At 46.7% G+C, this 57,671-nt stretch carries 48 protein-coding genes and 1 other annotated feature (2 of these 49 cut by a window edge); of the genes, 21 read left to right on the plus strand and 27 right to left on the minus strand.

Annotated features, from left to right (window positions below):
* Positions 1–1,612, minus strand: partial view of a VolA/Pla-1 family phospholipase gene (locus HGO26_RS07020; protein ID WP_168824182.1) — the 5' portion only. Its footprint begins 872 nt before the window's first position; 1,612 of the gene's 2,484 nt are visible here — the first part of the coding sequence; its start codon is at positions 1,610–1,612; its stop codon lies beyond the left edge, outside the window.
* Between the two features lie 262 nt (positions 1,613–1,874).
* Between HGO26_RS07020 and HGO26_RS07025 the strand changes: the two genes are divergently transcribed.
* Positions 1,875–2,612, plus strand: a complete 738-nt coding sequence (locus tag HGO26_RS07025; protein ID WP_168824184.1) for a YciK family oxidoreductase — start codon at positions 1,875–1,877, stop codon at positions 2,610–2,612.
* A gap of 146 nt (positions 2,613–2,758) precedes the next feature.
* Here the strand turns inward: HGO26_RS07025 and HGO26_RS07030 are convergent, their stop codons facing one another.
* The 6 genes from HGO26_RS07030 to rnm all read right to left on the minus strand — a co-directional run bounded on the left by HGO26_RS07030 (position 2,759) and on the right by rnm (position 7,719).
* Positions 2,759–3,724 carry an exo-alpha-sialidase gene (locus HGO26_RS07030; protein WP_168824186.1) on the minus strand — a complete coding sequence of 322 codons (966 nt, stop codon included), beginning with the start codon at positions 3,722–3,724 and terminating at the stop codon, positions 2,759–2,761.
* A 101-nt stretch (positions 3,725–3,825) separates the two neighbouring features.
* Complete coding sequence (rluB, locus tag HGO26_RS07035; RefSeq protein WP_028760991.1) at positions 3,826–4,701, minus strand: 23S rRNA pseudouridine(2605) synthase RluB; 876 nt, start codon at positions 4,699–4,701, stop codon at positions 3,826–3,828.
* Positions 4,694–5,290 (minus strand): SMC-Scp complex subunit ScpB, encoded by a 597-nt coding sequence (gene scpB / locus HGO26_RS07040; protein ID WP_011788946.1) that lies wholly within the window; start codon positions 5,288–5,290, stop codon positions 4,694–4,696. The genes rluB and scpB overlap by 8 nt, the downstream gene beginning before the upstream one ends.
* A gap of 3 nt (positions 5,291–5,293) precedes the next feature.
* Positions 5,294–6,082, minus strand: coding sequence for a segregation and condensation protein A (locus tag HGO26_RS07045; RefSeq protein WP_105252121.1), 789 nt, complete (start codon positions 6,080–6,082; stop codon positions 5,294–5,296).
* Between the two features lie 159 nt (positions 6,083–6,241).
* A complete protein-coding gene (locus HGO26_RS07050) occupies positions 6,242–6,862 on the minus strand; it encodes an L-threonylcarbamoyladenylate synthase (protein WP_028760994.1) in 621 nt (206 codons plus the stop codon).
* Positions 6,859–7,719, minus strand: coding sequence for an RNase RNM (rnm, locus tag HGO26_RS07055; protein WP_168824188.1), 861 nt, complete (start codon positions 7,717–7,719; stop codon positions 6,859–6,861). Before rnm ends, HGO26_RS07050 begins: the two co-directional genes overlap by 4 nt.
* Positions 7,720–7,929: 210 nt before the next feature.
* Positions 7,930–8,037: a sequence feature (Trp leader region), on the plus strand.
* A 97-nt stretch (positions 8,038–8,134) separates the two neighbouring features.
* On the opposite strand from rnm, the gene HGO26_RS07060 reads away from it, so the two are divergent.
* The 16 genes from HGO26_RS07060 to xthA all read left to right on the plus strand — a co-directional run bounded on the left by HGO26_RS07060 (position 8,135) and on the right by xthA (position 26,382).
* The gene (locus tag HGO26_RS07060) at positions 8,135–9,793 is read left to right on the plus strand and encodes an anthranilate synthase component 1 (protein ID WP_168824190.1); all 1,659 of its coding nucleotides are present in this window, start codon (positions 8,135–8,137) and stop codon (positions 9,791–9,793) included.
* Positions 9,794–9,802: 9 nt separating this feature from the next.
* Positions 9,803–10,405: an aminodeoxychorismate/anthranilate synthase component II gene (locus HGO26_RS07065; protein WP_168824192.1), complete on the plus strand. Its 603-nt coding sequence runs from the start codon at positions 9,803–9,805 to the stop codon at positions 10,403–10,405.
* Complete coding sequence (gene trpD, locus HGO26_RS07070; RefSeq protein ID WP_168824194.1) at positions 10,402–11,448, plus strand: anthranilate phosphoribosyltransferase; 1,047 nt, start codon at positions 10,402–10,404, stop codon at positions 11,446–11,448. The genes HGO26_RS07065 and trpD overlap by 4 nt, the downstream gene beginning before the upstream one ends.
* A gap of 6 nt (positions 11,449–11,454) precedes the next feature.
* Positions 11,455–12,933: a bifunctional indole-3-glycerol-phosphate synthase TrpC/phosphoribosylanthranilate isomerase TrpF gene (trpCF, locus tag HGO26_RS07075; RefSeq protein ID WP_168824196.1), complete on the plus strand. Its 1,479-nt coding sequence runs from the start codon at positions 11,455–11,457 to the stop codon at positions 12,931–12,933.
* Between the two features lie 178 nt (positions 12,934–13,111).
* A complete protein-coding gene (gene trpB, locus HGO26_RS07080; RefSeq protein WP_105252117.1) occupies positions 13,112–14,302 on the plus strand; it encodes a tryptophan synthase subunit beta in 1,191 nt (396 codons plus the stop codon).
* 5 nt (positions 14,303–14,307) lie between these two features.
* The gene (gene trpA / locus HGO26_RS07085) at positions 14,308–15,129 is read left to right on the plus strand and encodes a tryptophan synthase subunit alpha (protein ID WP_168824199.1); all 822 of its coding nucleotides are present in this window, start codon (positions 14,308–14,310) and stop codon (positions 15,127–15,129) included.
* A 245-nt stretch (positions 15,130–15,374) separates the two neighbouring features.
* Positions 15,375–15,806: a glycerate kinase gene (locus HGO26_RS07090; protein WP_105252115.1), complete on the plus strand. Its 432-nt coding sequence runs from the start codon at positions 15,375–15,377 to the stop codon at positions 15,804–15,806.
* Between the two features lie 71 nt (positions 15,807–15,877).
* Positions 15,878–16,162 carry a DUF2798 domain-containing protein gene (locus tag HGO26_RS07095; RefSeq protein ID WP_028761002.1) on the plus strand — a complete coding sequence of 95 codons (285 nt, stop codon included), beginning with the start codon at positions 15,878–15,880 and terminating at the stop codon, positions 16,160–16,162.
* 732 nt (positions 16,163–16,894) lie between these two features.
* Positions 16,895–18,409, plus strand: coding sequence for a SidA/IucD/PvdA family monooxygenase (locus tag HGO26_RS07100; RefSeq protein ID WP_168824201.1), 1,515 nt, complete (start codon positions 16,895–16,897; stop codon positions 18,407–18,409).
* A 2-nt stretch (positions 18,410–18,411) separates the two neighbouring features.
* On the plus strand, positions 18,412–19,167 hold the full coding sequence (locus tag HGO26_RS07105; RefSeq protein WP_168824203.1) for a GNAT family N-acetyltransferase: 756 nt from the start codon (positions 18,412–18,414) through the stop codon (positions 19,165–19,167).
* A gap of 9 nt (positions 19,168–19,176) precedes the next feature.
* Positions 19,177–21,105 (plus strand): IucA/IucC family protein, encoded by a 1,929-nt coding sequence (locus HGO26_RS07110; protein ID WP_168824205.1) that lies wholly within the window; start codon positions 19,177–19,179, stop codon positions 21,103–21,105.
* A 96-nt stretch (positions 21,106–21,201) separates the two neighbouring features.
* The gene (locus HGO26_RS07115) at positions 21,202–23,406 is read left to right on the plus strand and encodes a TonB-dependent siderophore receptor (protein WP_168824207.1); all 2,205 of its coding nucleotides are present in this window, start codon (positions 21,202–21,204) and stop codon (positions 23,404–23,406) included.
* A gap of 123 nt (positions 23,407–23,529) precedes the next feature.
* On the plus strand, positions 23,530–24,612 hold the full coding sequence (gene fhuF, locus HGO26_RS07120) for a siderophore-iron reductase FhuF (protein ID WP_168824210.1): 1,083 nt from the start codon (positions 23,530–23,532) through the stop codon (positions 24,610–24,612).
* A gap of 113 nt (positions 24,613–24,725) precedes the next feature.
* The gene (locus HGO26_RS07125) at positions 24,726–25,271 is read left to right on the plus strand and encodes a septation protein A (protein ID WP_168824212.1); all 546 of its coding nucleotides are present in this window, start codon (positions 24,726–24,728) and stop codon (positions 25,269–25,271) included.
* On the plus strand, positions 25,271–25,570 hold the full coding sequence (locus HGO26_RS07130; RefSeq protein ID WP_028761008.1) for a YciI family protein: 300 nt from the start codon (positions 25,271–25,273) through the stop codon (positions 25,568–25,570). Before HGO26_RS07125 ends, HGO26_RS07130 begins: the two co-directional genes overlap by 1 nt.
* On the plus strand, positions 25,570–26,382 hold the full coding sequence (xthA, locus tag HGO26_RS07135) for an exodeoxyribonuclease III (protein ID WP_168824214.1): 813 nt from the start codon (positions 25,570–25,572) through the stop codon (positions 26,380–26,382). Before HGO26_RS07130 ends, xthA begins: the two co-directional genes overlap by 1 nt.
* 992 nt (positions 26,383–27,374) lie before the next feature.
* On the opposite strand, the gene HGO26_RS07140 is transcribed toward xthA, so the two are convergent.
* From HGO26_RS07140 to HGO26_RS07185, 10 genes are all read right to left on the minus strand, one after another.
* Complete coding sequence (locus HGO26_RS07140) at positions 27,375–27,800, minus strand: SMI1/KNR4 family protein (protein WP_131523523.1); 426 nt, start codon at positions 27,798–27,800, stop codon at positions 27,375–27,377.
* Between the two features lie 187 nt (positions 27,801–27,987).
* The gene (locus tag HGO26_RS07145; protein ID WP_168824216.1) at positions 27,988–28,356 is read right to left on the minus strand and encodes an SMI1/KNR4 family protein; all 369 of its coding nucleotides are present in this window, start codon (positions 28,354–28,356) and stop codon (positions 27,988–27,990) included.
* A gap of 485 nt (positions 28,357–28,841) precedes the next feature.
* Positions 28,842–30,293 carry a methyl-accepting chemotaxis protein gene (locus HGO26_RS07150; RefSeq protein WP_168824218.1) on the minus strand — a complete coding sequence of 484 codons (1,452 nt, stop codon included), beginning with the start codon at positions 30,291–30,293 and terminating at the stop codon, positions 28,842–28,844.
* A 104-nt stretch (positions 30,294–30,397) separates the two neighbouring features.
* Positions 30,398–30,889, minus strand: coding sequence for a DUF1097 domain-containing protein (locus HGO26_RS07155; RefSeq protein WP_028761013.1), 492 nt, complete (start codon positions 30,887–30,889; stop codon positions 30,398–30,400).
* A 259-nt stretch (positions 30,890–31,148) separates the two neighbouring features.
* The gene (locus HGO26_RS07160) at positions 31,149–33,395 is read right to left on the minus strand and encodes a xanthine dehydrogenase family protein molybdopterin-binding subunit (RefSeq protein WP_168824220.1); all 2,247 of its coding nucleotides are present in this window, start codon (positions 33,393–33,395) and stop codon (positions 31,149–31,151) included.
* Position 33,396: 1 nt separating this feature from the next.
* On the minus strand, positions 33,397–33,900 hold the full coding sequence (locus tag HGO26_RS07165) for a (2Fe-2S)-binding protein (RefSeq protein ID WP_028761015.1): 504 nt from the start codon (positions 33,898–33,900) through the stop codon (positions 33,397–33,399).
* Between the two features lie 3 nt (positions 33,901–33,903).
* The gene (locus tag HGO26_RS07170; protein ID WP_247651502.1) at positions 33,904–34,686 is read right to left on the minus strand and encodes a nucleotidyltransferase family protein; all 783 of its coding nucleotides are present in this window, start codon (positions 34,684–34,686) and stop codon (positions 33,904–33,906) included.
* Positions 34,686–35,702 (minus strand): XdhC family protein, encoded by a 1,017-nt coding sequence (locus HGO26_RS07175; RefSeq protein ID WP_168824222.1) that lies wholly within the window; start codon positions 35,700–35,702, stop codon positions 34,686–34,688. Before HGO26_RS07175 ends, HGO26_RS07170 begins: the two co-directional genes overlap by 1 nt.
* Before the next feature lie 323 nt (positions 35,703–36,025).
* Positions 36,026–37,765, minus strand: a complete 1,740-nt coding sequence (locus HGO26_RS07180) for a methyl-accepting chemotaxis protein (protein ID WP_028761018.1) — start codon at positions 37,763–37,765, stop codon at positions 36,026–36,028.
* 145 nt (positions 37,766–37,910) lie between these two features.
* A complete protein-coding gene (locus HGO26_RS07185) occupies positions 37,911–38,555 on the minus strand; it encodes an MBL fold metallo-hydrolase (RefSeq protein WP_168824224.1) in 645 nt (214 codons plus the stop codon).
* A 255-nt stretch (positions 38,556–38,810) separates the two neighbouring features.
* Between HGO26_RS07185 and HGO26_RS07190 the strand changes: the two genes are divergently transcribed.
* Positions 38,811–40,100, plus strand: a complete 1,290-nt coding sequence (locus HGO26_RS07190) for an alpha/beta fold hydrolase (protein ID WP_168824226.1) — start codon at positions 38,811–38,813, stop codon at positions 40,098–40,100.
* Between the two features lie 210 nt (positions 40,101–40,310).
* Here the strand turns inward: HGO26_RS07190 and HGO26_RS07195 are convergent, their stop codons facing one another.
* On the minus strand, positions 40,311–42,410 hold the full coding sequence (locus HGO26_RS07195) for a DNA topoisomerase III (RefSeq protein ID WP_168824228.1): 2,100 nt from the start codon (positions 42,408–42,410) through the stop codon (positions 40,311–40,313).
* Between the two features lie 166 nt (positions 42,411–42,576).
* Between HGO26_RS07195 and HGO26_RS07200 the strand changes: the two genes are divergently transcribed.
* Together HGO26_RS07200 and HGO26_RS07205 are read left to right on the plus strand one after the other, a co-directional pair.
* Entirely contained in the window at positions 42,577–42,864 is a 288-nt protein-coding gene (locus tag HGO26_RS07200; RefSeq protein ID WP_113940721.1) for a hypothetical protein, read from the plus strand.
* 267 nt (positions 42,865–43,131) lie between these two features.
* Positions 43,132–44,610, plus strand: a complete 1,479-nt coding sequence (locus HGO26_RS07205) for an alanine/glycine:cation symporter family protein (RefSeq protein WP_105252099.1) — start codon at positions 43,132–43,134, stop codon at positions 44,608–44,610.
* Between the two features lie 126 nt (positions 44,611–44,736).
* Here the strand turns inward: HGO26_RS07205 and purF are convergent, their stop codons facing one another.
* From purF to fabB, 9 genes are all read right to left on the minus strand, one after another.
* A complete protein-coding gene (purF, locus tag HGO26_RS07210; RefSeq protein WP_028761029.1) occupies positions 44,737–46,251 on the minus strand; it encodes an amidophosphoribosyltransferase in 1,515 nt (504 codons plus the stop codon).
* A 57-nt stretch (positions 46,252–46,308) separates the two neighbouring features.
* A complete protein-coding gene (locus tag HGO26_RS07215; protein ID WP_028761030.1) occupies positions 46,309–46,797 on the minus strand; it encodes a CvpA family protein in 489 nt (162 codons plus the stop codon).
* 115 nt (positions 46,798–46,912) lie between these two features.
* Entirely contained in the window at positions 46,913–47,686 is a 774-nt protein-coding gene (locus HGO26_RS07220; RefSeq protein ID WP_168824230.1) for an SPOR domain-containing protein, read from the minus strand.
* Entirely contained in the window at positions 47,679–48,950 is a 1,272-nt protein-coding gene (gene folC, locus HGO26_RS07225) for a bifunctional tetrahydrofolate synthase/dihydrofolate synthase (protein ID WP_168824232.1), read from the minus strand. Before folC ends, HGO26_RS07220 begins: the two co-directional genes overlap by 8 nt.
* Positions 48,951–48,994: 44 nt before the next feature.
* Positions 48,995–49,780, minus strand: coding sequence for a tRNA pseudouridine(38-40) synthase TruA (truA, locus tag HGO26_RS07230; protein ID WP_028761033.1), 786 nt, complete (start codon positions 49,778–49,780; stop codon positions 48,995–48,997).
* 102 nt (positions 49,781–49,882) lie between these two features.
* Positions 49,883–53,314 (minus strand): FimV/HubP family polar landmark protein, encoded by a 3,432-nt coding sequence (locus HGO26_RS07235; protein WP_168824234.1) that lies wholly within the window; start codon positions 53,312–53,314, stop codon positions 49,883–49,885.
* 177 nt (positions 53,315–53,491) lie between these two features.
* Positions 53,492–54,508, minus strand: coding sequence for an aspartate-semialdehyde dehydrogenase (locus HGO26_RS07240; RefSeq protein ID WP_028761035.1), 1,017 nt, complete (start codon positions 54,506–54,508; stop codon positions 53,492–53,494).
* A 2-nt stretch (positions 54,509–54,510) separates the two neighbouring features.
* A complete protein-coding gene (locus HGO26_RS07245; protein WP_168824236.1) occupies positions 54,511–55,641 on the minus strand; it encodes a 4-phosphoerythronate dehydrogenase in 1,131 nt (376 codons plus the stop codon).
* A gap of 159 nt (positions 55,642–55,800) precedes the next feature.
* A complete protein-coding gene (gene fabB, locus HGO26_RS07250) occupies positions 55,801–57,012 on the minus strand; it encodes a beta-ketoacyl-ACP synthase I (RefSeq protein ID WP_168824238.1) in 1,212 nt (403 codons plus the stop codon).
* A gap of 138 nt (positions 57,013–57,150) precedes the next feature.
* Here fabB and mnmC1 point away from each other — a divergent pair, with 138 nt between their 5' ends.
* On the plus strand, positions 57,151–57,671 hold the 5' end (the start) of the coding sequence (mnmC1, locus tag HGO26_RS07255; protein ID WP_168824240.1) for an FAD-dependent 5-carboxymethylaminomethyl-2-thiouridine(34) oxidoreductase MnmC1. The gene runs 1,522 nt beyond the window's last position; only the first 521 of its 2,043 coding nucleotides appear in the window; the start codon lies at positions 57,151–57,153; the stop codon falls past the right edge of the window.

The following is a 57,671-nucleotide window of genomic DNA, read 5'->3' on the forward strand; positions in this document are numbered from 1 at the left end:
AAGTGCTAGAAATATTCACAAACACCAACGGGTTACCATTTTTAAAGGCGTCCGGTTTACCAACAACTGCACCGAAGGCAGGATCTGTCGCAGAGACTTCATAAATCCCATCACCGTTAGCATCGAATGAACGCGCACCGTGAAGTGGCATATCAATAGCAACAGTCGCAACCCCCATTGCCGCATACGTGCCAGCATAGGCCAATGACATTTCTTTACCGCCACCTAAACCGTGAAGGGCAATTGTTGTTGGCCAACCAGATGTAGGAGGAATAAACTCACGACCTTGCTGTTGATAAAAAGCGGCCAATTTCGTTGCATTGGGCATAGAAATCAGTACGGATACTGTTTCATACCCTTTGATTGCTGGAATAGGATTGAATTTAGTCAGATGTTTGGTTTTATCAACTGCCGTGCCATCGTCTAAAACCCATGTTTTACCCGCCATTAACGAGGGATTAGCTAAAGCATCAGCAGGGTTAGCAATACCATTAGCCACCGCTTGCATACCAAAATTATTCTGGCTGAGTGTGCCCGCTTGCAGTGCAAGTAGCACAGATACAGGGCTATCACCTTGGGCTTTCCAATGACCATTAATTAATGGTTTACCTTCAGCGGATAAACAACCAACTGAAGAACAATCACCGTAAATAGGCAGTTTAATTTTTGCCGTATACACATCAGCTAAGTTTGCGGCAACATAGGCAGCTCCAGCAGCTGGTGTTAAGCCCGCCACTTGAGCCACAGTCAATCCAGTCGGTGTTGGCATCTGGGCAAAGCTTGGTGCATAGGGAGCACCCTTCGCCATCAGCAATTTGGTGGTTTCATAGACGTTAGCAACAGACTGAGTTGTAAATAAGCCAGAGTAACTGATGGTTAAAGGATCGACCTTATGGGCCGCAGCAATCCCTTTCTCATAACTATTCACTAAGGTTTGCAGCATCAATTGGTCTGGCGTTTCTAAAGGTAACGTATTGATATCCAGCTTCAACAAACCATAGGTCGTTGAAGGAGCGATACCACGACCTTCAGAATCTTGAATAAGATTCGTTGTCGCATAAATATAAGATTGCCCAGCTTTGAGTGGCTTAAGCGGAATTATTACCACTTTTTTGCCCGAAGCGGTTGATATAAAGTCAACGCCAAACTGCAACTCAGCGCCCACTTTACAGGCTGATACTGACGGTTTAGCCTTACATTCGGGATCAGACGATAATGCGCCGCCTACTGTGGCTTCAAACATTCTGACAGCACCCGGTTGTGCAACCGATGCAGCCATTAAGGTCAGCGGTGTACCGTCATGTTTTTTCGCCAAATCGATATCAATAGAAATCGGTGATGTTGTCGACCACCCATCTAACGCCCCAAGCGCTATTTGTGGATCAACATAATTGCCCGAGCTTTCACCCGGAATTGATAATGTGCCATCTTTGGTGCCACTGAACAGCAAATCATTCGGTAATGGAACTTTTGAATTAGCAGGGTCGAACACCATGTGCGATTCAGGGATGAGCACTTCTGTCTTATCCTTGAGTTCATTAAAACTGTCCTCACCACATCCTGTGAGGCCCAGTGCAGATGCAATCGCAACACCCAAAATGAGTCTTTTCATCTTTTTTCCCCAAATCTTGTTGTAATAGTTTTGTTTTCCCCAAGAAATTAGTCACAATAGCTTTTAGATCTGTGACCAATAGGGCTTATGTTAGCCCCTAACTCATTTCAAGTTAACGTAAAAATATTGAGTTAGCCACAAGTTTGTCACAAAGATTTTAGCTATTGATAACAAAGTTTCATTCATTTGTTTGAAACATGCGTTTATCACTTCGGCGACTCTAGAAGTGGCGGGCATTCTCGCCAAGAGGAAAAAGAGACTCATGTTGGAATATCAAGCAACAAAAGATTTACTCAAGGGCAAGACGATTTTAGTCACAGGCGCAGGTGCTGGCATAGGTCGTACCGCCGCCATTGAGTTTGCAAAACACGGCGCCACTGTGATTTTACTTGGTAAAACAGTGAAAAAATTGGAAGCAGTTTACGACGTAATAGAACAAGCCGGTTATCCCAAACCTGCCATAGTGCCATTGGATCTTAAAGGCGCAACGGAACAAAATTATCGCGATATGGCCGATACCATAGCCGAGCAATTCGATCATTTAGACGGCTTATTGCATAACGCTAGCTTGCTCGGTGCCTTAGGCCCGTTTGAACACATAGATATTCCATCACTCGAAGACGTGCTCAAAGTGAACGTCACGGCCCAAGTCATGCTAACTAAAGCATTACTACCTGTGATGCGCCAAGCACCCAGTGCATCGATTATCTTTACGTCGAGCAGTGTGGGGCGTCAAGGCCGCGCCTATTGGGGACCTTATGCTTTCTCTAAGTTTGCCACCGAAGGCATGATGCAAGTTCTCGCCCATGAATGCGATGGCACCTCAGTTCGAGTTAACAGCATCAATCCAGGGGCTACCCGCACTGAGATGCGCGCTAAAGCCTACCCTGCAGAGAATCCACTGGATCTCAAAACCGCTGAAGAGATCATGCCGACCTATCTATATTTGATGGGTCAAGATTCTAGTGCCGTCAACGGACAGCAGTTTAACGCACAGTAATCGAATCGCTTATTGAGTTTCTGCCGGTATGATTCGGCAATATTAAAGGGCCTATTTATGGCTCTTTATTATTTTAGATATTCTCAAAATGAAACCCAGAACTTGTCGATGACATTAAGTACGACAAAGATAGCGCACCGCCAATCTTAGCTTAACTGAATTTTTGCAAAATAAATCATCGTTTTAGCTTTGGCGACTCTGTTTAATTCATCGAGCGAATTTTGCGTATCCAGCTGTGAGTCAGCTAACTCATGACTTGAGTAATAACTTACCCACAACTCATTTCCGTCAATCACAACGCCCGCATAACTGGTATCGCCCTTCGATGGCAGTGTCAGTAGTTCTTGAACCACGCCAGTATCTGGATAAATTTCAACTAAAGCCGTTCGAACTTGTTCATCATATAAACGCACTACAGCCAACAAACGGGATTGATACATCAACATCACTGGCCCACCAATGCGCTTATCGAGTGCTTGCCATTGCCAATCAGTGAATGGCATTTGACTGTGACCGAGTAAACCAACAAATTCAGGGCCCCATACGGGATCGCGCCTCAATAGACAAAAGCCGTTTTCTTGATGAAAAACAATGGCAGTTTCGTTGACATAACCTTGATTATTAAACAGCTTTAGCCAAGTTTCAAACTTCACCCCATCATCACTTTTATACAAGCGGGTATCGCCATCAGGCCCAGCGCGATAACCCACGCCATAGAGTGCATTTTGATGCTCGGTTAAGCGCCATAACCAATAGCCTTTATCAGCGACTTTTAACGCATCCGACCACGCTAGCCCATTGGCTGAGCGCCAAAGATGTGATTGTAAACCAGACTTATCGTGTAAAGTCCCGCCGCCGAGTAAGAGTAATTCCCCTTGATACTCAATCAGTTTGCCATCGCGTAAATCCGCCTCATCCGAACGGATCAGCGCCACGCTCTGCCAAGTGTCGCCTAAATCTGCTGAGCGTAGAATTCGTAGCGCACCATCGGGTGACACATGGGCTGTCCCTTCACGGAAAACGCAAAACAGTGCCCCCTGAAACGTGATTAAATCGGTAAACGCATTATGGGCAGCGTGTTCCCAAATCCGTTTCACTGAAATTAGCTTCATCCATTCACTCCTCAATCCAACTGAGACTTGTTATAACATAGCTGCAAATAACAGAAAGCAAAAAGGCCGCTTAGCGGCCTTTTTCATTGGGATAAAACAACTTAGCTGCGCTGACGCGATGGCTTAGGTTTTCCCGATCCGGTCACTTTATGCTTACGTACGGCGCGGCGAATTTTAGCACTCTTCACCTGAGCACGGGCTACGCTGTGTTTATCGGCAGCAAGCATAGTACGAGTTTCGGGCTCAAGACCCGCCAGCTTACGCAAGTAGTTAACTTGCTCTACGGGCAATTCAACCCAGCCACCGCGAGGCAGTGATTTTGGCAGTTCGACCATACCATAACGAATACGGATCAAACGGCTCACCTGTACTTCTTGGGATTCCCACAAACGGCGCACTTCACGGTTGCGACCTTCGCGTAAACACACATGCCACCACTGGTTCATGCCTTCGCCGCCCGCTGGTTTGATGCTATCAAACTGCGCAGGGCCGTCTTCTAACATGACGCCAGTACGTAAACGTTGCACTGTCGCCTCAGGGATTTCACCAAAGGTACGCACTGCGTATTCGCGGTCGACTTCGTTCGATGGATGCATTAAACGGTTCGCCAACTCACCATCTGACGTAAACAACAATAAGCCTGAGGTGTTAATGTCTAAACGACCAACCGCTACCCAGCGTGAATCACGCACTTTAGGTAAGCGATCGAATACCGTTGGACGGCCTTCAGGATCTTTACGACTACAAATTTCGCCTTCAGGTTTATGATATGCCAGCACACGGCAAATCACGTCTTCGGCAGACTTTAACGAAATGGCTCTGCCATCGATACGCACTTTAGCATCAGCTTCAATACGATCCCCAAGGCTAGCAATTTCACCATCAATACTAACTCGGCCTGCAGCAATCCATGCCTCCATCTCACGACGGGAGCCATGGCCTGCACGGGCCAAGACTTTCTGCAATTTTTCACTCATTAGTATTTTGCTCTTCTGACTGTTCTGGCGCTGATTTCAAACCTGAAAAAACCGCCTGCAATGACTCAGTATCCGACAGCGGCGGTAAATCCGCTAAGGTGTCTAAGCCAAAATATGCTAAAAATTCTAAGGTAGTGGCATATAACGCGGGTCGCCCCGGTACTTCTTTATGGCCAACTACTTTAATCCAATGTCTATCTGACAAACTTTTTATGATATGGCTACTTATAGCCACACCGCGCACCTGTTCAATATCGCCGCGAGTCACAGGTTGACGATAAGCAATCACCGCCAAGGTTTCTAATGTCGCACGCGAATATTTAGGCGCCTTTTCTTGCCACAGAGGCTGCAAAAATGGACTCAAGACTTCTAAGGTCTGGAAGCGATAACCCCCAGCGACTTTCACAAGTTGCACACCTCTGTCTTGATAATCCTGCTGCAGCTCATCCAATGCAGCTTTTATTTTGTCTCTGGAAACCGTGAAATCCACCAATACAGTGTCTTTCAACATTTTCGCCGACAAGGGTTTCCCCAATACAAACAAACTCGCTTCAATAAGCTGTTTTAATTGAGTAGGATTTATCTGCATCAATTAATAGGCCTTAACGTAAATAGTTGAAAACGGCTCTGTTTGGTACAATTCGACCAATAATTCTTTGACTAATTCCATCAAAGCTAAGAAGGTGACAACCACGCCGGCACGGCCTTCTTCTAGGGTAAATAAACGTTCAAATGCCGTAAAATCTTCCGAGTTCAACATGGCTAAAATCTGGCTCATGCGCTCACGGGTCGATAACTGTTCACGCTTAACGTGATGATCTTCATAGGCATCGATACGTTTGAGTACATCACCAAAGGCACGGGCAATTTCAAACAACGAGACTTCTGGCGGGATCATTAACGGCTTAATGTCAGGTGCTGCCACTGCCTTGGCTTGAAACACATCCCGCTCGAGCCGCGGCAAATCATCGAGTTTTTGCGACGCTTCTTTAATCACTTCATAGGCTTTCAACTGACGGATCAATTGCGCCCGAGGATCTTCCTCAACCTCATCTTCAGCCACCATACGCGGCAGCAGCAAACGGGATTTAATCTCGGCAAGCGTTGCCGCCATCACTAAGTAATCGGCAGCAAGTTCGATTCGAGCCTGAGTCAGCAACGTAATATATTCTAAATACTGCGCGGTGATTTGCTGAATGGGTAAATCGACAACGTCTAATTTTTGCTTACGGATCAAATATAAAAGTAAATCCAATGGCCCTTCAAAGGACTCGAGGAACACTTCCAATGCCTCAGGCGGAATAAACAAATCCAGCGGCATTTCGGTCATTGCCTGACCACGAATAACGGCTAAGGGTAAACTCTGTTGCGTGCCCTGCATCCGCTATCTTGCTCCGTTAACACTGCGCTATCCAACCTAGGTTAACGCCAAACGCGCGATTATACCTGTAAATCTACGGCGATAAAACTGCCAAATGTTGACTACCACTATCCGAATCACTTACCCGCATCCATTAGCGATAAATCTAATGTGGCAGATTTAGAGGAACGGCGTGATATCACCCGCGCCTTCACGTAAAATCTCGGCGCCATCTTCAGACATATCAATCACAGTCGTTGGCTTTTCGCCTAAATAACCACCGTGGATAATCACATCCACTTGATGCTCGAGCAAATCACGAATTTGTTCAGGATCAGACTCGGCAAATTCTGCATTCGGCATCACTAAACTGGTCGACATCAGCGGCGCATCTAAGGCTTCAAGCAACGCCAGTGCGATCACATTGTCGGGCACACGAATACCTATAGTCTTTTTCTTGTCATTTTGTAAGCGACGCGGTACTTCTTTAGTCGCTTTGAAAATGAACGTATAAGGCCCAGGCGTGCAACTTTTTAGGATGCGATACGCCTGATTATCCACTTTAGCGTAAGTCGCAAGCTCTGATAAATCGCGGCACATCAAGGAAAAGTTATGATCGTTCTCAATTTGACGAATTCTCGCCATCCGCGTCATCGCGTCTTTCTCACCAATCAGGCAGCCTAAGGCATAGCCCGAATCGGTGGGATAAACAATCACACCGCCGCTTTTCAATACGGCAACCGCCTGACTAATAAGCCGCGTTTGCGGATTTACTTCATGTACATAAAAAAACTGACTCATGGTCGTTCCATCCAAGATTCCGATTGCCAGACCCAATCAATACCTTGGGGCTGATACAGATTTTTACCTAATTCTATCCAATTGCTCGGAAAGTGAAAATCACTCCCTATCGATGCAAGCAACTGGTTTTGGACACTCAGCGCCACAAGATTGGCCCTGTCGTCTAATGTTTGCTGGCCAAGCACCACTTCCATGGCATCTCCACCGGCTTCTTTAAATTCACGCACTAAACGCTTAAGCCACTTAGCCGATAACTTATAACCACTGGGATGCGCCAACACGGCTAATCCACCTGCGTTATGGATGATATCAATGGCACTGGCCATATCACCCCAATTATTAGGCACATAACCAGTTTTACCGCGGGCAAGGTAGCGTTTAAAGACGCTCGGCATATCCACAGCATGACCATTTTCAGCCATCCAGCGAGCGTAATGTCCACGGCTCAATGCCGCATCCCCCGCCAACGCCTTAGCACCTTCGTAGGCACCTTCAATGCCAGCTTTAGCTAATCTATGACCAATTTCTTGAGCACGTAATTCACGTAATTCACGCTGGTTTTCTAAAAATGCTAATAACGCTGGATTATCAGCATCGAAGTTAAGCGCCACTATGTGGATATCGTAACTGTTCCAGCGAGTAGAGATTTCCACGCCAGAAATCAATTTCAATGGCGCAGCTTGTGCCTGATTAAAGGCACGGGCTTCAGGTAAACCAGCCACTGTGTCGTGATCGGTAATGGCAAATAACTGCACACCCTTTTCAAGGGCTCTTGCCACCAATTCAGACGGCGTTAATTGACCGTCTGATGCGGTCGTGTGGCTGTGTAAATCAGCCAATATGCTTTGAGTATTCATGGCGCTATTGTACGCGAACTTGTTAACAAATGCGCTGCTATCTCGTATTTTGTGGCTGAGTAACATCAATTTTATGCATCATTGCAGCGAATAAATCGCAGGAAGTGAAAAATATTCAATTGACATTCAGCTCCAGCTAAGGTTTTCTATACACCAATTACTGAATTAGCGAGACCCTTTTGAATGACACACATTAACGCTTCATTAAACATCATTTGGTGGTGGCACTTCCCAACGTAGCGGGTGGTGTGAAGCTCTGTGCTCATTTGAAAGTGACCAGAATCAACAAGAAGCCCGCAGAAATGCGGGCTTTTTTGTTAGGTGCGAAAAATGTCGGCAGACTCGGGCAAAAAATTAAGAAAGCGAGATAACTCATGATGTTAAAGACATTTTATAAGGTAGCTGGAATATGAACATGCCCAAACAGACATTCGCACGCTCAAGCACACTCAAGGCGGCATTAACCTACCACAGCGATCCACTACGCTTATATCAGCACATCACCCAAGATGCGCCCCATACTATGTTGCTCGAATCGGCCGAAATCGACAGTAAAGATCACTTAAAAAGCATGGTAATGACCCATGCCGCCATGATGATCCGCTGTGACGGTTATCAGCTGACCTTCACCGCACTGACCGACAATGGCGCGAGCTTACTTGATCCCATCGAGCTCTTTTTCAGTACTGCTGTCAATGTCGCCCGAGATAACTTGACCTTAGTGGTCACACTGCAAAAAGACACTCAGCTGCAGGATGAAGATGCGCGCTTAAAATCGACCTCGCCACTCGATGGTCTGCGGATGTTTATCCAGCAGATTGATTGTGGCGCCCATACTGACAGTCAGACCAAGCCCGCCTTTGAGGATCTGTTTTTAGGTGGCGTGCTGGCCTACGACTTGATTGATACCGTCGAACCGCTGCCAGCCGTACCGAACCGCGATAACGATTGCCCTGATTACCTATTTTACCTCGCTGAAACCTTAATCCTTATCGATCATAAACTGAAACAAGCCGACATCATTACCCATAACTTCAGTCACGATTCAGCTCAATATGCCGCCATCACCGCAACGCTAAGTGAGCGGGTACAAAGTTTAACTGCAGAGTGTAAAACCCTCGGTAATTCACCTGCCGATATACCGACACTGGTCGCCATCGACGCAACTGAGCAAGTCAATATTTCCGATGAGGTGTTCAAACAAACCATTATCGATTTGAAAGAACACATTATTGCGGGCGATATTTTCCAAGTAGTGCCATCCCGTAGCTTTAGTTTGCCTTGCCCGAATACTTTAGGGGCTTATCGTGCCCTGCGCCTGACGAACCCTAGCCCTTACATGTTTTATTTCAGAGGCCAAGATTTCACGCTGTTTGGCGCCTCACCAGAAAGTGCGCTCAAATTTGATGCCAGCAGTAATCAAGTGGAAGTCTACCCGATTGCTGGCACCCGTAAACGCGGTAAAACCGCCACGGGCGAGATTGATTTTGACTTAGACAGCCGTATTGAACTTGAACTGCGTTTAGATAAAAAAGAACTATCGGAACACTTAATGCTGGTCGATTTAGCGCGCAACGATATCGCACGCATCAGCCAAAGCGGCAGCCGCAAAGTCGCCGAATTATTGAAAGTTGACCGCTATTCCCACGTGATGCACCTCGTCAGCCGCGTAACGGGTCAACTGCGCCAAGATTTAGATGCCCTGCATGCTTATCAGGCCTGTATGAATATGGGCACATTAGTGGGCGCACCAAAAGTACGTGCATCACAACTGGTACGCCAAGCAGAAAAAGCCCGCCGCGGCAGCTATGGCGGCGCTGTGGGTTACCTCAATGCCCTTGGTGACATGGACACTTGCATCGTGATCCGCTCCGCCTTTGTTAAAAATGGCACCGCCTTTATTCAAGCGGGCGCTGGCGTGGTATTTGATTCTGATCCACAAAGCGAGGCAGATGAAACCCGTCAGAAGGCTCAAGCCGTGATTTCAGCCATCAAGATGGGCGCTGGACTGCTAGTAAATGAATCGTCAGCTCAATCCTCTTCAGCACAATCCTCTTCTGTGCAATATAAATAGGAGCCAAACATGAAACTCTATCTACTCGATAACTTTGACTCCTTTACCTATAACCTAGTAGATCAATTTCGCAGCCTTGGCTGTGAAGTGGTGATTTACCGCAACGATGTTGCCGCCGATTATATAGCTGAAAAACTGCTTAACGAACAAGAGCCTGCAGCCCTAGTGTTATCACCAGGACCAGGTGCGCCCCATGAAGCAGGTTCTATGATGGCGCTTATCGCCAAAGTTGCGGGTAAGGTGCCTATGCTGGGTATCTGCCTTGGACATCAAGCCATGGTGGAATATTACGGCGGCACAGTGGCACGCGCACCTTTTGTGGTACACGGCAAGGCAAGCCCCACTTTCCATGACGGTACTGGCGTATTTGCCGGTTTGCCCTCTCCCCTGCCCGTTGCCCGCTATCACAGTCTCGTTGCCACTCAAGTACCGGATTGCTTGCAAGTGATTGCAACCACTGACGCTATGCCGATGGCAATTTTGCACCCTGAGCATAGAGCCGTTGGGTTTCAGTTCCACCCAGAATCAATTCTGACGACGCTGGGCAGCACACTGCTCATTCAAACCTTGGCATTTCTGACCCAAGACATGACAGCAGGAGTAAATGCATGAGTACAAACAATATTCAGCCTTTACTCGACGTTTTATACCAAGGTAAGAGTTTAAGTCGCGAGCACACCGCCGAACTTTTTGGCGCGTTAATTCGCGGTGAAATGAGTGAAGCCACTATGGCAGGCATGTTAGTCGCGCTCAAGATGCGCGGCGAAACCATAGATGAAATCAGCGGCGCCGCCGATGCGATGCGCGCCGCCGCCAAGACGTTTCCCTACTCGAATGGCGATAACCTTAGCAATGGAATCGTTGACATAGTTGGCACCGGTGGCGATGGCTTTAATACCATTAATATTTCCACCACTGCGGCCTTTGTTGCCGCGGCGGCAGGCGCTAAGGTCGCCAAACACGGCAATCGTAGCGTGTCGAGTAAATCGGGTTCATCGGATCTATTGGCGCAGTTTGGCATTGACTTAACCATGTCACCAGACACCGCCAGTCGTTGCCTCGACGCATTGAACCTGTGCTTTTTATTTGCGCCCCACTACCACGGCGGAGTAAAACATGCGGGGCCGGTCAGGCAAGCACTGAAAACGCGCACCTTATTCAATGTGTTAGGGCCACTTATCAATCCCGCACGCCCAGAATTTATGTTACTTGGCGTTTATAGCCCTGAGTTAGTCTTACCAATAGCAAAAGTATTAAAGGCGCTTGGCACAAAACGCGCTATGGTAGTGCACGGCAGCGGTTTAGATGAAGTCGCGCTGCACGGCAACACCCAAGTGGCCGAATTAAAAGATGGCGACATCATAGAGTATCAACTCACACCCGCCGATTTAGGTGTGCCTTTAGCACATATCAGTGACTTAGAAGGCGGCGAACCCGCGCAGAATGCCTTGATCACCGAGGCAATTTTGAAAGGTTATGGCACAGATGCGCATGCCAATGCGGTCGCCATCAATGCCGGTTGTGCTTTATATGTGTGTGGGATTGCTGATTCAGTGAAAACAGGAACCTTACTTGCGCTCAGTACCATACAAAGCGGTAAAGCCTTTGAATTGTTAAGCCAATTAGCTAAAGTCAGCAGTGAAACAAAGGAATAAGTGGCAATGACTCAAGAACTGATAACAAATAGCCAAGATATAAGAACTCAGCCACAGGCAGAAACAAACCCTATGCCAAAAAGTAATGTGTTAACCCGTATAGTCGATACCAAAGCGGCCCATATTGCCGCCCTGAAGCTGCGTTTCCCCGAGGCAAGCTTGTCGCCAAAAATCTCTGACCGCAGTTTATTTGCCGCACTCAAGGCGCCCAAGGCGGGTTACATTTTAGAATGTAAAAAAGCCAGCCCCTCTAAAGGGCTTATCCGCGATGTTTTTGATGTAGAAGCCATTGCCGATATTTACGGAAAATATGCGGCGGGCATTTCAGTATTAACCGACGAGCAGTTTTTCCAAGGGGATATGGACTATATCCCTAAGGTACGCGCTCGGGTGAACCAACCTATTCTGTGCAAAGATTTTTTTGTCGATGAATACCAAATTAAACTCGCCGCCCACCAAGGCGCCGATGCCATTCTGTTGATGCTATCCGTACTCGATGATGCGCAATATCACCGCCTAGCGAAAGAAGCCGCTCAGTATCAACTCGATGTGCTGACTGAAGTCAGTAACGAAGAAGAACTTAAACGCGCCATTGCATTAGATGCACCGATTATCGGGATCAATAACCGTAACTTAAGGGATTTGAGTACCGATCTCGCTACCACAGAGGCCTTAGCGCCACACATTAGCAGCGACCGCGTGGTGATCAGCGAATCTGGTATCTACAACAATCAGCAAGTACGCCGCCTGAGTCCACTGGTTGATGGTTTCCTCGTCGGTAGTTCGATAATGGCCGAGGCTGATATCGACTTAGCCTGCCGTAAATTGATCTTCGGTCACAATAAAGTCTGCGGCCTCACCCGCATGGAAGATATTCGCGCCGCGGCAACGTCAGGCGCCGTCTATGCCGGGCTGATTTTTGCTGAAAAATCCCCGCGCGCATTAACCCTTAATGCAGCTGAACAATTGCTCAAGGAATATCGCGCATCCGCGGCTCCCGCCATTGAATTCGTCGGCGTGTTTGTTAATGCCGCGCCAAGCACCATTACGGATATTGCAGCCAGTTTGCAGTTATCTGCCGTACAGCTTCATGGCACTGAAACTGAACTTGAAATCGCACAACTCGCAGAGCGACTTGAGCAAGCGGGACTCACAACTCAAATTTGGAAAGCCGTCAGCGTCGATGCGCAAACGGGTGAGCTTGGTAACTTACCTCAGGGAGCATCGCGATATCTCTTTGATAGTAAAACGCCAGACCAATTTGGCGGCTCGGGCCAAGCCTTTAATTGGCAAAATATTGATGTGAAGTCCTTAGGCCAGCAAAAGGCCCATGCCATGTTGGCGGGCGGACTCAACGCCGACAATGCGGCCAGTGCCAATGCCCAAGGATTTTACGGTTTAGATTTTAATTCAGGCCTAGAAACCGCCGCAGGTATTAAATCGGCGCAACTGATCCAAACGGCTTTTGCCCATTTACGTCTCTAGCCTATCGCGCTAAGCAAGAAGCCCTAGATGCTGTTGGTGCTCGACAAGAGTGATGCTCAACAAACAATATGAACCTATTAATGCCAGTGGCCAAATAGATAACGATGCGATTAACCCCAAGACGCTGTTAGCACCATCAAGCCACTGACAAACTGATTGATAAGATAAGGAAAAAGGTATGTCAAAGTTAAAGCTTAACCCTTATTTCGGCGAATACGGCGGCATGTATGTGCCACAGATTTTAGTGCCAGCCCTTAAGCAATTAGAAACTGCCTTTGTGGAAGCACAGGAAGATGAAGACTTTAAAGCCGAGTTTACCGATTTACTGAAGAACTACGCAGGTCGCCCAACAGCACTGACCTTAACCCGCAATTTAAGCCCAAATCCTATGGTGAAAATCTACCTTAAACGGGAAGATTTACTCCACGGCGGTGCCCATAAAACTAACCAAGTGTTAGGCCAAGCCCTCCTTGCTAAGCGCATGGGTAAAAAAGAAATTATTGCCGAAACTGGCGCAGGACAACACGGCGTTGCCACCGCCCTTGCCTGCGCGCTGTTAGGCTTAAAATGTAAAGTCTATATGGGTGCCAAAGACGTTGCGCGCCAATCACCTAACGTATTTAGAATGCGTTTGATGGGCGCGGAAGTAATCCCTGTCACCTCAGGTTCTGCCACCCTAAAAGATGCCTGTAACGAGGCGATGCGCGACTGGTCTGGCAGCTACGAAAAAGCCCACTATCTTCTGGGCACGGCTGCGGGGCCACATCCGTTCCCAACCATAGTGCGTGAATTCCAACGCATTATTGGCGAAGAAACCAAGAAGCAAATGCTGGAACGTGAAGGTCGCCTGCCCGATGCCGTTATCGCTTGTGTTGGCGGCGGTTCCAACGCTATCGGCATGTTTGCTGACTTTATCGACGAACCAAGTGTCGAACTGATTGGCGTCGAACCTGCGGGTAAAGGCATAGACACGCCAATGCACGGCGCGCCGCTTAAACACGGTAAGACAGGTATTTTCTTCGGTATGAAAGCGCCTTTGATGCAAGACAGCGAAGGGCAAATTGAAGAATCTTACTCGATTTCAGCCGGATTGGACTTCCCCTCCGTTGGCCCGCAGCACGCGCATCTTAATGCTACAGGCCGCGCCCGTTATGAATCGGCTACCGACGATGAAGCCTTAGAAGCCTTCCAACAACTGGCGCGCTGTGAAGGGATTATCCCCGCATTAGAATCAGCGCATGCTATCGCCTATGCCGTCAAAATGGCGCGCGAGTGCACCAAAGAAACCATTTTAGTGGTCAATCTTTCCGGTCGTGGCGACAAAGATATTTTCACCGTTTCTGACATTTTGAATGGTAAAGAGGAATAATAAACATGAGTGACACGTCTACCAACACTGGCCGTTACCAAGCCACCTTTGCCAAACTCAAAACTGAAGGCCGTGGCGCTTTTGTCCCCTTCGTTACCCTTGGCGATCCTAGCCCTGAGTTATCGCTAAAAATTATCGATACCTTAGTGCAAAACGGCGCCGATGCCTTAGAACTGGGCTTTCCGTTTTCCGATCCCTTGGCCGATGGCCCAGTGATCCAAGGCGCTAACCTGCGTTCTTTAGCCGCAGGCACGACTCCAACGGCGTGTTTTGAATTACTGGCGCAAGTGCGTGCAAAATATCCTGAACTTCCAATCGGTTTGCTGCTGTATGCGAACTTGGTGTTTGCTAATGGCATAGATGCGTTTTACGCCAAAGCGCAGCAAGCGGGTGTGGATTCAGTACTTATCGCCGATGTGCCAGTGGAAGAATCAGCGCCCTTTAGCGAAGCCGCTAAAGCCCATGGTATTGCGCCGATTTTTATCGCACCGCCCAATGCCGACAGTGAAACCCTTGAGCAAGTGAGTAAAAGTGGTGAAGGTTACACCTATCTCTTATCCCGCGCGGGAGTCACAGGCACAGACACGAAAGCTGGCGTGCCGGTAGAGGAAATTTTATCTAAATTAAAAGCCTTTAACGCCCCACCACCGCTCCTCGGTTTTGGTATTGCCGAGCCTTCACAGGTAAGCGCCGCCATCAAAGCGGGCGCTGCGGGGGCAATTTCTGGCTCTGCCGTAGTAAAAATCATCGAAACCCACCAGCACGATGAAGTTAAGCTACTTGCAACGCTTGGGGAATTTACTCGCGCAATGAAGGCTGCAACCTAAGCGAGTCTTGATTTAAATAATCCAATATAAATCAAGAATTCAATTACAAATAAAATAAGTGAGGTAGACTCGTCGCCTCGCTTATTTTGTTTGTATTTACCAAGCTCTATGTTTACTCAGCCTTTATCTCCCTCAAACACAATCTATCAAGGCAATACTGACACTCACGCAGTACTACACTGACAGCGTATTTATTTAGTCACAGTTCCTCGATAGAATGCCCTATCGAAGAAAACGGACTTTTTATGCAGTATCGGATCTATATTCTCGAATTAACGCCTTGGGGCTGTGGTTTTGAAGGTGAAGTTGCAGGTAAATGCGATAATGGTGCACCAATTTGGTTTTACTACCAAGGTAGCGATCAGCAGGCCGAAATTCGTTTTCCGGTTAACCAATGGGTCACAGTTGAATTGCTTGGCCGATTAGCAAGTGCCAGTCTTCAAGCTGATATGATTAAACAAACGCCACACCAGCATCTGAAATTCCCGTTGCATAACTGTCACTTTGAAGCTTCGGGACAAATCATCGACATCAGCCAAACACCCGAAGATACAATTTACCTGTTGCAATCAAATCTACCGCTCCCCTTTGATAATGAACTAGGGAAATCCCCTATCTCGCTAGGCCATTGGGTTAATGTAACAGGCGAGCTTTGGGTAACAAATTGGATGAATTGAGTCGATAAAAAAAGGTATAGTGCTAGCCTGTAACAAATCATTCGCCTGATACATATCCATTAGAGGATCCGATGACCATTTCTAAATCTTTACCCGATAACAAACCTCGTACTTTTTTGGGAACACCCAAATTACCGGCCAAGTATGCCACTGTGGTGATGCCATTTTTTCTCTCTATTCTCATGAGTTGTATCGTGTCTGGGATCAGCACTTTCAATGGCGTTGGCGCTTCACCGCAATTTCTCGAACTCTGGCTCGGCGCTTGGCTGATCTCATGGGTTGTCGCCTTTCCGACACTGCTGATGGTGTTACCTTTGGTGCGTAAAATCACAGCTCATTTTGTCGATTTACGCTAGTTTTACGACTTAATCTTCCGATTTAACTATTTTATTTCAAAGCCGTTTTAGGACGGCTTTATCTTAAACTCCTTCTCTTATGCGTACAGCGACTAAAAATTACATCGATAATTGCTCGATCTGTTACCCTGTCCATATTCACTTAAACTAAAACAGTACGACCTACACCATACCAATCGTATTAAATCAAAGCGCTCATTGAGCCCCCTGTCCACGCTTTACAATGGATTTACACTGACCGTTTAGCGGCACCTATGTTTATTGTATAAGGATGACATGACTCCCACCTAAATCAATTTTCCTCTGCTCTCGAACCAACTCAAGCATTAATGTAACCCACTGTATTTATATATTTTATAAAAATAGAGCTCGTAAAACCCTAAATGATACATCCTCAAAACGCTGCCTAATGATCACTCCTTTGTCATTTACTTATTTGTACCATTAACCGTATCCGCCCCCCTTATTCATCAGTTAAAAGTATTAACCCACAGCCCACCCAAATGAGAATGGTTTGCATTTGAATATTTTCACATGCTAATTTACCTACCGTTGTCGGGACAGAGACAGCAGGAAATGGCCTAAGGACTGAGCTAAAAATAGCGAGTAGAACAACGCAAGATAAATAGCCAAACAGTCTATTTTGATAACCGCATTCACTTTGGTTTGCGTCCTTAGGTAACTGATTACTGGATCGGCAACGCGCAGCAGCATGTTGCCAAGGAGGCGTAAGTGAGTACACAGCAAAGGGAAATGGATCGCGAAATCTTTGATCTACTTGGTATAGGCATTGGCCCATTCAATCTTGGCCTCGCCGCCTTATCAGAACCTATTGACGGCTTTAACTGCTTATTTTTAGATGCTAAAACCAGTTTTGACTGGCATCCAGGCATGCTACTCAAATCCTCAAGATTGCAAACACCCTTTATGTCGGATCTGGTGACTATGGCCGATCCCACCAGCCGCTACAGTTACCTTAATTTTGCCAAGCAAACGGGCAGACTTTATCCCTTTTATATTCGTGAGAATTTCTTTTTACCTCGCCACGAATACAACTTGTATTGCCAATGGGTGAGCCAACAACTCAGCAACCTTAAATTTGGTTTTAAGGTCACTCAAGTGGATTACAACGCAGGTGAAAGTATTTATCGAGTTACAGGTTTTGATAGGCGCAGTGGTAAAACCCATACCTATCAATGCCGAAAGCTAGTGCTAGGCACTGGCACTGAACCTTATCTACCAAAAGACTGCCCAATCCAAGATGCACGGGTCATGCATACCGCCAGCTATATGCAGCAAAAAACCTACCTGCAGAGTCAGAGTGCCATCACTGTAATTGGCAGTGGCCAAAGTGCGGCTGAAGTGTTTTACGATCTACTACAAGATATTGATACCTATGGCTATCAACTCAATTGGATGACACGATCAGCGCGTTTTTATCCCTTAGAATATACCAAGCTTACTTTAGAGATGACCTCGCCAGATTATGTCGATTACTTCCACGAGTTGACCCCTAATCAAAGATGCTCACTGATCGCCAGCCAGAAACAGCTCTACAAAGGGATAAATTCTGAGCTGATAAACGACATTTACGATTTGTTATATCAAAAGCGCCTATTGGCCGATTTTCAATGCCGACTGATGACGAATGCGGCGCTGACTCATATCGAGCCCCAAGCCAATATGCTCAAGTTGCATTTCCACCACAATGAAAAAAATCACACTTTTGAGCAAGAAACGGGCTCCGTCATTTTAGGCACAGGTTACCACTATCGTTTACCCGAGTTTATCAGTGGTATTAAACAACAAGTCGAATTCGATGACGCCGGACAACTTAGCGTGCAGCGTGATTACAGCATAGATATTCGAGGGGATATTTTTGTCCAGAATGTCGGTTTGCATACCCATGGAATAAGCTCTCCAGATCTGGGTATGGGCTGTTATCGCAACGGCACCATCTTAAAAGCTGTGCTCGGTTATGCGCCCTACCACATTGAGGAACATATCGCGTTTCAAACCTTCGATCCGGCCAAACTTGCCAGTCATCAGCCCTGCGGCGCCAATGCAATTAACACGCTGGATCTTAATCCAAGACATTTTCCTAAGGCACCGCACAGAAAAACTCAAGTTGATACGCCACAAACTATTCCTCCAACCAAGATTCCAAGTTCTGGCGCAAGTTCAACCGTGAGTTCAGGCGCGGGAACCAATATGCCGGTCTTAATGGCGCCGAACCAGGAGGCATAATAATGGCAAGCCAATTTAGTAACCATTGTTTAACGCAACTATGTTTAACGCAACTATCCGCTATTTCGAGCATTAATGGTTTTCAGTTCAGAGCGTTAGACCTTACACAAGACATTCCAACACTACAGTCTTGGTTTAACCAAGATTACGCCAAGTTTTGGGGTATGCAGGGCTTGAACCTTGATGCCATAAAAAATCTGTTAGCAACAACAGAACACAAGTTTGCCTTGATAGGTGAATGGCAGGCCAAAGCGCTATTTATGGTGGAACTCTACGATCCCGTCCACGATGAAATCGGCCAGCACTATCGTGTTGCGCCGGGTGATTGTGGTATGCATCTGATTATCGCGCCGCCAGATGGCAAACCCGTCAGCGGCTTATCCTTGAAGGTGATGGATGCGATAGCGCAGCTCGTGCTTGAAAAACTGGCCTTTAATCGCCTCGTGGTTGAACCCGATCAACTCAATAGCAAAATTCATCGCTTAAATAGCCTGATAGGCATTCGCTATGAAAAAGCGATTCAATTAAGCACTAAAGCTGCTTTCCTCGGATTTTGCACTGCGGCCCAGCGCCTTCAACCATCGAGCACGCCCTCTTTGATGAGCCTAGCCCAAACAACCTCAGCCCTGCCAAGCTCAGATCAGTCAATGCCTGCTCTGCCAAACTTAGCAGAACAATACTTAGCAAGCCCAACCCTAGCAAAGCCAAGCCCGCACGCGGCATCTCCAACCTCTCCCATGACATTATCGACTCTTTAGGTGAATTAGATGAACTTACCCACAAAAGCCTTATTAATAAATCCATTGCCAACGCAAGATCATCATGCTCAAGCAGTACATGCTCAACAAAGCTTGGCGCTGTCGACAACATCGACTTCTATGCCAGAGCATTTAACCCCCGCCTATTGGCAAGCGGCTAATCGTCATTTAGTGAAGAAAATCCTCTGCGAATTCACCCATGAGAAGCTCATTACGCCGACCCTATACGGGCAAAAAACGGGGCTCAATCACTATGAACTCAGGCTCAAAGACAGCACTTATTATTTTAGTGCACGACATTATCAGCTAGATCATCTCGCGATTGATGCCGATACCATCCGCGTTTCACTTGCAGGCAAAGAACAAACCCTCGATGCGATGTCGCTGATTATTTCCCTTAAAAATGACTTAGGGATCAGCGAAACCTTACTACCAACCTATTTAGAAGAAATCACCAGCACTCTTTACAGCAAGGCATACAAGTTAGCGCATCAGGCGATTCCCGCAGCCACACTGGCGCGAGCCGATTATCAAAGCATAGAAGCGGGTATGACAGAAGGTCATCCGGTGTTTATCGCCAATAATGGCCGGATTGGTTTTGATATGCAGGATTACCGTCAATTTGCCCCAGAAAGCGCGATGCCGATGCAGTTAGTCTGGCTTGGAGTCCGCAAAAACAAAACCACGTTTGCCGCCCTCGAAAACTTGAGTCACGACGCGTTACTAAAGGAAGAGCTTGGCCAGCAGTTCACTGACTTCCAACAATGTCTTAAAACCCAGCAGCATGATCCACAGGACTTCTACTTTATGCCAGTGCACCCTTGGCAGTGGCGTGAAAAAATTGCCCGCGTCTTTGCCGGTGACATAGCCCGTGGCGATCTGGTTTATCTTGGCGAAGGCAATGAGCAATATCAAGTGCAGCAATCGATACGCACTTTCTTCAATCTTGCATCACCGCAAAAGTGCTATGTCAAAACCGCGCTTTCTATCCTTAATATGGGCTTTATGCGTGGTCTATCGCCCCTTTACATGAGCTGCACACCGCAGATCAATGCGTGGGTTGCAAACTTGGTTGAAAACGATCCTTACTTTGCCCAACAAGGCTTTGTGATCCTGAAGGAAATTGCCGCCATAGGTTACCACCACACCTATTACGAGCAGGCTCTCACCCAAGATAGCGCCTACAAAAAAATGCTTTCTGCCCTGTGGCGCGAAAGCCCACTGCCACACATTGAGCCTAAGCAAAATCTGATGACCATGGCTGCGCTACTGCATACGGATCATGAAGACAAGGCCCTTATTGCAGCCTTGATAGCCGCCTCAGGCTTACCAGCAAAGGATTGGGTCAGTCGCTACTTAAACCTGTATTTATCGCCGCTGTTACATGCCTTTTTCGCCTACGATCTGGTCTTTATGCCGCACGGTGAAAACCTGATCTTAGTGCTCGATGAATATGTGCCAGTCAAGATTTTGATGAAAGACATAGGCGAAGAAGTCGCGGTACTCAATGGCGCGAAGCCGCTACCTGATGATGTAAAACGCCTTGCGGTGAGCCTTGAAGAAGAGATGAAACTTAACTACATCTTACTGGATATTTTTGACTGTATTTTCCGCTATTTAGCACCGCTGCTCGATGAGCAAACCTGTGTCAGTGAAAGCCAATTCTGGGAGTTAGTGGCGGACAATGTACGTGATTACCAAGCCCAGCATCCACATTTGGCCGACAAGTTTGCCCAATACGATCTGTTTAAGGACAGCTTTGTACGTACGTGCCTCAATCGTATCCAATTGAATAATAACCAACAAATGATAGACCTCGCCGACAGGGAGAAAAACCTGCGTTTCGCCGGCGGCATCGACAATCCCTTGGCGGCCTTTAGACAAAGCCATGCCTTTAAGCGCCCTATGCTTAGCAGCGCTGAGCAAAGGAAACGTTAACACACCACAAAGTGGATAACCCCGAAACTTTAGCATGGGCCAATGTTGGCCCAGCTTGTTTAACCCCCAACCTAAACGGAATTAAAGATCAACATTATGAAGACTTTTCCTCTCTCCAGCATCGCACTCGTCTGTCGGCAAGCCCTCGTTAACCCGAAGCTATTGCTGTGCTCAGCCATGTTAGCTACGGTTCCCCATGCCACAGCTGACACTGTCGATGCGGATAGTAAGACTAAAAAGCACCAGAAAGAAATTGAAGTCATCAATGTCATTGGCGCTAAGGACTTACACGACAACCGTTATAAAACCCAAGCGATGAACACGGCAACTGGGCTCGATTTATCCTATCTAGAAACGCCGCAATCGGTCACGTCTATCACCCGCCAAATGATGAACGATCAACAGCTTAATAGTGTCATTGATGCCATGACCAGCGTTGCGGGGATCAATGCCCGCCCAATGGATAACGACAGATACAGTATTAGTGCCCGCGGCATTGCCGTGACCAGCATTTTGTACGATGGCGTACCCACCACCTACGATACCCGCTTCAACTATGGAGATAATCTGATCGACACCGCCATCTACGAGCGAGTAGAAGTGGTACGCGGCGCGACTGGCCTCATGACGGGAGCCGGTAATCCCTCGGCGGCCATTAACCTTATCCGTAAACGCCCGACTCAAGAGTTTATGGGCAACACCTCGTTAAGTGTGGGCTCATGGAATAATGTGCGCGGTATGGTCGATGTTTCCAGCGGCTTAAATGACTCGGGTTCTGTACGCGGTCGCGTGGTGGCCGCCTATCAGGATAAAGATTCATTCCAAGACAGGTACGAGCAGCAGCGCACTACGCTATACGGCATAGTCGAAACCGATATTGGCGATAGCACCTTATTCACCCTTGGTGTCGATTACCAAAATGCTACGCCGAGCGGCACTATGTCGGGCGGTTTACCGCTATTTTACAGCGATGGCAGTCGCACTAATTATGATCGTGCCACTTCAACGGCGCCCGATTGGGGCTCGGCGCATACCCAAGGCCTCAACACTTTTGCGAGTCTCGAACACAGATTAGACAACGGTTGGAACCTAAAAGGGACTTACACCTACGGCGATAACTCATTGGAGTTCGATGTACTATGGGCCACGGGATATCCTGATCCTGTAACCAATATCGGCGCCACTGCAGGCTCTATCGCCTATGTCGACGGCAGCCGCACCCAACACAATGTGGATTTGCGCGCCGAAGGACAATACCAACTCTTTGGATTAGAACATCAATTGATGTTTGGCTGGAATGGCCAACGCCAAGAGTTCGCCAATCCCTACTATTATCCCACTGCGGCAGTACCGCCTTTGGGGGATTTTCGCGATCCGAACTTCCAATATCCAAAACCTCAATGGAAGGAAACTTATACCACGGGTTCATTTGGCGAAACCAAACAGAGTGCAGCCTATGTAGCAACTCAGCTTAATCTCAGCGACGCGTTAGCTGTCCTCGTCGGATTACGCCTCAATGAGTGGGAAACCGACCAAGATAATTTTGGCAGCCGTTACGATTTCAACATCAGCAACGAACTCACCACTTACTTCGGCCTCACCTACGCCCTGACCGAGCAATATTCGCTCTATGCCAGTTATACGGATATTTTTGCACCGCAAACTAAGCAAAGAATCGATAAAAGCTACCTAGATCCAGTCAAAGGGAAAAACTACGAAGGCGGGATTAAGGCGAGCCTGTTCGATGAGGCTTTAGATATGTCGCTGTCGGTGTTTGAGATCAGGCAAGACAATGTCGGAGTCAGCACTGGCGATGTGATCCCAGGAACAACAACGCAAGTGTATGAAGGCGTAAACGGTACAAAAACACAGGGATTCGAATTTGAATCGACGGGTAAAATCACTGATGACTGGAATCTTTACTTAGGTTACACCCAGTTCACTAGCGAAGATCCTGAAGGCAAACGTATCAGTACCACTTCACCACGCCAGCAATTAAAACTATTCACCACTTATACCTTTGGCGGTGATTGGCATAAATTGCAAATAGGTGCGGGGGTTAACTGGCAGAGCCGCGTCTACCAAACAGTTAATTCGCCACTTGGCAAAGTCGAAGTCGAGCAAGGCTCTTACGCGCTAGCGAGTCTAATGGCGAGTTACGCCTTCACCGAGCAACTTAAGCTCAGCGCAAACCTGCACAACGCCTTAGATAAAAGCTACTACAGCCAAGTCGGTCAATACAGCCAATTCCAATACGGTACGCCGCGAAGTGCCAGCTTAACCTTAGACTATCGCTTCTAAGTCAGATTTATATTGAGATCGTTCGAAAAACCTTGTGAGCCCAAATCTTGGGCTCGCAAGGTAATCATTTACATGGACTTATCGATAACCGCGGCAATCAATCACAGCCATTAAGGAGTCACTATGGCAAGCCAACGGAGAGACACCAGACTGCAAACATTGTGCGATACAGCGCCAAGCCACAACGCGTTGAATCAAAATATTTTGTCACTCAATCAGCTGTTACATCAACGGGCACCCTTCTATGGCGAGCACCTTCGCGCAACGCAGTCCCCTACTGGGTTCAGTTTTGATGAATGGAGCTGCGCCGATACTTATCAAAAACTCATTGCACGTTTTGCCATCGCACACCCTAGCGCAGAAACTCAGAGTGAAACTGTAACTGAAGCTGAAACCGAGGCGACTAAAACAGCTGCAAACAGCCGAGCGCACGCTTTCGCCAGTAAAAGCGCCTTAGTCAGTAAAAGCGCTACGGCCAGTAGAAAAGACACTCGCAAAGCGCTGCATTCACTTTGGGGTCAATGGTATTTTGGCCTTTTAGTTCCGCCTGTGATGGAGTGGATTTTTAACGCAAAAAAAGCCGATTTCGAGCCTATTCACTGGCAGCCACAGTCCGTTTTTATGCAGCTACACGCCAGTGGCCGAGTGGCAAAATTTGAATTTAACATCGCAAAACACCAGCCAAATACCGCTTTGACCTTTAAAAAATACCACGGCATCGAGCCACTTTCCCAAACAAACACTAAGCCAAGCTTCAGGACAGACACTAAGGTACACTCGCCATTAACCCCATATAAGCCGCCAGTTGATAAAGAACTCGCCCTACAAGGCCTTATCTTAAACTTACTGCAACCGAGTGTTGAGCGCCTACTCACTTTAAGCCCCGTGCCCGCTAAATTATATTGGAGTCACTTAGGCTATCTGATCCACTGGTATCTAGGAGAGTTGGGATTATCTCAGCAACAAAGTCAGCAACTTAAGCAAGCTCTGTTTCGCAGAACGACCTTTTTTGATGGCACCCAAAATCCACTGTATAACAGCATCAATTTGATTGTTGAACCCAAAGAAGGCAGCACGAACATCCACTGCATTCGCCGTACTTGCTGCCTAAGGTATCAACTCGCCAACACTGGCCAATGCCACGATTGCCCACTACTAAGTCGTCCTAACGCTAAGACAAACGCAACCAAACAGGCACAAGTCTAACTTGCCCATTAAACCCATTTAATGGGCAAGATCGCAATCCTAGGCCCATGGTGCTTTTGCCCTTATGTTGCACATGCTACACTCAAGCCCATGTCTCTTTAACATGATTATTTATGAAACAACTGCTTGATTTCCTGCCCCTCGTCATCTTTTTTGCCGTTTATAAATTTTTCGATATTTATATCGCCAGCGGCGCATTGATCGCAGCCACCGCGCTTCAATTGATCGTGACCTATGCGCTATATAAGAAACTTGAAAAGATGCACTTAATCACCTTTGCGATGGTGACAGTGTTTGGCACACTCACTTTAGTGTTTCACGATGATTCTTTTATCAAGTGGAAAGTGACCATCATCTATAGTTTGTTTGCCATCGCCTTAAGTGTCAGTCAATTGCTCAATAAATCGATATTAAAGTCGATGTTAGGCAAAGAAATGCAAGTAGACGACAAAATTTGGGCTCGCGTAACTTGGTATTGGGTGATCTTTTTCGCCGCTTGTGGCCTAGTCAATATTTATGTCGCCTTTAGTTTGCCATTAGAAACTTGGGTCAATTTTAAAGTGTTTGGTTTAACCGCTTTAACCTTAATTAATACTGTCCTGACCGTATTTTATCTTTATAAACACCTTCCCGAAGATCAACGCAAGGAACTCAAATAATGTGGTATATGATTTCAGCTCAAGATTTTGAGAATAGTTTAGAAAAACGTTTAGCCGCACGCCCAGCCCATTTAGCTCGCCTGCAAGCCCTCGCCGATGAAGGTCGTTTACTGATCGCAGGCCCACACCCAGCCATCGACAGCGAAAACCCAGGTGATGCAGGCTTTAGTGGTTCACTGGTTGTCGCAGATTTTGAATCCTTAGTGGCAGCAAAACACTGGGCTGATGCCGATCCCTATATCGAAGCGGGCGTTTACCAAAGTGTTGTGGTTAAACCCTTTAAACGAGTCCTGCCTTAATGAAAATAGTGTCCTTTAACATCAATGGTCTGCGGGCACGTTTGCATCAATTGCAAGCCTTAATCGATAGCCACCAGCCCGACATCATCGGCCTGCAAGAAACCAAAGTGCACGATGAGGCGTTTCCATTAGCCGAAGTCGAAGCCATGGGATATCAAGTGCATTACCACGGCGGTAAAGCTCACTATGGTGTTGCCATGCTGTCTAAAATCGCACCAGAAAAACTGCAAAAGGGTTTTCCTAGCGATGATGAAGATGCCCAGCGCCGCATGATTATCGGCACATTTACCCAAGCGAATGGTCGTCCATTGACTGTGTTCAACGGCTATTTCCCCCAGGGCGAAAGCATAGACCACCCAACAAAATATCCTGCTAAACGTAAGTTTTATCAGGATTTAATGCACTACTTGCAGACAAATCACAGCAACGATGAAGATATCGCCATCATAGGTGACATCAATATTTCACCGACCGATTTAGACATAGGTATCGGTGAAGTCAATCGTAAGCGTTGGCTGAAAACCGGCAAATGTAGCTTCCAACCGGAAGAACGTGAGTGGTTAAAAACCTTACAAGACTGGGGCTTAATCGACACTTTCCGTCAATTACACCCAGAGCGCATCGAACGTTATTCTTGGTTCGATTACCGCAGCAAAGGGTTCGATGACAACCGTGGCCTGCGAATTGATGTGATTTTAGCAACGCCTTCACTGGCAGCACGTTTAGTCGAATCCGACGTCGATTACGATCTGCGCGGCATAGATAAACCCTCAGATCACGCGCCCATCTGGAGCACGTTCAAAGAGGCTTAACCCGCTAACGTTCGATCATCTTAGTAGACATAAAACATCGGCTTAGGTCGATGTTTTTTTATGGGCGAAACATATTTTATCTTTGTCGTTCGATGAATAGTCAATGAGTCAGGTTTGAAACTGAACGTAATTCACTTTTGGACAGATATGTCTTGAAGACGAGTGTTTGGGGACCAATAATTTTAGTTGTGGGGAGTTTAGCGTTTGCTGATATCCACTCACACATGCTTGCCATGGTATTTGCTCGTCGACTCGCAGCCAGTCCATCCGTGGATGCTCGACCGCCCCATCTGATGTGAAAGGATTCACAAATGCCGCGATGGCATGGACGCCAAAGAGCGGCCATGGGGCGGAAGGTAGTCTCGCAAATCACCAAGGCTCACCTGTTTAGCATTGGCGAAACCTGTTTGTTTTTAAAGAAATAGGTAGCATGCTTTGGGACAAAAGCGTATTAGGTCATCAGCTATAACAGGTGAATTTCGCATAGAAATTTCTATGGTGTAACGCCTTGCTCAGCTGCATTTTTGGAGTAGAAGCTTTTGTGTTATCAAACAAAAAAGAAGGAACGGAAAAATGTCAGATGCAGCAATTTGTTATGTTCGAATTCTAATAATACTATCAACATATTGATTGACCATTATTCAACTTTCACATAGAAGCAATTACATTTACAACTGAAAAGACCAATTTGAGGATCTTTAGGTGTAACGCCCTTACGTTTAGCTTGTGAGTTAGCAACTTCTACAGCGTGCTTAATCTCATTAATTTCTTTGCTAGATAGCCTTCTCGTATGCCCATGTACAGGACATCGTTCTCGTTCTCCATCACCCGATATTCGCTCTCCTGACATATTGATGCCCTCTTTCTAATTTCTACCGCTTTAAACATAACGCCGCCAGCAACTGCCGGAGTGAGTTGGAAGCTTTTTTACGTCTTTTTGCAAAAAAGAAGACAGTTTACGGAGGTCAGATTGACTGGCCTTGTTAAACATTTTAGAACTTGAGCGAATAACCACTGGAAACCCACTCATTGAAATTTTCCGCCAACAATACCATAGACTCTTTCGTTAAATCGCCGAAAGGTACCCTATAAACTGGCCAGTCTTCTGAGCTTATATTATGTGTGGTATCGAAGACAATTGACTCTCCCCCACCATCTGAACCAATAGCAACCAAGCCAGGCAAGTATTGCTCGTAGCAATAGGCTTCTGTTAATTCGGATATCTCTTTAGCGCTCCAGAGCACAACTGAGTCATCTGGTTCTTGCACGCCAATCGGAGTTTCTGCCCCATTAGTTTCAAGCAAGAACTTCTTATACTCACTCGGAAGATCTGTTCCTAACCATTTCTCAAGAGCCTGAATTTCTTCAGCACTTGCTGGATTTTCCGGATATTCGAATTTATCTCGATATTTGCTCATAATGCTTAACGCCCATTTAAGGGGCTGATAATCGTTTGCTAAAATTGTGTAGCGAAGCGAAGTCGAGCAAACTGTTAGCAGTCCCGCTTTAAATGCTTGTATGGGTTAACGTTTGGCTAAGGGGCAGGCTTTAACCCATCACTGAGAGCGGAGCGAACGATTTTAACCACTATTTAGGCTATCACAGTTACTCAAGGTCTACACAAACCTGCTTGTGCCATGCAGAAAGATTCGGCCATTCTTCCATAGTGCTGCCGTTGTGAGACCAATAAATTATCTCACCCGTCTTTGCTATGCAGAAATAGTCGCCATTATCCTCGATGAATGGCAAAAGGTCTCTTGGAAGACCCATGACATTCCAGGCTGTTTCAGCAATGTCAAAGATATCAAGATGGCCAGAGCCGGGTAAAATTACCGCAGGCTCAAAGGTAGCGTTTGCAACATCGCTGCCAGACTTCAAAAATGATCGGTAGTCGTCATGAAAACTGATGCCCAGTTTGCTTTCTGCGCTAGCTATTTCGGTATCTGTCGGGTTTCGAAATGGATCGTTATTCATAATTATTGTTGCCTAACGTTAAGCGGCGTCCCAAGCCAATTTTAATTGACCGAGGCGAACAAGTGATACTCTGGTGAACGTTTATCATCAACAAACAATTTAAAATTGCTTGATATTTTTCTTAAATATTTCCGATAAAGGTTAACACAATCAGCCATATAGAAACCATCAATTTCCCCAAATTCTATTTTTACAAAACACAGATTTCCACCGCCAACCACAGTGAAATACCCTCCGCAAAAAGGACATTTTCAGACATGACTTTCTCCCCTGAAATCTATGACCGTCAATTTAGATAATGTCACGCTGATAGAACGGAATGGGGCAATATAACTAAATAGTTCTTTGGGTACTTCCAAATTAAAATGGCGGAAATCTACGATTTCCGCCATTGTCTGATGATACGTTACTACTTAACATGAGACTCAGTATCGGGCGTTATTGCTCAACACCCCATGCCGACGACTCACATTAAAGGTGACACATTAACTCGTGCGGTACTGCTTTAAAATGCCATCTAACTCGACCGAGGCATGGTGCAGATCATTAGCTAAGGTCACACTGCGCTGGGCTGTTTGTTTGATAGTTTCTGACTGATGGCGGATTTCATTCAATTGTCCGGCAATGTCGCGAGCGGCGACACTCTGCTCTTCCGCCGAGGCGGCAATTTGGCTGCTCATATCAAATACCGCATTGACCGATTGCGCCATACCTTGAACATCATCACCGACGGCGATAATCGCACTGCGACCTTCATCGGCCTGATCGACTATCTCCATGGTAATACTAGATAAACGAGTCGTGCCAGATTGTAAGCCTTCAATCATGGCCTGAATTTCTACCGTGGCCTGTTGAGTTCGACCCGCTAAAGTACGCACTTCATCGGCTACCACAGCAAAGCCACGACCTTGCTCACCGGCACGGGCCGCTTCAATGGCCGCATTTAAGGCTAACAAATTGGTTTGCTGGGAAATACTGTTAATGGTTGTGACTACAGCATCGATACTCGCCGCATCCTTAGACAATTGTTCCACCGATGAAAACGCCGCGCCAATCTTAGTTGAGAGTAAGCCAATACTTTCCACTGTGTGGCTAATACGCCCACGACTGGCCAACATTTGGGTTGAATTTTCCTTGGTTTGCAACGAAGTATTACTCGCATTAACAGAGACTTCTTCAATCGCGGAGGTCATCTGCGCCATCGCCACGGCAACGGAATCGAGGAATTGATGTTGGAACCCAATCAGTTTATCACTGGTGGCCGCCTGTTGATTAAATTCATCGGATGCCAATGATAAGGTCTGTGCATTTTTGCCAATAGCTGACACCATTTCACTCATATTGTCGGCGCAGCGATCGATTTCCCGGGCTATCAAACTGAAATCGTCAGTACCAAAGAAGTTTAATCTAAAGCTCAAATCACCATCTGCTAAGCGTTTGATGGCTAAGTACATGTCCCATAATCCACCACCGAGTGAAGTCGAAATCCAGTAACTCAGTTGGAATAAAGGCAACAAGCCCACTAATGCTAACCAAAACATAAAGTTAGCATCGCTACGCGCATCGGCTTCCCACTCATGGACATTCTGCGTCAGTTGTAAGGCTTGGCCTGACACACTGGCGCTGGCCGTCACTTTATCCCCTTGACGTTGCGCATCACTTTGCCTTGAAGTTACAGTTAACCCGTATTGGCTGGCAAATTGAGATAAGGCGTCAGCTTCTAGCTTTTGCGCCGTTGCAACTTGCGCTAAGGTATCGACGCTAGCTTGAACCCGAGCGATAGAGGCCTGCTCAAGGTTACGATGCGCATATTGATAGTTGACAAGCGCCACGGCGGCCGTGATCAGCGCCACCATAGAACACACTACCCAAAACTTTCCGTTGAGACTGAACTTGATCAATATGGCATCAATGGTACGAAACTGGATTTGTTTCATCTTGATAATTCCTAAGAACAAAATGCTATTTGGCACTAAATCAGCAGTATAGCTCAGATTGCCACGACAACTATGTCAGTCATAAGATCTGAGCAGGTATTATGCTAATCCGCGCTAGCAACTTGGTTACGTGTGGCAGCAGACCACTTTTGTGTCAGAGTAACCAACTGCCCCGTTAACAGGCTCATGCTAAAACCTAATAAGCCACCAATGATCAACGACGGCACGACATTGGCCACATCACCCGCCATAGCAAAGGTAGTGCAACAGCCAATAAATGCGCCTGGAATAAAGCTAAGCTTTTGATAACTTGCCTGTAAACACATGGCCGAAGTGGCTATGCCGGTAAAAATATACCCAAATACGGGCGAAATAAAAAAGCTGCTACCCGAGATAATGAGCCAAGCCCAAAATACACCGGACAGGTTTGTGCACCACGCCATCATCACGCCCTGAAAGCCAGCCTTAGGTTGAGCAAAAAAAGTGCTACAACCTAAAAAGCCGATCCAAGTGACCAGATGAAAAGCATCTGCGACGCCACACCAAATAGCCGCCAATAGGCCGGCAGAAATAGCGACTTGCCAACGATTTTCCATGGATGACCCCTTTAGTAATTCTATTCACGGAAGTTTATACCCTTGGGCGCTCTAAAATGTGTATTTTGAGGTAGCTTGGGTAAACATATTGGTTAAATTACCTCTATTTTGGTAACAAAAACCTGATCTATTGCTAATTTTCGGCATTAATGCCCGTAAAATCGCTAACAAGCAAATTTTTTGTGGTAAAAAAACGAAAAAAGCGCTTATTAGGCGCTTTTTTGTTCAAACGGCTTTCAGTTAACCCTCTTGCCGACACTTACACTCGCAATAGTTTATTCACGGGAAGATCGCGGATCCTCTGCCCCGTCGCCGCAAAAATCGCATTGGTTAAACTCGGGGCAACGGGCGGCACACCCGGCTCACCCACGCCTGCGGGCGGCGCATCGGATGCAATAATGATGATCTCCATATCGGGAGTTTGGGGAAGTCGCAGCAAAGGATAATCGTGGAAATTCGATTGCTGCACCTTGCCCTCTTTGTAAGTGATTTCCCCCATCAAGGCTAAACTCAGGCCGAACACAATCGCGCCTTCTGTCTGTGCTTTTACCCTATCAGGGTTAACTATCGTGCCCGCATCGATAGCTGCGATGGCATTCAGCACTTTAAGCTGTTTATCCTCACTCACTTCCACCAACATAGCCACAGCGACGTAACTCACAAAACTGCGGTGTACAGCAAAACCCCAGCCCTGATTTTTGCCCGCCTTGGGCGCCTTAGCTTGGGCTTTTTCGACCGCGTCGATTACCCCAAAATAGCGACTGACGTCCACGGGATGACGATTGAGCTCTTCGCCATAGTTGCCGTAGGTGAACTGTTGATCGCTAAAGGTCTCACGCCTTGCTTTCCCTAACAGACCACGCCACATTTCTGGGCAAGAGACTTGTGCCCTATGAGCCATTTCATCGACAAAACTGCCAACACTAAAACTGTGCTGAATGTTACACACAGAGCGCATCCAACCAATACGGCTGTGCGCCTGCGCTTTTACCGCTTCGTATCTTAAATTCGGCAAAGCAAAGGGCACATCCACAAAGCCTAAATCCAACTCACCACCAGAGGGATATTCCACCCCTTCAGCAAAGGTTGAACTGATCGATGGGAATCCCGTACGGGCTAAAAGAGCGGTCGGTTTGTTGCTGGCATCAAACAGTGCCTGATAGGACTGGGCGCTGATAGCATGGTAATAACCGTTTTGAATTTCATCTTCGCGGCTCCAACTCACCTTAATTGGACGCTTGAATTGCTTCGATAACAGCGCGGCCTCAACGCTAAAATCTGGTTTAGATTTACGCCCAAAACCACCACCCAATAAGGTGACATTCACTTTAATCGCATCTTCTTCCATACCCAGCGCTGCGGCCACATTTTGCTGAGTACTTTGCGGAGTTTGGGTCGATGCCCAGATTTCACAGCCCTTTTCAGTCACATGGGCAGTAGCAACGGGCGGCTCGATAGAAGAATGAATTAAATAAGGCACGGTATAAACCGCTTTTAACGTATTCGCCTCGGGCCAGTTTTTGATCTCATCACCAGCTTGGCGCACGACATTACCGCTTTGCTGTACTCGCTCGACCAACTCTTTCAAATAGAGGCTTGAATCATGCTGGCTGTTGTCGGCCTGAGTCCAAGTGACCTTTAATACTTTGCGGCCTTCGAGGGCACTCCAAGTGTTTGTGGCGATTACTGCAACGCCACCTAAAGCCTGAAAAGCAGGTGCGCCCTTAGCGGTTGGCAAACGATACACATCCACGACACCGGCCACTTTGCGCGCTGCGGTATCGTCAAAGCTTGCCACATCGCTCCCGAGCACGGGCGGGCGCATGATGCTGGCGTAGAGCATGCCCTCGAGTTTGATATCGTAACCATAAATCGCGCTGCCGCTTAACATGGCATCCATATCAACGATTTGGCGTGATGCGCCAATCTGCTTGAAATCTTTAACCTCTTTAAAGGTTAATGACTCAACGGCAGGAACTGGCTGCTCTGATGCGGCTAACGCTAACTCACCGAACTTGGCTGAACGGCCAGATTTAGCATGCAGCACTTTATGGCTGGCGGTATGCACCTCGCTCACCGGAACTTGCCAGCGCGCAGCGGCGGCTTGCTCTAGCATAGTTCTTGCCATCGCCCCCATCTGACGCATGCGGTCGTAATTTTCGCGAATACTGCGGCTACCGTCTGTGTTTTGGCTGGCATAACGTTTATCAGCTAAGCCTTGAATGGGGACGATTTTATCCCAATCCGCTTCTAACTCTTCGGCTAAGACTTGCAGAATACTGGTTCTGATCCCTTGTCCCATCTCGGAGCGATGGCAAGTCAGGTACACTTTGTCGTCTTCACCAATGGCAATAAACAGATTCAACCGCGCTTCTTTATCCTGCGCCAGCGCCATGGGGCTCCATGTTAGTCCGCTCGCCCCTAATGCTAATCCGCCCCCCACTGCGCCAAACAGTTTTAACACATCGCGGCGGCTGATATTTTCTACGGCAGTAAAAGTACTCATATTAGCCCTCCTGTTTGGCATAGTTTTGCAGTGCCGCTTTAATCCGCGGATATGTGCCGCAGCGGCAGATATTCCCCGACATGGCCGAGTTGATTTGTGCTTCAGAAGGTTTCGGATGCTGCGCCACTAACGCCGCAGCCGACATCAATTGTCCCGCTTGGCAATAGCCGCACTGGGGCACGTTATGTTCGGCCCATGCATTTTTAAGCTTTTGATTATCCAGCCCTTCAATTGTTGTCAGACGTTTTCCTTGTGCCTGCCCCAAACTGGTTAAACAGGCGCGCACAGGTTGGCCGTCTAAATGCACAGTGCAAGCACCGCATAGCCCTGCACCACAACCATATTTAGTGCCCGTGAGCCCTAAAATATCCCGTAACGCCCACAGGATTGGCATTTTAGGATCGGCATCTAAGGTAAATGATTTACCGTTGATGAAAAGTGTTTGGGTGGAAGCGGCGGTACTGGCTTCCTTGATAACTGCAGTGGTTGATAATACTTCTGCCATAACTCACTCCTTAAGTGCCAACCACGACGCAAGATCGGCTTGGGTATCAATATCAATTGCGGCGCGGGGTAGTGTTATAGCAACTAACGCTCCCTGCTGTGCTTGTTGTTTTAGAATCGATTTCGCCCCGCGATCACCACTCAAGTGAGTGAACTGCGGTAATGTAGAGGCATTAAAAATAGCAGGTACGCCTAAATCATCCAAATAATGGGCGGCAACGTCTTTACCGGTTTCATGCCATGTCCAAATCAGTTGTCGATAATCGTCTGCACTCAAGGCCACTTGGTCAGCGAGAGTCAGCAACATGGCATCAAAGCCCTGTTCCTTGGCATAGCTTGCCGCCAAACTCACTGAGGATGCCAAGCCTGTTTGCCACTGTGGATTAACTAAAATATCAAAGGGTTGGCGAGAATGAAGCTCGACTAATAATGGCTGCAATATGTGCTGATGAGCACCGAGTATGATTAACAAAGGCGTATGCTGGAGCGAATGAGCGTCTTTGCGATCCAAACCTAAATCTTGGCAACTAAGCTGCTGTAAACGCTCAACATGAGTGTTAATGATGGTTTGTTCGCGAATTTTCGTAGCGCTATGTGATGGTAGAAGTTGCGCTAACTTTACCCCGTCAAAGCGCTTACTCTCGCCGGCCGCAAGTACCACAATCAGCAGCCGCTTGGATGAGCATGGCGCCTGCGCTGCCGACTTTGGCACTGCCGAACTGGGCTGTCTCGAACCGGGCAGTGTCGACGTTAGCGCAGTGGGCTTTTGCACTGGCGGCAACGTCATCAACGCATTATCTCATCGAGATGTTTTAAGGTTGCGCCATGGAGCACGCCGTGGCACTGGGCCAAAATACTTAACGCCACTGCGCTCGGTAACTCGCCGCCAAGGGCAAGCCCCGCGGGAGCAGAAAATACCCCAGTAAAAGATTCAGCACTGAGCCCTGCCATTCCAAGCACTTTATCCCGTCGATGGGCGGGACCAAGCAAGGCGATATAGGCTAGCGGATGCGCTTGAATAACCTTTAATGCCGCAGCATCTAAGCCCAAGTTATGGTTCATCACCACGGCGCAATCCAATTGAGCGATATGATTCGCGGTTAATTCCCCCGCGGTCAGTTTCACTATATGGGCATGGGGGAAATCCGCCGCTCTGGCATAGGCGGTACGACCATCGAAAACAGTCACTTGCCAACCTAAAGTGTGGGCCATGGCGGCAACAGGCTTAGCATCGATACCACCGCCAAAGATCCCAAGATGGAATCTTGGTCTCAAGGGAATAATCAGTGATTCTCCCGCGTCTTGGGTGAAGACGCCCGTGCGTACAAAATCGCTGGCGGGGAATGGCGTCAACTCCTCAGAATAAAACGCAGCGTGATACTGGCGCGCATCCGTCCCTGCTTTGACTAAAGGCAATTGGTAAAAACCCGACCGACCGTGGCGAAATGCCTGCACTAGCTCAACTAAGCCAAGATCATGATTCTCTTTTAGCAGAGGGATCAACATGATATCTACTATGCCACCACAACCGAGTCGATAGCTGGCATCGGACTCATCGCTTGCATCATAGGTGACGCACATGACTTGCTTAGTCTGCATGGCATTTTGAGCATGGCGACGTAAATCGGCTTCTAAACAGCCGCCACTTAACATACCCACGCCTTGACCAAACTCATGGAACAACATCATGGCACCGGGTTTACGATAGGCCGAACCTTGAATTTGGGTGATCACCGCAAGCACCCAAGCGTCATCCGCCAGTGGTAGCCAATGCTCTAGTAAATCTTCGATTTGGTGATCCATCCGCAAGGACTCCATTGGGTTAGGGAGATTTAAAAGATTTAATGCGCTTATCGCTATTGAAACTATCAACCGTTAATAACGCAGCTATCGACGTCTATTTGTCATCAAAGCTTGACGCAAGTTTTATCAGCAAATAAAACCGCTTCGTCAAACGCTCGCATTAAACATATGGACAACCAAGTTAGCAAAGGCGTGTGCGTATTGAAAGGAGTAATAGATTTCAAAAAGTGTTGAAGCATAAAATATGTTCAGGGGAAGTTAAAGAGGAAGAATTGACGTCCATGTCTTGAGTGGTGTTTGTTCGCAAATCAACCACATTTCATCTAAAACTGGTATTCGCCCGCCTTAGTGCGCAGTATCTGGGATTGGTTGTCTAGACTAATGGATGTCGATTCAATCTGTTCGATAATCTGTGATACTTCACGGGAATTATCGCGGATCACCATCATGCTCGAAGCGATTTCTTTAGAAACCAAGGATTGTTCTTCGGTTGAAGCGGCAACCTGAGTATTGATCCCATGAATCGCTTCCGTACTATGGCGAATATCCTCAAATACTGCCACGATACGTTGCAGTTCTACCCCTGCCTTTTGCATTAGCGTCGCCGCTTGAGTCACAGATGTACCCACTTGATTGGTACGGCTTTGAAGGCTTGCGACAATATCATCGATTTCCTTGGTGGAATCTTGAGTGCGCTGGGCTAATGATCGAACCTCATCAGCTACCACAGCGAAGCCTCGTCCTTGCTCACCGGCCCGTGCGGCTTCAATCGCGGCATTCAGTGCCAGCAAATTCGTTTGCTCAGCAATTGCCTTAATCACACTCAACACATTGCTGACTTGGGTACTTTCGTTCACTAGATGTGACATAGAGTCTTGAGTATTCCTAAACTCAGTTTCTAATACCGACATGGCTTTCAACGCTTCCGATACTGTCTGTTTACCTACAGTGACATGCGTTTCATTTTCGGCGGCGCGGCTTTCAGCATTCGAAGTGCTCTCACTCACATGCACTAAGGTCGTGGTCATTTCTTCCATCGCACTGGCGCTGGCGTCCAGTTCTCTCGCCACCCGATTTGAGCTTTCACGCGAAATTTGAATGGATGCTTTAGTTTGCTTAGCTAAATCAGCCACCTCTTTTGCAATGCCATCCGTCGTCGATAATGAACTGGCAAGGGAGGATATAAACAAGTTGATTTGATTAACGATTTCGCCAATTTCCCCCTGAGTCGTAACAGAGATCCGCCGCGCAAGATTTTTAGAGCGCTGAATATCGAGCAATTCAACACAGGTCTGCACTAAGGGAGTCACAATCCTGCTTTTAACGATAATAAATCCGCCAACGGCGGCTAAAATCACGATAAATAACACCAGTTGGGACCAGTTTAATGCTGCATGCAGGGAGTCGAGTCGGTTATTCACATCACCATCGGTACGTTTATCCAATGCTGTAAAAAACTCATCAATCGGCTGCATGATCTTAGCTTTTTCTCTGTGGTATTGGTCGCTATGTAATAACTCCCTCGCCATAGTTAAGTTAGGCTCACCTTTGATCGTGTAAGTTTGGGTGTTGGGGTCCATAAAAATACCTTTGACGGCATTCATGGCTTTCACTTCGAGTGCGACTAACGCATCTGAGTTTTGCTGAGCTTGTTCAAGGTAACGGAATTCTTCATCAGAAAAACCGAGGGACTTCATTTGCGTGTTTATCGCAATGCTAGCACCGTCGGGCTTTGGCTTATCGCCATAGCTCAGCACCAAATCCCAGTAAATCTGGTGATATTTTTCAGGTCTAGACTTCTCACCATTACGGATAGCCAAAATATCCATATACATTTTTTCGTATTTTTCATCACCCGTAACAGCGTAAGTTCGAGCGAGACGCGTTAGGTCATCGGAACTTTGTCTTAACTCATCGGCGACTTGATAGGACTGATATCGGACGCTAGCCGCATCATTAAAGAGATCGATTTTAGACTTAACATTGAAGCTCAATACCGCAGAAATCACGGCACTCGCGACTATGGTCGAAAATACCACGCTCATCATTGTTTTTGTTTTCATACTTACCCCAGTAGACGGAAGAACTGCTTTAAGTCTAGAAGGAAAAACAGAAAACATAAAAAAGGTTGGTTTATTAGTTGAAATAATCATTTGATTTGCGAGTGATTATCGCTCACAAATCAAGCAATGCTGAATGGCGTCTCAATTACAGTAAAAGTTGGTCCGCGACAAAGGGGTTATGCTCGCGCTCTTCGCCAAAGGTCGACATAGGACCATGCCCAGGAATCAATTCAACCTCGGCGCCTAAGGGCCACAGTTTTTCGGTGATCGAGTGAATTAAATCCTGATGATTTGATTGGGGAAAATCGGTACGGCCGATAGAACTTCGAAACAAAATATCACCCACCCACGCCAACTTAGATTGGGCAGAGAAAAGTGCAATGTGTCCCGGCGTATGCCCAGGGCAATGCAGCACAGATAAACTTTGTTCGCCCACTTTAACAATATCGCCATCCTGTAGATATTGATCCGGCTCAAAGGCATCGCAATGGGGAAAACCAAAATTTTGGCTTTGCTTAGGTAAGTTATCAATCCAGAATTTATCGGCAATATGCGGGCCAATAATCGGCACATTAGCGGCTTTCGCTAGGGCTTTTGCACCACCGACATGATCGATATGCCCATGGGTAAGGAGGATTTTTTCTAGAACGAGTCCAAGTTTCGCCACTTCGTTTTGGATCCTGTCAATATTCCCGCCGGGATCCACAACCGCAGCACGCTTGGTTTTTTCACACCAGATCAAGCTGCAATTTTGCTGAAAAGGTGTCACTGGAATAATCTGATACTTCATAGCTTCAATCTCGTGTTATCCATAAGCGATAGATTACGCTAAGAAACTCATCATGGCTCAAATTTGTATCCAAAAAATTGATCTTCACCAAAAGCTAATCAAATAATCCTAGCTTACGACATAAACTATTTTGTCTATACCCAAGTTAGCTGAAGATACGCGTTTCAGGTAGCCTAGGTTACTGCATCTTCAGCTTATTTGGGTATACAATCTGCCAATCACAATAACATTATCCTCTGCCATTAAGGTTGTTTGATGAAACCCGATATTATTCTCGCCGGAGTGCTGGCGAAGAAACACACTTTTACCTTGCCCCTCAACTATCAAAATCCAATTGCAGAGCAAATCCAAGTGTTTGCCAGAGAACTCTGTAGCCCAGAAAACAAAGATAAAAAACTACCTTATATCGTATTTTTTCAAGGCGGCCCTGGATTTGCGGCCATGCGCCCCACCAGCAACAGCGGCTGGATCCGCCGCGCATTAAAAGAATATCGGGTATTATTACTCGATCAACGCGGCACAGGCTTATCAACACCGATTAATTACCAAAGCCTGCAACACTTAGAGCCCGCAGCTCAAGCTGAGTATATGAGCCATTTCAGGGCTGACAATATCATTCGTGATGCCGAGACGATTCGTGCCCAACTTTGCCCCGCCGATAAATGGGCGATTCTTGGCCAAAGTTTCGGGGGATTTTGCGTATTACATTATTTAAGCGCCGCCCCTCAAGGTGTCAGCGAAGCCTATATTACAGGTGGCATACCGTCATTAACCCGTAGCAGCGACGACGTCTATCTTGCGACTTATCAACGCGTACAGGCGAAGAATAAACAATTTTTCCAACGCTTCCACGATGCTCAACATCTCGTCACTCGCTTAGCAAAACATTTGCTTGAAAATGAAGTGTATTTGGCAACGGGTGAACGCCTCACGGTTGAAATGTTGCAACTGCTGGGTATTAATATTGGAATGGAGCAAGGACCTGAATCGGTTTATTATTTGCTTGAACAAGCATTGATTAACACGGCTTCAGGGACAGTCGTTAACCCGTTATTTTTAAATCATTTCGGTCAAATGCTCGATTACAACACTAACCCGATTTTTGCCCTGTTGCATGAAGCCATCTACTGTCAACACTCGGCTTCACAATGGTCGGCACACAGGGTTAGACAGCAATTCCCCGCCTTTAACTATCAACAAGGTAAACCGTTTTTATTCACAGGTGAGATGATATACCCATGGATGTTTGACCAATTTAGTCACTTAGTGCCGCTTAAAGCCGCGGCAGAAATCCTTGCCCATAAATCAGATTGGCCAACACTTTACAATCTAGAGCAACTGGCACAAAACCGAGTCCCTGTTGCAGCGGCCATTTACAGTGAAGATATGTTTGTAGAGATGCTATACAGTTTAGAAACCACAAAACAAGTTGGCAGGCTAAAGTATTGGTTAACATCAGAATATGAGCACAACGGCATCCGCATGGATGGAGAACGCATACTGGATAAGCTCATCAGCTTAAACCGAGGCGACACCCTAAGATAAATATGAGCTTTAAGGGCTAATTAAGTTAATGCTGAGATTATATGCCTGCTCCTCATCAGTTGAGTGATTTTGGCAAGCTTTAACGACCTATTTCCGTATGAGTAAACCGTTTTGGTTTACTCTTTTTTTTGCCCAAATTCAGTGCTATGAAAGCGTTATAGCTTAAGGTCGAATATCCCCTACAACAGAATCACAACGCACTCGTGATGATTAAACCTCTGTAGCCATTTTGCGTGTTCGACTCCTTGCGCCAGCACTAGCCACTGACTTCTTCACACTGCTTTTAGCTGTACTTGCAGTGCCTGCCCGTTTTGCCGAGCTCGAGGCTTTGCGGTAAAGCGACTTACGATAACCGGATTTATTACTTGCCGTTTTACGATAACCTTGGCCTTGTAAACCATTAAGCGCGGTTGGCAGTTGTGCGCCTGCATTCTGGATAAGCGTGGATAAGGTGCCGAGCAGTGGCTGCATAAAGGCTTGATAAGAGGTTTCTTTATGGCAAATGCCATTCAGACTCGCTTCCCAAAGCGCTGTCATATCCGGCGTAGTCGCACTCGCGGGCAAGCTGTTAATCAATCCTTTCCCCACGTCTGTCGAGACAATAGATTTACCTAAGCGTTGTAAAAAACCGCGTTTGAACAGCAATTCGATAATACCTGCACGGGTGGCCTCTGTACCTAATCCATCGGTTTCTTTAAGAATTTTACGGATCTCAGGATCGGTCACATAACGGCTAATACCCGTCATAGCACCGAGTAAAGTGGCATCGTTAAAGGCCTTTGGTGGTTGAGTATTTTTCTCCAACAATTCGCCTCGAGTACAATGCAAAGCCTGTCCCAATTTCAAAGGCGGTAATTGGCCGATAAACTCGTCATTCTCCTCATCGTCCTTACCTACGCTTTCTTCCGTCGACTTGTTGCCACTCGCCTTACTGCCATTAGGCTCTTGGCGGGCAAAGAGTTGCTTCCAACCGAGGGATTTATCCTGACGCGCCTTGGTATTAAATAAGCCCCCCTCGATTGTCACTTGCACTGTGGTTTCACTGTAACAATAAGCCGGATAAAACTGGGCTAAGTACTGGCGGGCAATATGGAGATATAACAGCCTCTCACGCTTACTCAAGCTAGATAAGTTAGCCGTCTTCTCTGTGGGGACGATTGCGTGATGGGCGTCCACTTTTTTATCATCCCATGCTTTAGATTTAAGACGGGGATCGGGTGCATCAGCACCTTGCAATAACTCAGCAGCACCGCTACTGATCGCCTTAAGTACCGAAGGCGCAAGGTTATGTTGCTCAACGGGTAAATAACGACTGTCGGAGCGTGGGTAAGTAATGAGTTTATGACGTTCATACAAACTTTGGCAGGTATCGAGCACATCCTTAGCACTCATACCAAACCGTTTGGCCGCATCAATCTGTAACGCGGATAAGCTGTAGGGCAATGGTGGATTCTGTTTCTTGTCCTTAGCCACTAATTGAGTGACTAAAGCGGGTTTATCACTGATGCGACTCACCACATTTTGCGCTAACCCTCTCACTAACACTCGTCCTTCTTCATCCATATAAGGCTGACAAGCTTCGCTAGGTTGCCACTTGGCGCTGAAGGTTTCTTGCTTCTCGGTCGCCAAATGCGCCAGTACTTCATAAAAAGGCTTAGATTGAAAGTGGGCAATCTCTTCATCACGGCGCACCACTAGCCCAAGCAATGGCGTTTGTACTCGGCCGACGGATAACACGCCTTGATAACCGACCTTTTTACCTTGGATGGTGTACGCACGCGTCATATTCATGCCATAGAGCCAATCGGCACGACTGCGAGCTAAGGCCGATGTGGATAAAGGAATAAACTCGCGATTGCTGCGTAGCTGCGTTAGAGCCCGTTTTACAGCTTGTGGGTTTAAGTCACTGATCAGTAAACGCTGGGTTTGATGTAGCTTGTCCCCCGTCACGCCAAGATAGGCAATCACTTCATCCACGAGTAACTGCCCTTCGCGGTCGGGATCGCCCGCGTTAACCAGCGTGTTGGCTTGTTTGACTAATCGTTTTAGCACTGTGAGTTGGCTGCGGGTCGCAGCCTTAGGTTTTAGTTGCCACTTGTCTGGAACTATTGGCAAATGCTCGAATTTCCAAGACTTAAATTCGGGATTATAGGCATCAGGTTCTGCTTGTTCGAGCAAGTGACCGACACACCAAGACACACAATCACCATTGGCGGCTTCGATAAATCCATCGCCTTTTTTATGGGGTTTAGGCAATACATCGGCAATGGCCCGCCCTAGGCTAGGTTTCTCTGCGATATAAAGGATCATACAAACACCAAACACTGGATATAATTACAGTATAATTTAGCCCAAACGCCAGTTGAGTGCAAATTTCTGTAGTAAACCGAGCTTAAATGTAAAAGCTTAAGTGTAAATTCAATTGCGAATAATTCTCAACAAGGTATACGATACACTAAATAACTAAGGAGTGACTATGAGACAGTTTGCAATAAATGCGCGACAGGCTATGACAATAACTCCAGCATTAATATTAAGATTCAATCAGTTATTGATATTCCATAGCTTAATGTTACTCGCAATAAGCATGCTCACCAGTACCTGGCTGGGACAAATGAAAATCATCGATATGCCGTTAGCATGGGGATTCATTCTCGTCATTCCTATTGCTGTGAGTGTATCTCTATTACTCAGCCACCAAATCACGCGCCATAGCTTAAGCAGCTTATTCGGCGTGTGGATGCTACTTTGGGTAATGGGATAACTGACATTCATAATAAATCACTACCGTATTTCGAGTTAACTCGCCCCTCCGCTCTATTTATCCATGCTAAAACTCAATTTCAAAACACATTGGTTTCAAATATTTAACACTTTAACTATGAAGCTCCCTAAAAAATAGTTATGTTGAGTATCTTGGATATTTACAAAAAATGTCTTAATCAACAGTGAATGTCCTAACTCAACATCTGTTGAATAACCGTAAACCTAAAAACTCTGCTAAAACAACACAATAAAGGAATCGGAGTCTATGAATGAGATTGTCAACGCGATCAATAGTGTAATTTGGAGCCCTGCACTTATTTTTCTTTGCCTAGGTGTCGGGCTCTATTTCTCCCTTCGCACTCGATTTTTACAGCTGCGCCATCTGCCAGAAATGATCCGCCTGATGTTTGATGGTAAGAGTACTGATGCGGGAGTGTCGTCTTTTCAAGCACTCGCGATGACATTAGCGGGTCGAGTCGGTACAGGTAACATTGCAGGGGTTGCCACAGCAATCACCTTTGGTGGTCCTGGCGCTTTATTTTGGATGTGGATGGTTGCCTTTCTCGGTGCCAGCTCCGCCTTCGTTGAATCGACCTTAGGTCAAGTCTATAAAGAAAAAATCAATGGCGAGTATCGTGGTGGGCCTGCTTTTTATATTGAAAAAGGCTTAGGCATGAAATGGTATGCATGGGTATTTGCAATTGCGACCATATTTGCCTGCGGGATCCTGCTGCCAGGCGTACAAGCTAACTCGATTGGTTCAAGTTTAAAAACCGCTTTCAACATAGATCCTAATGTGACTGCAGCCATACTGGCTATGCTTCTTGGCTTTATCATTTTTGGCGGTGTAAAACGTATCGCTCACTTTGCCAGTGCCGTCGTCCCCTTTATGGCACTGGGTTACATCATAGTGGCTTGTGTCATCATAGCGCTAAATATTGGCCAGCTACCGGGTATTTTATGGTTAATTATCAAAAGTGCCTTTGGCTTTGATGCGGGTTTTGGTGCCATTTTAGGCTTAGCCATCATGTGGGGGGTAAAGCGGGGTATTTACTCTAACGAAGCGGGTCAAGGTACAGCGCCACATGCCTCATCTGCAGCGGCGGTAAGCCATCCAGCCAAACAAGGGTTAGTTCAAGCTTTTTCTGTGTATATCGACACCTTATTCGTTTGCTCTGCAACAGGTTTCATGCTGCTCATTACAGGACTGTATAATGTTCAGGGCCCAGACGGTGCGGCGCTCTATACCGGCATTGCCGGAGTCGCTGCAGGACCAGGCTACGTACAAACGGCAATGGAAAGTATGATGCCAGGATTTGGCAATATCTTTGTGGCTATCGCACTGTTCTTCTTCGCCTTTACGACCATAGTGGCTTATTACTACATTGCCGAGACCAACATTGCCTATATTAACCGTAAAGTAAATCATCCTTGGTTCATGGTCGTTCTCAAAGTCGTGATCATTGGCTCAACCGTATACGGCACAGTTAAAACGGCTGATATGGCTTGGGGAATGGGTGACATTGGTGTTGGACTCATGGCATGGCTCAATATTATTGCCATTATTCTATTAAGGAAAACCGCATTCACTTGCCTAAAAGATTATGAATCACAGCAAGCACTCGGCATAGAGCCACTTTTTGACCCGGTAAAACTGGGTATTAAAAATGCGGATTACTGGGTTGAACGCAAACACGCTGAAGAAAATGTAATGACTGAAACAGCGCAACGTATAAATACGTAGACGTTACCACTATGCTCCGTTAAGCAAATATAAGCCATTAAAAAGCCAGTGATTTCTCACTGGCTTTTTTGTATCGTTTAGAACAAAAAGGACACAAACTTTACGATACTGAATGACCCACAATCCTTATGGGTGACAGACGTTATGCAGCTCTAAGTTAGTGCCGATATCTTTATTTCGATCGGCTTTGGCATCGTCATTACGCAGTTGCGTCAAGTGATCTAAATACGCTTGGTCAACGTCGTTCGTGATGTAGTGACCATCAAATACAGACGTTTCGAAACGTTTAATCGCAGGATTTTCCATTCTTACCGCTTCAATTAAATCGGGTAAGTCTTGGAAAATAATGCCATCAGCACCAATTAACTTGGCGATTTCATCGGCATCACGACCGTGGGCAATAAGCTCATTCGACGTTGGCATGTCAATACCGTACACGTTCGGGAAACGAATTTCCGGTGCGGCAGAGGCAAAGTACACTTTCTTAGCACCTGCTTCACGTGCCATTTCGATGATTTGCTCAGAGGTCGTACCGCGAACGATAGAGTCGTCCACCAACAGGACATTTTTGCCTTTGAACTCAGTGTTAATGGCATTCAACTTACGACGCACTGACTTCTTACGCTCCTGTTGACCAGGCATGATGAAGGTACGGCCAATATAACGGTTTTTCACAAAACCTTGGCGGTACGGTAAGTCCATGCAACGGGCAATCTCCAGCGCGATATCGCAAGAGGTTTCAGGAATAGGAATAACCACGTCGATATCGTGATCGTACCATTCTTTCTTAATCTTCTCGCCAAGCTTAGCGCCCATGTTGACGCGACTTGCATATACAGACACTTTGTCGATCGTCGAATCTGGACGGGCAAAATAGACGAATTCGAAGATACAAGGTGCATAGCTAGGCTCGGCTGCACATTGACGGGTATACAGCTGGCCGTCAATTGAAACATAAATCGCTTCACCCGGTGCTACATCACGCATCACTTCAAAGCCAACTGCATCGAGTGCCACACTTTCAGAAGCGACCATGTATTCAGTGCCAGTGGCGGTTTCGTGCTTACCTAATACTAAAGGACGAATACCAAATGGGTCACGGAACGCGACTAAGCCTTGACCAATAATCATGGCAACTACCGCGTAGGCGCCACGAGCTTGTTGGTGTACGTTAGCGACCGCATCGAACACTTCTTCCGACGTCAGAGTCAAACTCGTGGTTTTTTGCAGTTCGTCGGCGAGCAGGTTTAACAAGACTTCAGAATCCGAAGTGGTGTTCACGTGGCGACGTTTTTTGATCAGCCCTTCGGCTAATTCGACTGTGTTGGTTAAGTTACCGTTATGGGCTAATGAGATCCCAAATGGCGAGTTAACATAGAAAGGCTGCGCTTCAGATGCGCTTGAACTGCCCGCAGTTGGATAACGCACATGGCCAATACCAGCATTACCTTGTAGGCGTTGCATATGTTTGACTTCAAAAACGTCTTTAACCAAACCATTGGCTTTACGTAGTCTGAAAGCACCACGATCAATGGTCACAATACCTGCCGCATCCTGACCTCTGTGCTGCAACACTGTCAGTGCATCATAAATGGTCTGATTAACCGATGATTGGCCAACTATTCCGACGATACCACACATGGGTAAGCTTCCTCATTGTAAGATGTTCTATCACTTAGGATTATTTTATTTTCTTTCTTATAGTTTGGGTACAAAGCTGGAGGTATTTTCCAAATAGTCAAAAAACCATTGAATAACAACGCCAAATTCGGGCACTAGCACAGAGTCTTTCCACCATTGGGAGTTGGGAGAGCCTGTAAAAGCATCCATGAAAAACAACAAGGCGCTCACAATAAGCGCGCCTCGAATAGCACCGAAGCACAAGCCCAAAAGCCTGTCAGTACCAGATAATCCGGTTTTGACAACAAGTTGTCCGAGAATATAGTTAACTAAGGCACCGAGTACCAAAGTGGTAATAAAGAGGATGGCAATAGAAACGCCATTACGCAGCATCTCATCGTTCATTTGCGTTAAGTGAACGGCAAGATCTTGGTAAAATTGGCTGGCAACAAAGAAAGCCGCAAACCATACCACTAAGGACATGGCTTCTTTGGCAAATCCACGGATCAGACTGATGAGAGTCGATAATCCGATGACGAATATGATAGCGTAATCAATCCAAACCATTGAGATGGCTTTCCGACATGGGCTTTAAGACGGCGCGATTCTACCAGAGACTGAAACGATTCTCACCCCTAGTGAGGTAAATAAATCATTTTCAGTCTCGAGTGTTGTATCACCATTAAGATTCTAAGGGATTAAAAGGAACAATCCAGCCCTTGAGACGCGTGAGGTTTTCCACCTCAACTTGTACTTTCTTCAGCTTTGCCTCAGACACATCGGGTCCGACAAACACTTTAGTTAATACGCCATCTTTAGGGTTTTCAGGAATAGTGTACACTTTAAAACCACTCTTACGCAGCTGTGCAACCAAGGCTTTAACATTCGTTGCGTTGTTAAAACTGCCAAGCTGCAAGGTAAAGCCACTTTTCAAGCTGTCACGGCTGACCACTTTAACGGCATCCTCTTTGGCTGCACTGGCTTTGGGCGTTTCTGCTTTAGGCTTTTCAGCCTTAGCCACAGTAGTCGCTTTAGCGTCCGCTTTTTTAGCCGGCTCAGTTTTTACAGTGGCTTTAGGCGGCTCTTTTTTAGCTTCAGGTTTCGTTTCAGGCTTAGGCTCTGCTTTTTTAACATCAGGCTTAACGTCTTTCTTAACATCTTGCTTTGCGACTTCGATTACTGGCGCAACGGCAGACTTTTCATTGTCAGCATTAACTGGTATTTCGGCTAAGGCGACCTCAGTCCCATTCAGCGCAGCAGCATCCTCGGCCGACAAGACTTCAAACATATCATCGTCGGCTTTTTGCTGCTCAATCACGGTCGGGCGCAAAGGAATTTCGGAAAACTGCTCTTCTTGGCGATCTTTTTTGCCATCCAAAATATCCGGCAAAAAAATTACCCCAAGCGCAACCAGCACTACAGTGCCGACTAAACGATTATGAAACTGGCTAGACAAAACTGACTTCCTGCATAAATTGAGACTTAAAACCTGCCACAGTGTAAAAGGAGCCAAACACAATTACCACATCATCTGGGTTAATTTGCGCTTTTAATGCAGACCAAGCCTCAGATATGTCCTCAAACTCAAATGCAGCAGCCTCAGTGGCTAATGTTTTGCGTAACATGGCCGAACTCGCGCCACGCTCACCGTGCAGACTGACCAAATACCAAGTGTCAATCAGTGGATTGATCACAGGCAACACACCTGCAATATCTTTATCCTTCAGCATGCCGCAAAGGGCGAACACGCGCTTACCTACAACGATTGGCGCTAACTGTTGTACCAAAAAACGCGCCGCATGGGGATTATGGGCAACATCGAGTAACACTAACGGCTGCTCACTCACCCGCTCTAATCGACCCGTTAACCGAGCCGTGCTAATACCCTCAGCAATAATTGGAGGCGTGATATCCGGCCAGCCCTGTTCAATCACTGCCAATACAGTCGCCGCATTAGGTAATGGCAAAGTTGGTAACGCTAAATCGTGCAGTTTGAGCACTTGACCTTGAAAATCCCACAGATTGCCATGGGCTTGATAACTGAATTCGTTACCGACGCGATACAAGATGGCGCCAACCTCATTGGCGACATCATTGACAGTGTGTGGCAAGTTGGGTTCACCTACAATGGCAGGTTTACCACGGCGGAAAATGCCCGCCTTTTCACGGCCCACAAGCTCACGGGTATTACCGAGATAACTTTCATGGTCTAAATCGACCGACGTCAGTACGCTAATGTCGGCATCGATAATATTGGTAGCATCTAACCGTCCACCTAAACCGACTTCTAAGATAACCACGTCAAGCTGAGCGGCTTTAAAGAGTATCAAGCCTGCAAGCGTAGCGTACTCAAAAAAGGTCAGAGAAATATCGCCGCGCGCGGCTTCAATTTGCTCAAATGCCGTAACAAAACCGCTATCACTGACATCGCTACCATTGATACGCACTCGCTCGTTGTACTTCAGCATGTGTGGCGAACTGTATACGCCCACAGTCAAACCCGATAGGCGCAGAATATTTTCGAGCATGGCGCAGGTGGTGCCTTTACCGTTCGTCCCCGCCACGGTCACTATTTTGGTTGGACCTAAATCCAAAAGACCAAGGGTTTGCGCGACCTTAGAGACACGGGTTAACCCCATATCGATTTCGGTTGGATGTATAGATAGCAAATAATCCAACCACTGTTCCAATGCTGCATTTGACGCTGGTACTGTAAGCATGTCCGTATATCCTCGTATTCGATTATCTCTCAAATAAGATCTTTTCAATCCAACATGAATAATGGCCCAAGGGCGAGCTTAGGTAATTGATATTGTTCTGGATAAGTCACATCAACTAAATAGAGTCCATGGGGTTTAGCCGTTGCTGCGGCTTGGTTTCTGTCTTTTAACGCGAGCAAATCGCCCATCCAAGTCAGTGGCTGATTACCTAGACCGATTTCTAACAATGAACCGACAATATTACGCACCATGTGATGCAAGAAAGCATTCGCGGCGATATCAACAATCACATACATACCTTGGCGCGTGACATTAACGCAATGCACATTACGAAACGGTGTTTTCGACTGACACTGGACAGCGCGAAAGCTGGTAAAATCCTGCTCACCCAAGAGTGCCTGTGCCGCTTGGTGCATTTTGTCAGCATCGATATTGCCGTGATAATGGCTTACACCATGGCGTAAAATCCCAGGGCGAAAAGTGTGATTATAAATCACATAGCGGTAGCGTCTGGCGGTGGCCGAAAAGCGCGCATGGAAACTGTCGTCGACTTCTTTGACCCAACGTACGGCAATATTGTCGGGCAAATTAGCATTCACCCCTAAGGTCCATGCGCCTTCATTACGAATGGCATTGGTTTCAAAATGAACCACTTGGCCTGTGGCATGCACGCCCGCATCGGTACGACCAGCGCAGAAGACGCCGATAGGCTCATTAGCCACTATCGATAACGCCCGTTCTAATTGCCCTTGTACTGAATCGACTTCGGCCTGACGTTGCCAGCCAAAATAACCATTACCGTCATATTCAATACCTAATGCAATCCGCATCCACTTATCCTCACAATTGATTTAGCGGCGCATTTTATCACAGCAGCCCATAAAAAAAACGGCGCTGAAGGCGCCGTTAGATTGAAACACTCTCAACCGAGATTAACTAATCTCTTTGAGCAAACGTCCTGCTTCATCCTGCTGGCGCTCGTTACCGTCAATTTGCACTTCTTTGAGCAGGGCTTTCGCACTGTCGCTGTCGTCAATTTCGATATAAGCACGCGCTAAATCCAGCTTAGCGTTGACTGAGTTTTCTTCATCATCAACGTCGATCATCGCGGCATCACCGATTAAGGCACCGACATCACTCATCTCAACGTCAACTTCCGAATACAAATCGGTATCTGCGCCCTCTTCATCGGCATCATTCAGCAACTTGTCGATGTCGATAAAACCGTTTTCATTTTGAAAACTGGTTAAATCATGGTCAGGAACAAACTTTTTCTGCGCTTTTCGTGACTCCTGGGCATCGAGTGCAGCCAAGGCTTCATCGACGGTAAGATTATGATCATCGACCAGAGAGAAACTGTCTTCCGACGTCAACACATCTTCATCGTCATAATCTGTATTGGCTGTAAAAGCGGCGAGCACATTATCGTCACTTAAGTCTAGCCCTTGCTCAAGGTCCAAATCATCCGCGTCTTCTTTGATATCAAGTTTAAAATCTTCACTAAAATCAATATCGTTACGCGTAGCCTTAATGGGCTTCTCTTGAGAAGCATAATCCAGCGCTGTGGCATCTTTTTTAGGCTCAACATCATTAGCCGTTACATCTGCTTGCGTTGCCGCAGGCTTAGCCTTAGGCGCAAAATCTAGCTCTGAGTCCCAATCGAGCACATGGGGATCTTTGCTCTTATTGGCTTTTAAATCATTAAAGAAAGAAGATTCTTTTTCTTTAACACTGGCCGCGGCTGCAGCTGCGGCCAAAGTGACTGCGGCCGTCGCTAATACATCAGCGTCGTTATCGTCACTCAATTCCTCGACTAATGTAAAAGTATCATCGGTGCCATCGATAGAGTGAGCCGCACCAATGCCTTTAAGTAAATTATCTTCGTCAACTGAATTGTCTTCTGAATCGAGCTGCGCCGTTTCCATATCGAAGTCGAATTCATCTTCATCGGCATCCAATTGCTCCGGCACATCAAACTCAGCTAAGAGTGCATCTAAATCATCATCACCTGACGCTTCACCTTTTATGTCTTCCGGTAACGAAGCTTCTAATTCTGCGGCGATTTCTGCACTGATATCATCATCTTCTGCATCGACTTTGAGTTCAGGCTCAGCATCAAAACTCGCCAGTAGCGAATCAATATCATCGGATTCTTCTACGCCTAATTCATTAAGCTCATCGTCTAACTCAGCGGCAATTTCAGCACGAATATCGGGCTCGACTTCAGGTTCAGCCGCTGGCGTCGGTTTATCAAAATCCGCTAACAGAGCATCAATATCGTCGGTATCTTCCACACCCAGCTCATCAAGCTCAGCGTCTAACTCTGCGGCAATTTCAGCGCCGAGGTCGGGTTCAACTTCAGGTTCTGCTGGTTTATCGAAATCGGCTAACAGGGCATCAATGTCGTCGGTATCTTCTACGCCCAGTTCATTAAGCTCAGCGTCTAGCTCTGCGGCAATTTCAGCGCCGAGATCAGGTTCAACTTCAGGTTCTGCAGGTTTATCGAAATCGGCTAACAGGGCATCGATGTCATCGGTGTCTTCTACGCCCAGTTCATTAAGCTCCGCATCTAGTTCAGCAGCAATTTCAGCGCCAAGATCAGGCTCGACTTCAGGTTCAGCGGCTGGCGTTGGTTTATCGAAATCAGCCAATAAGGCATCGATATCATCAACGTCTTCTCCGCTAAGTTCATCATCTAGCTCATCACCGAGTTCTGCGGCTATGGCAGCACTGAGATCTTCATCATCAGACGCAACAACTTCTGGCGCTTGTGCAGTCTCAATATCTTCAGCAGGAACGCTAAACTCGGCAAGTAATGCATCAAGATCATCGTCATCCGCGATGGCTTCGTCGGCAGGTTTAGTGTCTGCGACTTCAACATCATTCAGCTTAGAAGTAATATCATTACTGTCATCTTCTTGAGCTAAATCGCTCGCAAAGTTACGCTCTAATTCACTTAAATCCTCTTCGGCTTCGGGGCTGTCTTCAGAAGTGCTGTCGTCAGAACCTAGGCCCGCTAATAGTGCATCAAGATCAGCTTCCTCAAGAATATTGCCAGATTTAGGTTTCTCCTCAACAATATCCTCTTCCTGATCGCCCATGGCTTCGGCCCACAGGTCATCAAGAGACTGTCCTTCGTCTTCAACCTCAGGTTCGGCAGAGATCCCCGGATCGACAAACATTTCAGAAGCCATATCCATCTGATCGTGGGAGTCAGTCAAATCTTGCTCAGGTTGTAAATCGACACTGCCCATATCAAGAAGACTATCGATGGAGTCCGCATGGTCAGAATCTAAATGTACCGCCATATCGTCTAAATCGTCATCATCCATATCCATGATGGCGGTACCCGCAATCCTAGCGGCACCGGCGGCCATAACCGCTTCTTGTGTCTGCATTTCACGACGTTCTTTATTGCGTTTACGGCGCAGGAACCAGAATACAGCAAGCAGTAAGAACAAGGCAGGGATCACAGCCGCGGCAATCAATAACACAGGACTATTAAGGATATTGCGCCACAAGTCATCGGGCTCAATAGGTGCCTCTGCCTCTACTTCAGCTTCAACAGCTGTCGTCTCTGGCACTTGCGCAGCTTCAACTTCGGCTTTCAAGGCTTGGTTTTGTAGTTTACTGGCTTGAAGTGTTTCTTCCAGCACCGCAATCCGTTGATTTAATTCTTCAACTTTAACTTTTAGCGCTTCAACATCTGAAGTGCGCACTGACAGTTGATCTTGCGTGCGGGCTAATTCATCGGTTAATGACAGATTTTTGCTTTCTGCCGCTTCTAACCGCGCCGTCACATCTGAACTCAGCATCTTGGGCTTTTCTGGAACAGGTGTTTCAGCAACCGCTTTAGGTGGTGTCACTTTCGTTTCAACAATCACCGCAGGAGCCGTGACTGGCGCTTTAGCTGTCGTCACCTTAGCTGGCGGTTTAGATGTTGCTTTCGCCGGAGCCCGAGATTGTCTATCACTTTGCTCTGCTCTGGCTATCGCCATACGATTGGGGATCGACAGCATGACTTCTTTAGACGGAATGAGCAGGATCATACCGCGTTCTAAACTATTATAACTGGCAGAGTTAAACGCATGAGGGTTAGCATCGTATAAGGCGGCCATCACCTGATAGACGCTAACACTGGCATCAGGACGGACTTTTTGCGCTATGCTCCAAAAAGTGTCTTTCGATGTTGTTGGACCATATTGATGGTTAACTTGACGGATCTGTCCGTCTGGCCCCATGATTTTTAAGGGTTTTAATCTTGGTGTATCTGCAGCAACGGCGGGATCAATAAAATAAGCGGTAGAAGAAACAGCTAAAACAGTGGCCATTAGACCCACAAGATACGAAGTGCGAAATTTCATCAATCCTTCCCTTTGAAGCGCTATAAAGTTATCTCACTGATAACAGGCTTTAGGCAATTGTATTTATTGAGATTACTATAAACCAGAAATCCCCGCCCTGCTACTGTTCACAATTGTAAAACAAAAAAAGCCTGCTGACAGCAGGCTTTTCAATGGGCATCAAATGCAATCTAATGCTTAGTAATAATCTCTCACTAAGATCTCGGCAATTTGCACACTGTTCAAGGCTGCGCCTTTACGAATATTGTCTGACACGACCCACAAGTTAATCCCGTGGGAATGAGAAATATCCTTACGAATGCGACCCACATAAACCGGATCGGTTCCTGCGGCATCTGTCACTGCTGTTGGATAATCCTCATCGGATTCAAACAATACCACTCCTTCGGCATTACGCAGTAAAGCTTTAACGTCTTCGGCATCAACAGGCTGACGAGTTTCGATATTAATGGCTTCTGAGTGACCATAAAACACAGGCACACGTACGGCAGTCGCATTCACTAAAATCTCATCGTCACCGAAAATCTTCTGGGTTTCCCAGACCATTTTCATTTCTTCTTTGGTATAGCCGTTATCCATAAATTTATCGATTTGTGGCAATACGTTAAAAGCAATTTGTTTTGGATAGACTTCAGCGTCAGCAGGTAAACCTTGCAATAATTTAGTGCACTGATGCGCTAATTCTTCAATGGCTTTTTTACCTGTGCCCGATACTGACTGGTACGTTGCCACATTAATGCGGCTGATACCATAGGCATCATAAATAGGCTTAAGTGCCACCAGCATTTGAATGGTTGAGCAATTTGGGTTAGCAATGATATTGCGATTGCGGAAATCAGCGATAGCATGCGGATTCACTTCAGGTACAACCAAAGGAATATCGATGTCGTATCTAAAGTGAGAGGTGTTATCAATCACAACACAGCCTGCTTCAGCGGCAATCGGTGCCCATTTGGCGGAAACATCACCACCTGCAGAGAAGAAACCAATTTGAGCTTGGGTCCAATCGAAGGTTTCTACGTCGAGAATGGTAATTTGTTTGCCATGAAAGCTGACCGTTTCACCGGCGCTGCGGCTACTGGCTAAAGGGTACAAATTGGCAACCGGGAAATTACGCTCTTCGAGGATCTCTATCATAGTTTGACCCACTGCGCCCGATGCACCTAAAACGACAACATTAAATTCCTGTGACATAGCTACTGACCGACTCCTGAAAAACCTAAATTGGACAACCAATCTACCTCAGATTGACCGTCATAAGCCAGCGCCAATGCACTAAATTCGCGTCTATGTTGGTGATTTTTTCTAATAGTGTCGAAGCCATTCTCATTTAAGAATGTATTTCTGAACATCTTGTCATCATCGCGCAAATCATAGACAAAACGCGCAAGCTGTAATAACGCTTTTTCATTCGGCGCGGTCGCAAGTTCGACCTCCTTAATGTTAAAGCTTGGCAAGAGATCCAGCAGACTTTTATCGGCAGTAATATTAAGTAACTGACACAGCTTTTGATAGAGCATAAAAGTGCCGCGCGCCTTACCTTCTAAGCTGTAACCTGCAATATGCGGCGTGGCAAATTCAGCCAGTGGTACGAGTTCAGGCATCGGTGTTGGCTCGCCTTCCCACACATCGAGTACAAGTTTGAGATCATCACGCTGGCGTTTAACTCTGACAAGTGCTTTGTTATCTATCACATCGCCACGACAGCAATTAACTAACCATGTATTGGGTTTGAGCGCCTTTAAGCGCACCTCATCGAACAAATGTTTGGTTTTATGCTCGCCCGTGCGCGTGATGGGCACATGCAAACTGATGATATCGGCCTGCGCCATGATGGTTTCTAAGCTCACAAAACTGCGCGGATCGCCCTGTTTCTCTTTGATGGGATCATTAAGCAACACGCTAATACCGTAGGCTTGCAAACATTTTGCTGTTGCAGTACCGGTATTGCCCGCGCCCACTATGCCGACGACCTTGCCCTTAAGCGGCGAATCAAACCGCTGTGCTAGCTCCAGCATAGCGATAAAAGCAAATTCCCCAACCGCAGTCGCATTGCAACCTGGCGCATTAGAGAAGGGGATATTACGCTCGGCAAGGTAGGCTAAATCCACATGATCTGTGCCTATAGTGGCACTGCCGACAAACTTCAGTTGATGATTGTCCGAGAGCAACTCGGCATTCACTTTGGTGACTGAGCGCACTAATAACACATCGGCATCGCGCACTTGCGCTGCGGTTAACGTGCGGCCATTAACAGGAATAATTTCCCCGAGATCGCCAAATAGCGGTTCAACATAGGGCATATTTTCATCGACTAAAATCTTCATGGGCACCTGATCTAAAAAAGTGGGAATGGAAGGCATCAAGATGCTCGGTATTCTAACAAGACTAATGGGATAAATCCTTGTCGATGCAACAGGTTTACAAAAAACGCCCATAAAAAAGGGAAGCCTAAGCTTCCCTTCTATCGCGTTTGATAAACAAACTTATTTGAATTTACGCATCACTAGCGTGGCGTTTGTACCACCAAAACCAAAGCTGTTACTCATGACTGTAGTCAGCTCAGCATCACGATACTCACGCACGATAGGCATATCTTTCGCCGCTTCGTCCAGATTTTCGATATTGATGCTTGGGGCAATAAAGCTGTTTTCCATCATGATTAAGCTGTAAATCGCTTCATGTACGCCTGCGGCGCCTAATGCATGACCTGTCATAGACTTAGTCGATGCAATCGGTGGGCACTTGTCTTTGAAAACTTCACGTAGCGCTTCTAATTCACGCACGTCGCCCACTGGCGTTGAAGTGCCGTGAGTATTGATGTAATCGATTGGGGTATCGACATCCATCATCGCCATTTGCATACAACGCACAGCGCCTTCACCCGATGGCGCCACCATGTCATAACCGTCTGAAGACGCACCATAACCAATCACTTCAGCGTAAATTTTTGCGCCGCGAGCCAGAGCATGCTCTAACTCTTCAACCACTAAAATACCGCCGCCGCCAGAAATCACAAAACCATCACGGTCTGCATCATAGGTACGAGAGGCTTTTTCGGGTGTGGCATTGTACTTGGTTGACAGTGCGCCCATAGCATCGAAGCCCATGGTCAGTGTCCAATCCACTTCTTCAGCACCACCGGCAAACACCATGTCTTGCTTACCCATTTGGATAAGTTCAACGGCGTGACCAATACAGTGGGCGCTGGTTGCACAGGCTGAACTGATAGAATAATTCATGCCTTTAATTTTAAATGGCGTGGCTAAACAAGCGCTGGCCGTGCTCGACATGATGCGAGGCACAATATACGGACCTACGCGTTTAACGCCTTTTTCACGCAATGTATCGGCAGATTGTACTTGGTTAGACGATGATGCGCCGCCTGTACCCACAATCAGACCTACGCGCGGATCTGAATACTGTTCTTCAGTTAAATTGGCATCGGCAACCGCTTCTTGCATAGCAATGTAAGCATAAGCTGCCGCATCACCCATAAAACGCAATGCCTTACGATCGATATGCTCAGCAGGGTTTAACTTGATGTCACCCCATACATGGCTACGTAATTGCATCTCTTCAAACTGAGCTGAATGCGTAATACCACTGCGGCCCGCTTTCAGTGACTCGGTCACTTCTTGCTTGTTATTACCGATACTTGAAACAACACCCATTCCGGTGATCACGACTCTTTTCATTTTATTGCTATCCATTGTGTACATGTCAGTACCTACTTTTCGCTGAGCCAATAGTATCTGTTTTGACTCAATTAAGTGGTCAGCTTTCCATAAAGGCGAGTAAAATAATGCCAATTATGAGACCGAGAGTAAATTTCTTTGACTGCAGAGCCCAATAAACCTTGCCAAATTAAGCGCGATTACCCGCAATTAATCAACCTTTATCCCGCAACAGCTCACACTGATGCACACTATCTCAGCAAGTTGAGCATTTATCAGCAGCGGGTATTTGAGGCTCATTCACAGCAAAAACTCTTAGTATTAGGGCAAATAGGTTTAGGCAACGGGCTTGAACTCTTATCTTGGTGGCGCACTCAGACAAATCCTAACCAACGATTACTCCTTAACGTATTCGAACCCAATCCGATTAATGCGTACGAACTTAAATTACTTTGGGATCAATCCGCCGGTTTAACCAAAGTGCCTGAACTTGAGCCACTTGCCCAACGCTTACTTCATACAGAGCCGACGGCTATTATAGGTTGCCAGAGATTAATTTTTGATGACGGTCGTACCACAATCGACCTGCACTTTGGTGATATTCAATCCCAGCTCAGTTCGCTCATCCATTCTCCGCTTCACCCCGTTCAGCACTGGCTAGTATTGCCCCATCTACAAAA

Origin of the sequence: Shewanella oncorhynchi, assembly GCF_012584455.1 — a bacterium.
In the GTDB taxonomy this organism is placed as follows: domain Bacteria; phylum Pseudomonadota; class Gammaproteobacteria; order Enterobacterales; family Shewanellaceae; genus Shewanella; species Shewanella oncorhynchi.

Bases quoted from the DNA above. Each gene is read 5' to 3' on its own strand.
- HGO26_RS07025 (WP_168824184.1), top strand. From the start codon at position 1,875: ATGTTGGAATATCAAGCAACAAAAGATTTACTCAAGGGCAAGACGATT.
- HGO26_RS07030 (WP_168824186.1), bottom strand. From the start codon at position 3,724: ATGAAGCTAATTTCAGTGAAACGGATTTGGGAACACGCTGCCCATAAT.
- rluB (WP_028760991.1), bottom strand. From the start codon at position 4,701: ATGAGTGAAAAATTGCAGAAAGTCTTGGCCCGTGCAGGCCATGGCTCC.
- scpB (WP_011788946.1), bottom strand. From the start codon at position 5,290: ATGCAGATAAATCCTACTCAATTAAAACAGCTTATTGAAGCGAGTTTG.
- HGO26_RS07045 (WP_105252121.1), bottom strand. From the start codon at position 6,082: ATGCAGGGCACGCAACAGAGTTTACCCTTAGCCGTTATTCGTGGTCAG.
- HGO26_RS07050 (WP_028760994.1), bottom strand. From the start codon at position 6,862: ATGAGTCAGTTTTTTTATGTACATGAAGTAAATCCGCAAACGCGGCTT.
- rnm (WP_168824188.1), bottom strand. From the start codon at position 7,719: ATGAATACTCAAAGCATATTGGCTGATTTACACAGCCACACGACCGCA.
- HGO26_RS07060 (WP_168824190.1), top strand. From the start codon at position 8,135: ATGCCCAAACAGACATTCGCACGCTCAAGCACACTCAAGGCGGCATTA.
- HGO26_RS07065 (WP_168824192.1), top strand. From the start codon at position 9,803: ATGAAACTCTATCTACTCGATAACTTTGACTCCTTTACCTATAACCTA.
- trpD (WP_168824194.1), top strand. From the start codon at position 10,402: ATGAGTACAAACAATATTCAGCCTTTACTCGACGTTTTATACCAAGGT.
- trpCF (WP_168824196.1), top strand. From the start codon at position 11,455: ATGACTCAAGAACTGATAACAAATAGCCAAGATATAAGAACTCAGCCA.
- trpB (WP_105252117.1), top strand. From the start codon at position 13,112: ATGTCAAAGTTAAAGCTTAACCCTTATTTCGGCGAATACGGCGGCATG.
- trpA (WP_168824199.1), top strand. From the start codon at position 14,308: ATGAGTGACACGTCTACCAACACTGGCCGTTACCAAGCCACCTTTGCC.
- HGO26_RS07090 (WP_105252115.1), top strand. From the start codon at position 15,375: ATGCAGTATCGGATCTATATTCTCGAATTAACGCCTTGGGGCTGTGGT.
- HGO26_RS07095 (WP_028761002.1), top strand. From the start codon at position 15,878: ATGACCATTTCTAAATCTTTACCCGATAACAAACCTCGTACTTTTTTG.
- HGO26_RS07105 (WP_168824203.1), top strand. From the start codon at position 18,412: ATGGCAAGCCAATTTAGTAACCATTGTTTAACGCAACTATGTTTAACG.
- HGO26_RS07110 (WP_168824205.1), top strand. From the start codon at position 19,177: ATGAACTTACCCACAAAAGCCTTATTAATAAATCCATTGCCAACGCAA.
- HGO26_RS07115 (WP_168824207.1), top strand. From the start codon at position 21,202: ATGAAGACTTTTCCTCTCTCCAGCATCGCACTCGTCTGTCGGCAAGCC.
- fhuF (WP_168824210.1), top strand. From the start codon at position 23,530: ATGGCAAGCCAACGGAGAGACACCAGACTGCAAACATTGTGCGATACA.
- HGO26_RS07125 (WP_168824212.1), top strand. From the start codon at position 24,726: ATGAAACAACTGCTTGATTTCCTGCCCCTCGTCATCTTTTTTGCCGTT.
- HGO26_RS07130 (WP_028761008.1), top strand. From the start codon at position 25,271: ATGTGGTATATGATTTCAGCTCAAGATTTTGAGAATAGTTTAGAAAAA.
- xthA (WP_168824214.1), top strand. From the start codon at position 25,570: ATGAAAATAGTGTCCTTTAACATCAATGGTCTGCGGGCACGTTTGCAT.
- HGO26_RS07140 (WP_131523523.1), bottom strand. From the start codon at position 27,800: ATGAGCAAATATCGAGATAAATTCGAATATCCGGAAAATCCAGCAAGT.
- HGO26_RS07145 (WP_168824216.1), bottom strand. From the start codon at position 28,356: ATGAATAACGATCCATTTCGAAACCCGACAGATACCGAAATAGCTAGC.
- HGO26_RS07150 (WP_168824218.1), bottom strand. From the start codon at position 30,293: ATGAAACAAATCCAGTTTCGTACCATTGATGCCATATTGATCAAGTTC.
- HGO26_RS07155 (WP_028761013.1), bottom strand. From the start codon at position 30,889: ATGGAAAATCGTTGGCAAGTCGCTATTTCTGCCGGCCTATTGGCGGCT.
- HGO26_RS07160 (WP_168824220.1), bottom strand. From the start codon at position 33,395: ATGAGTACTTTTACTGCCGTAGAAAATATCAGCCGCCGCGATGTGTTA.
- HGO26_RS07165 (WP_028761015.1), bottom strand. From the start codon at position 33,900: ATGGCAGAAGTATTATCAACCACTGCAGTTATCAAGGAAGCCAGTACC.
- HGO26_RS07170 (WP_247651502.1), bottom strand. From the start codon at position 34,686: ATGACGTTGCCGCCAGTGCAAAAGCCCACTGCGCTAACGTCGACACTG.
- HGO26_RS07175 (WP_168824222.1), bottom strand. From the start codon at position 35,702: ATGGATCACCAAATCGAAGATTTACTAGAGCATTGGCTACCACTGGCG.
- HGO26_RS07180 (WP_028761018.1), bottom strand. From the start codon at position 37,765: ATGAAAACAAAAACAATGATGAGCGTGGTATTTTCGACCATAGTCGCG.
- HGO26_RS07185 (WP_168824224.1), bottom strand. From the start codon at position 38,555: ATGAAGTATCAGATTATTCCAGTGACACCTTTTCAGCAAAATTGCAGC.
- HGO26_RS07190 (WP_168824226.1), top strand. From the start codon at position 38,811: ATGAAACCCGATATTATTCTCGCCGGAGTGCTGGCGAAGAAACACACT.
- HGO26_RS07195 (WP_168824228.1), bottom strand. From the start codon at position 42,410: ATGATCCTTTATATCGCAGAGAAACCTAGCCTAGGGCGGGCCATTGCC.
- HGO26_RS07200 (WP_113940721.1), top strand. From the start codon at position 42,577: ATGAGACAGTTTGCAATAAATGCGCGACAGGCTATGACAATAACTCCA.
- HGO26_RS07205 (WP_105252099.1), top strand. From the start codon at position 43,132: ATGAATGAGATTGTCAACGCGATCAATAGTGTAATTTGGAGCCCTGCA.
- purF (WP_028761029.1), bottom strand. From the start codon at position 46,251: ATGTGTGGTATCGTCGGAATAGTTGGCCAATCATCGGTTAATCAGACC.
- HGO26_RS07215 (WP_028761030.1), bottom strand. From the start codon at position 46,797: ATGGTTTGGATTGATTACGCTATCATATTCGTCATCGGATTATCGACT.
- folC (WP_168824232.1), bottom strand. From the start codon at position 48,950: ATGCTTACAGTACCAGCGTCAAATGCAGCATTGGAACAGTGGTTGGAT.
- truA (WP_028761033.1), bottom strand. From the start codon at position 49,780: ATGCGGATTGCATTAGGTATTGAATATGACGGTAATGGTTATTTTGGC.
- HGO26_RS07235 (WP_168824234.1), bottom strand. From the start codon at position 53,314: ATGAAATTTCGCACTTCGTATCTTGTGGGTCTAATGGCCACTGTTTTA.
- HGO26_RS07240 (WP_028761035.1), bottom strand. From the start codon at position 54,508: ATGTCACAGGAATTTAATGTTGTCGTTTTAGGTGCATCGGGCGCAGTG.
- HGO26_RS07245 (WP_168824236.1), bottom strand. From the start codon at position 55,641: ATGAAGATTTTAGTCGATGAAAATATGCCCTATGTTGAACCGCTATTT.
- fabB (WP_168824238.1), bottom strand. From the start codon at position 57,012: ATGAAAAGAGTCGTGATCACCGGAATGGGTGTTGTTTCAAGTATCGGT.